General features: G+C 72.7%; 56 protein-coding genes and 1 CRISPR repeat array. Of the genes, 36 read left to right on the forward strand and 20 right to left on the reverse strand.

Annotated features, from left to right (window positions below):
* Positions 1 to 1,154: 1,154 nt before the first annotated feature.
* From ABT160_RS29825 to ABT160_RS29870, 10 genes are all read left to right on the forward strand, one after another.
* Entirely contained in the window at positions 1,155 to 1,349 is a 195-nt protein-coding gene (locus tag ABT160_RS29825) for a hypothetical protein (protein ID WP_351651009.1), read from the forward strand.
* Between the two features lie 355 nt (positions 1,350 to 1,704).
* The gene (locus tag ABT160_RS29830; protein ID WP_351651010.1) at positions 1,705 to 2,400 is read left to right on the forward strand and encodes a GNAT family N-acetyltransferase; all 696 of its coding nucleotides are present in this window, start codon (positions 1,705 to 1,707) and stop codon (positions 2,398 to 2,400) included.
* A gap of 174 nt (positions 2,401 to 2,574) precedes the next feature.
* Positions 2,575 to 3,276, forward strand: a complete 702-nt coding sequence (locus ABT160_RS29835) for a GNAT family N-acetyltransferase (protein WP_351651011.1) — start codon at positions 2,575 to 2,577, stop codon at positions 3,274 to 3,276.
* A 282-nt stretch (positions 3,277 to 3,558) separates the two neighbouring features.
* Positions 3,559 to 3,987 (forward strand): hypothetical protein, encoded by a 429-nt coding sequence (locus ABT160_RS29840; protein WP_351651012.1) that lies wholly within the window; start codon positions 3,559 to 3,561, stop codon positions 3,985 to 3,987.
* A gap of 76 nt (positions 3,988 to 4,063) precedes the next feature.
* On the forward strand, positions 4,064 to 4,432 hold the full coding sequence (locus tag ABT160_RS29845) for a hypothetical protein (RefSeq protein ID WP_351651013.1): 369 nt from the start codon (positions 4,064 to 4,066) through the stop codon (positions 4,430 to 4,432).
* Positions 4,433 to 4,597: 165 nt separating this feature from the next.
* Positions 4,598 to 5,101, forward strand: a complete 504-nt coding sequence (locus tag ABT160_RS29850) for a DUF3085 domain-containing protein (protein WP_351651014.1) — start codon at positions 4,598 to 4,600, stop codon at positions 5,099 to 5,101.
* A 169-nt stretch (positions 5,102 to 5,270) separates the two neighbouring features.
* Positions 5,271 to 5,918, forward strand: a complete 648-nt coding sequence (locus tag ABT160_RS29855; RefSeq protein WP_351651015.1) for a hypothetical protein — start codon at positions 5,271 to 5,273, stop codon at positions 5,916 to 5,918.
* Between the two features lie 203 nt (positions 5,919 to 6,121).
* Positions 6,122 to 6,526, forward strand: coding sequence for a hypothetical protein (locus tag ABT160_RS29860; RefSeq protein WP_351651016.1), 405 nt, complete (start codon positions 6,122 to 6,124; stop codon positions 6,524 to 6,526).
* Positions 6,527 to 7,725: 1,199 nt separating this feature from the next.
* Entirely contained in the window at positions 7,726 to 12,405 is a 4,680-nt protein-coding gene (mobF, locus tag ABT160_RS29865) for a MobF family relaxase (RefSeq protein WP_351651073.1), read from the forward strand.
* A gap of 119 nt (positions 12,406 to 12,524) precedes the next feature.
* A complete protein-coding gene (locus ABT160_RS29870; protein WP_351651017.1) occupies positions 12,525 to 12,713 on the forward strand; it encodes a hypothetical protein in 189 nt (62 codons plus the stop codon).
* A 15-nt stretch (positions 12,714 to 12,728) separates the two neighbouring features.
* Positions 12,729 to 13,306: direct repeats of the CRISPR family, unit length 29 nt; unit sequence GGGGCCACCCGCGCGTGCACGGGACCGAC.
* 34 nt (positions 13,307 to 13,340) lie between these two features.
* Here ABT160_RS29870 and ABT160_RS29875 read toward each other — a convergent pair.
* On the reverse strand, positions 13,341 to 14,915 hold the full coding sequence (locus ABT160_RS29875) for an RNA-guided endonuclease InsQ/TnpB family protein (protein WP_351651018.1): 1,575 nt from the start codon (positions 14,913 to 14,915) through the stop codon (positions 13,341 to 13,343).
* A gap of 489 nt (positions 14,916 to 15,404) precedes the next feature.
* Between ABT160_RS29875 and ABT160_RS29880 the strand changes: the two genes are divergently transcribed.
* From ABT160_RS29880 to ABT160_RS29890, 3 genes are all read left to right on the forward strand, one after another.
* Positions 15,405 to 16,214: a DUF5677 domain-containing protein gene (locus ABT160_RS29880; protein WP_351651019.1), complete on the forward strand. Its 810-nt coding sequence runs from the start codon at positions 15,405 to 15,407 to the stop codon at positions 16,212 to 16,214.
* Between the two features lie 198 nt (positions 16,215 to 16,412).
* A complete protein-coding gene (locus ABT160_RS29885) occupies positions 16,413 to 17,981 on the forward strand; it encodes a hypothetical protein (protein ID WP_351651020.1) in 1,569 nt (522 codons plus the stop codon).
* Positions 17,982 to 18,042: 61 nt separating this feature from the next.
* Positions 18,043 to 18,627, forward strand: coding sequence for an SMI1/KNR4 family protein (locus ABT160_RS29890; RefSeq protein WP_351651021.1), 585 nt, complete (start codon positions 18,043 to 18,045; stop codon positions 18,625 to 18,627).
* 145 nt (positions 18,628 to 18,772) lie between these two features.
* Here the strand turns inward: ABT160_RS29890 and ABT160_RS29895 are convergent, their stop codons facing one another.
* Complete coding sequence (locus tag ABT160_RS29895; RefSeq protein WP_351651022.1) at positions 18,773 to 19,948, reverse strand: pyridoxal-dependent decarboxylase; 1,176 nt, start codon at positions 19,946 to 19,948, stop codon at positions 18,773 to 18,775.
* A gap of 593 nt (positions 19,949 to 20,541) precedes the next feature.
* Here ABT160_RS29895 and ABT160_RS29900 point away from each other — a divergent pair.
* From ABT160_RS29900 to ABT160_RS29920, 5 genes are all read left to right on the forward strand, one after another.
* Positions 20,542 to 21,819 carry an MFS transporter gene (locus tag ABT160_RS29900; RefSeq protein WP_351651023.1) on the forward strand — a complete coding sequence of 426 codons (1,278 nt, stop codon included), beginning with the start codon at positions 20,542 to 20,544 and terminating at the stop codon, positions 21,817 to 21,819.
* Positions 21,820 to 21,967: 148 nt separating this feature from the next.
* Positions 21,968 to 22,498 (forward strand): hypothetical protein, encoded by a 531-nt coding sequence (locus ABT160_RS29905; RefSeq protein WP_351651024.1) that lies wholly within the window; start codon positions 21,968 to 21,970, stop codon positions 22,496 to 22,498.
* Positions 22,499 to 23,036: 538 nt separating this feature from the next.
* Entirely contained in the window at positions 23,037 to 24,749 is a 1,713-nt protein-coding gene (locus ABT160_RS29910) for an MSCRAMM family protein (RefSeq protein WP_351651025.1), read from the forward strand.
* 117 nt (positions 24,750 to 24,866) lie between these two features.
* On the forward strand, positions 24,867 to 26,138 hold the full coding sequence (locus tag ABT160_RS29915; protein WP_351651026.1) for a DUF6035 family protein: 1,272 nt from the start codon (positions 24,867 to 24,869) through the stop codon (positions 26,136 to 26,138).
* A gap of 118 nt (positions 26,139 to 26,256) precedes the next feature.
* On the forward strand, positions 26,257 to 26,553 hold the full coding sequence (locus ABT160_RS29920; protein WP_351651027.1) for a WhiB family transcriptional regulator: 297 nt from the start codon (positions 26,257 to 26,259) through the stop codon (positions 26,551 to 26,553).
* A gap of 191 nt (positions 26,554 to 26,744) precedes the next feature.
* Here the strand turns inward: ABT160_RS29920 and ABT160_RS29925 are convergent, their stop codons facing one another.
* The 4 genes from ABT160_RS29925 to ABT160_RS29940 all read right to left on the reverse strand — a co-directional run bounded on the left by ABT160_RS29925 (position 26,745) and on the right by ABT160_RS29940 (position 30,745).
* Positions 26,745 to 27,179 (reverse strand): DUF6009 family protein, encoded by a 435-nt coding sequence (locus tag ABT160_RS29925; protein WP_351651028.1) that lies wholly within the window; start codon positions 27,177 to 27,179, stop codon positions 26,745 to 26,747.
* 366 nt (positions 27,180 to 27,545) lie between these two features.
* Positions 27,546 to 29,087 (reverse strand): DNA primase family protein, encoded by a 1,542-nt coding sequence (locus ABT160_RS29930; protein ID WP_351651029.1) that lies wholly within the window; start codon positions 29,085 to 29,087, stop codon positions 27,546 to 27,548.
* A 3-nt stretch (positions 29,088 to 29,090) separates the two neighbouring features.
* On the reverse strand, positions 29,091 to 30,242 hold the full coding sequence (locus ABT160_RS29935; RefSeq protein WP_351651030.1) for a bifunctional DNA primase/polymerase: 1,152 nt from the start codon (positions 30,240 to 30,242) through the stop codon (positions 29,091 to 29,093).
* Positions 30,236 to 30,745: a hypothetical protein gene (locus tag ABT160_RS29940; RefSeq protein WP_351651031.1), complete on the reverse strand. Its 510-nt coding sequence runs from the start codon at positions 30,743 to 30,745 to the stop codon at positions 30,236 to 30,238. The genes ABT160_RS29935 and ABT160_RS29940 overlap by 7 nt, the downstream gene beginning before the upstream one ends.
* Positions 30,746 to 31,365: 620 nt before the next feature.
* Here ABT160_RS29940 and ABT160_RS29945 point away from each other — a divergent pair.
* The 4 genes from ABT160_RS29945 to ABT160_RS29960 all read left to right on the forward strand — a co-directional run bounded on the left by ABT160_RS29945 (position 31,366) and on the right by ABT160_RS29960 (position 35,123).
* On the forward strand, positions 31,366 to 31,743 hold the full coding sequence (locus tag ABT160_RS29945; RefSeq protein WP_351651032.1) for a hypothetical protein: 378 nt from the start codon (positions 31,366 to 31,368) through the stop codon (positions 31,741 to 31,743).
* Between the two features lie 150 nt (positions 31,744 to 31,893).
* Positions 31,894 to 32,724 carry a hypothetical protein gene (locus ABT160_RS29950; protein ID WP_351651033.1) on the forward strand — a complete coding sequence of 277 codons (831 nt, stop codon included), beginning with the start codon at positions 31,894 to 31,896 and terminating at the stop codon, positions 32,722 to 32,724.
* Positions 32,725 to 33,039: 315 nt separating this feature from the next.
* Complete coding sequence (locus ABT160_RS29955) at positions 33,040 to 34,191, forward strand: competence protein CoiA family protein (protein WP_351651034.1); 1,152 nt, start codon at positions 33,040 to 33,042, stop codon at positions 34,189 to 34,191.
* A complete protein-coding gene (locus ABT160_RS29960) occupies positions 34,188 to 35,123 on the forward strand; it encodes a hypothetical protein (RefSeq protein WP_351651035.1) in 936 nt (311 codons plus the stop codon). Before ABT160_RS29955 ends, ABT160_RS29960 begins: the two co-directional genes overlap by 4 nt.
* Before the next feature lie 62 nt (positions 35,124 to 35,185).
* Here ABT160_RS29960 and ABT160_RS29965 read toward each other — a convergent pair whose 3' ends face one another.
* Positions 35,186 to 35,677, reverse strand: a complete 492-nt coding sequence (locus tag ABT160_RS29965) for a GntR family transcriptional regulator (protein WP_351651036.1) — start codon at positions 35,675 to 35,677, stop codon at positions 35,186 to 35,188.
* A gap of 400 nt (positions 35,678 to 36,077) precedes the next feature.
* Here ABT160_RS29965 and ABT160_RS29970 point away from each other — a divergent pair, with 400 nt between their 5' ends.
* Entirely contained in the window at positions 36,078 to 36,491 is a 414-nt protein-coding gene (locus ABT160_RS29970; RefSeq protein WP_351651037.1) for a hypothetical protein, read from the forward strand.
* Between the two features lie 39 nt (positions 36,492 to 36,530).
* Here the strand turns inward: ABT160_RS29970 and ABT160_RS29975 are convergent, their stop codons facing one another.
* Positions 36,531 to 37,187 (reverse strand): hypothetical protein, encoded by a 657-nt coding sequence (locus ABT160_RS29975; RefSeq protein WP_351651038.1) that lies wholly within the window; start codon positions 37,185 to 37,187, stop codon positions 36,531 to 36,533.
* A 310-nt stretch (positions 37,188 to 37,497) separates the two neighbouring features.
* On the opposite strand from ABT160_RS29975, the gene ABT160_RS29980 reads away from it, so the two are divergent.
* Together ABT160_RS29980 and ABT160_RS29985 are read left to right on the forward strand one after the other, a co-directional pair.
* Positions 37,498 to 38,553: an NYN domain-containing protein gene (locus tag ABT160_RS29980; protein WP_351651039.1), complete on the forward strand. Its 1,056-nt coding sequence runs from the start codon at positions 37,498 to 37,500 to the stop codon at positions 38,551 to 38,553.
* 114 nt (positions 38,554 to 38,667) lie between these two features.
* The gene (locus ABT160_RS29985; protein WP_351651040.1) at positions 38,668 to 39,228 is read left to right on the forward strand and encodes a hypothetical protein; all 561 of its coding nucleotides are present in this window, start codon (positions 38,668 to 38,670) and stop codon (positions 39,226 to 39,228) included.
* 158 nt (positions 39,229 to 39,386) lie between these two features.
* On the opposite strand, the gene ABT160_RS29990 is transcribed toward ABT160_RS29985, so the two are convergent.
* The 4 genes from ABT160_RS29990 to ABT160_RS30005 form a co-directional block, all read right to left on the reverse strand.
* Positions 39,387 to 39,575, reverse strand: coding sequence for a hypothetical protein (locus ABT160_RS29990; protein ID WP_351651041.1), 189 nt, complete (start codon positions 39,573 to 39,575; stop codon positions 39,387 to 39,389).
* Positions 39,576 to 39,828: 253 nt separating this feature from the next.
* Positions 39,829 to 40,065: a hypothetical protein gene (locus ABT160_RS29995; RefSeq protein ID WP_351651042.1), complete on the reverse strand. Its 237-nt coding sequence runs from the start codon at positions 40,063 to 40,065 to the stop codon at positions 39,829 to 39,831.
* A gap of 137 nt (positions 40,066 to 40,202) precedes the next feature.
* The gene (locus tag ABT160_RS30000) at positions 40,203 to 40,391 is read right to left on the reverse strand and encodes a hypothetical protein (protein WP_351651043.1); all 189 of its coding nucleotides are present in this window, start codon (positions 40,389 to 40,391) and stop codon (positions 40,203 to 40,205) included.
* Positions 40,392 to 40,522: 131 nt separating this feature from the next.
* Complete coding sequence (locus ABT160_RS30005) at positions 40,523 to 40,654, reverse strand: hypothetical protein (protein ID WP_351651044.1); 132 nt, start codon at positions 40,652 to 40,654, stop codon at positions 40,523 to 40,525.
* Between the two features lie 98 nt (positions 40,655 to 40,752).
* Here ABT160_RS30005 and ABT160_RS30010 point away from each other — a divergent pair, with 98 nt between their 5' ends.
* Positions 40,753 to 41,394, forward strand: a complete 642-nt coding sequence (locus ABT160_RS30010; protein ID WP_351651045.1) for a hypothetical protein — start codon at positions 40,753 to 40,755, stop codon at positions 41,392 to 41,394.
* Positions 41,395 to 41,662: 268 nt separating this feature from the next.
* On the opposite strand, the gene ABT160_RS30015 is transcribed toward ABT160_RS30010, so the two are convergent.
* Together ABT160_RS30015 and ABT160_RS30020 are read right to left on the reverse strand one after the other, a co-directional pair.
* Positions 41,663 to 41,791, reverse strand: coding sequence for a hypothetical protein (locus ABT160_RS30015; RefSeq protein WP_351651046.1), 129 nt, complete (start codon positions 41,789 to 41,791; stop codon positions 41,663 to 41,665).
* Between the two features lie 157 nt (positions 41,792 to 41,948).
* Entirely contained in the window at positions 41,949 to 42,551 is a 603-nt protein-coding gene (locus ABT160_RS30020) for an HD domain-containing protein (RefSeq protein WP_351651047.1), read from the reverse strand.
* Between the two features lie 359 nt (positions 42,552 to 42,910).
* On the opposite strand from ABT160_RS30020, the gene ABT160_RS30025 reads away from it, so the two are divergent.
* Entirely contained in the window at positions 42,911 to 43,321 is a 411-nt protein-coding gene (locus ABT160_RS30025; protein ID WP_351651048.1) for a hypothetical protein, read from the forward strand.
* A 79-nt stretch (positions 43,322 to 43,400) separates the two neighbouring features.
* Here ABT160_RS30025 and ABT160_RS30030 read toward each other — a convergent pair whose 3' ends face one another.
* Positions 43,401 to 43,739 (reverse strand): hypothetical protein, encoded by a 339-nt coding sequence (locus ABT160_RS30030; RefSeq protein ID WP_351651049.1) that lies wholly within the window; start codon positions 43,737 to 43,739, stop codon positions 43,401 to 43,403.
* 135 nt (positions 43,740 to 43,874) lie between these two features.
* On the reverse strand, positions 43,875 to 44,123 hold the full coding sequence (locus ABT160_RS30035) for an acyl carrier protein (protein ID WP_351651050.1): 249 nt from the start codon (positions 44,121 to 44,123) through the stop codon (positions 43,875 to 43,877).
* Positions 44,124 to 44,616: 493 nt separating this feature from the next.
* On the opposite strand from ABT160_RS30035, the gene ABT160_RS30040 reads away from it, so the two are divergent.
* The 3 genes from ABT160_RS30040 (at position 44,617) to ABT160_RS30050 (ending at position 45,581) form a co-directional block, all read left to right on the forward strand.
* The gene (locus tag ABT160_RS30040; protein ID WP_351651051.1) at positions 44,617 to 45,006 is read left to right on the forward strand and encodes a hypothetical protein; all 390 of its coding nucleotides are present in this window, start codon (positions 44,617 to 44,619) and stop codon (positions 45,004 to 45,006) included.
* Between the two features lie 91 nt (positions 45,007 to 45,097).
* Positions 45,098 to 45,310: a hypothetical protein gene (locus ABT160_RS30045; RefSeq protein WP_351651052.1), complete on the forward strand. Its 213-nt coding sequence runs from the start codon at positions 45,098 to 45,100 to the stop codon at positions 45,308 to 45,310.
* A gap of 1 nt (position 45,311) precedes the next feature.
* Positions 45,312 to 45,581 (forward strand): hypothetical protein, encoded by a 270-nt coding sequence (locus ABT160_RS30050; RefSeq protein WP_351651053.1) that lies wholly within the window; start codon positions 45,312 to 45,314, stop codon positions 45,579 to 45,581.
* Positions 45,582 to 45,631: 50 nt separating this feature from the next.
* Here the strand turns inward: ABT160_RS30050 and ABT160_RS30055 are convergent, their stop codons facing one another.
* Together ABT160_RS30055 and ABT160_RS30060 are read right to left on the reverse strand one after the other, a co-directional pair.
* Positions 45,632 to 46,261, reverse strand: a complete 630-nt coding sequence (locus ABT160_RS30055; protein WP_351651054.1) for a hypothetical protein — start codon at positions 46,259 to 46,261, stop codon at positions 45,632 to 45,634.
* 172 nt (positions 46,262 to 46,433) lie between these two features.
* The gene (locus ABT160_RS30060) at positions 46,434 to 47,102 is read right to left on the reverse strand and encodes an Rv1352/Rv1906c domain-containing protein (RefSeq protein WP_351651055.1); all 669 of its coding nucleotides are present in this window, start codon (positions 47,100 to 47,102) and stop codon (positions 46,434 to 46,436) included.
* Positions 47,103 to 47,549: 447 nt separating this feature from the next.
* Between ABT160_RS30060 and ABT160_RS30065 the strand changes: the two genes are divergently transcribed.
* From ABT160_RS30065 to ABT160_RS30080, 4 genes are all read left to right on the forward strand, one after another.
* A complete protein-coding gene (locus ABT160_RS30065; RefSeq protein ID WP_351651056.1) occupies positions 47,550 to 48,230 on the forward strand; it encodes an SMI1/KNR4 family protein in 681 nt (226 codons plus the stop codon).
* Positions 48,231 to 48,334: 104 nt separating this feature from the next.
* Positions 48,335 to 48,874 (forward strand): hypothetical protein, encoded by a 540-nt coding sequence (locus tag ABT160_RS30070; protein WP_351651057.1) that lies wholly within the window; start codon positions 48,335 to 48,337, stop codon positions 48,872 to 48,874.
* A gap of 137 nt (positions 48,875 to 49,011) precedes the next feature.
* Positions 49,012 to 49,914 carry a hypothetical protein gene (locus ABT160_RS30075; RefSeq protein ID WP_351651058.1) on the forward strand — a complete coding sequence of 301 codons (903 nt, stop codon included), beginning with the start codon at positions 49,012 to 49,014 and terminating at the stop codon, positions 49,912 to 49,914.
* Positions 49,911 to 50,195, forward strand: a complete 285-nt coding sequence (locus tag ABT160_RS30080) for a hypothetical protein (protein WP_351651059.1) — start codon at positions 49,911 to 49,913, stop codon at positions 50,193 to 50,195. The genes ABT160_RS30075 and ABT160_RS30080 overlap by 4 nt, the downstream gene beginning before the upstream one ends.
* A gap of 33 nt (positions 50,196 to 50,228) precedes the next feature.
* Here ABT160_RS30080 and ABT160_RS30085 read toward each other — a convergent pair whose 3' ends face one another.
* Positions 50,229 to 50,801 (reverse strand): hypothetical protein, encoded by a 573-nt coding sequence (locus ABT160_RS30085; RefSeq protein WP_351651060.1) that lies wholly within the window; start codon positions 50,799 to 50,801, stop codon positions 50,229 to 50,231.
* Positions 50,802 to 51,010: 209 nt separating this feature from the next.
* On the opposite strand from ABT160_RS30085, the gene ABT160_RS30090 reads away from it, so the two are divergent.
* Entirely contained in the window at positions 51,011 to 51,169 is a 159-nt protein-coding gene (locus ABT160_RS30090) for a hypothetical protein (RefSeq protein WP_351651061.1), read from the forward strand.
* Between the two features lie 1,058 nt (positions 51,170 to 52,227).
* Complete coding sequence (locus ABT160_RS30095) at positions 52,228 to 54,339, forward strand: hypothetical protein (RefSeq protein WP_351651062.1); 2,112 nt, start codon at positions 52,228 to 52,230, stop codon at positions 54,337 to 54,339.
* Between the two features lie 457 nt (positions 54,340 to 54,796).
* Here the strand turns inward: ABT160_RS30095 and ABT160_RS30100 are convergent, their stop codons facing one another.
* Positions 54,797 to 55,873 carry a polyprenyl synthetase family protein gene (locus tag ABT160_RS30100; RefSeq protein ID WP_351651063.1) on the reverse strand — a complete coding sequence of 359 codons (1,077 nt, stop codon included), beginning with the start codon at positions 55,871 to 55,873 and terminating at the stop codon, positions 54,797 to 54,799.
* Positions 55,874 to 55,903: the final 30 nt, after the last annotated feature.

Here is a 55,903-nt window from a genome sequence, read left to right on the forward strand (position 1 = left end):
CTGCGGATGGACCTGGCGACCCGCGAGGTGCCCCGCCCCGGGGCCCGTCCCTCCCGCCCCCGCCCCCGGTAGCCGTGCTCCTCACCCCGCCCCGCCCCGCCGCGCCCTCCCGGCCCCACACCCCGGCACGCCCTGATGAAGCGCGCACCCCCCGGACCCCAACCGGCCCCGCGCGGCCGTGCTCCTGGCTCCGCCCCGGGGGCCCGCGCCTCCCACCCCACCCGCCGTCCCCCGCACCGGGGTCCCCGTGCCCCGCCCGTGCCGCCGACCCACCCCCATCCCCATCCCCGCCGCCCCGGCGGCCTACCGATCCCACACCCCCGGGCACCCCCACCCGCCCTGATGAAGCGCGCGCCCCCCGGACCCCAACCGGCCACGGCGGCCGAGCTCCTGGCCCCGCCCGCGCCGTGCCTCGGTGACCGTGCTCCCCGCCCGGCGCGCCCCCAGCCCGTCCCCGGCGGCCGTGCCTGCGCCCCGCCCCGGGGCCCGTGTCCCGGGGCGGTGCCTGTGCCCCGAACTGCGCCTGGCCGCCGCACTCCTGGCCCCGAACCGGCCCCGGAGCTCCCACGCCTACCCCTCTCCCCGGGCGGCCGCGCTCCTGCCCCGGCCCGCCACCCCGGCAACCGCGCCTTCCCGAACCGGCCCCGCAGCCCGTCCCTCCCACCCGCCCCCGGGGGGCCCGTGTCCCAACAGCCGTGTCTGTGCCCCGAACCGGCTCCCGGCCGCCGTGCTCCTAGACCCGGCCCGCCCGGGCCCGTCCCCCGGCCGCCACGCTCCTGGACCCGGCCCGAACAGGCTCCCGGCGGCCGTGCCCCCGGCGCACCCCGGTGACCGTGCTCCCCGCCCCCCGGGGGTGCCTGCTCCCCCGGGGGCGCGCCCTTGGGGCCCGTACGCTCCACCACCCGCCCCGCCCCGCCCCGGCCAGGCCCGGCCCGGCCCCGCCCCGCCGCGCCCTGGCCCCGGTAGCCGTGCTCCTCACCCCGGCCGCGCCCCGGCCCGCCCCGGCCCGGCCCGGCCCCGGCCCGCCCCGGCCGGGGGGCCCGGTCCCGGGGCCGGCTTGCACCGCTAGCCCTCCCACCCGGCAACCTCACCCACCACAACACCCCACCCCCCGGCACCCGCCGGAACCACACCACACAAGGGAGGACACGCCTGTGACGAACAAACGCATCGCCCTCATCACCACCGCCGTACTACTCACCGCCGCCCGCAACCGCCTCATCGCCGAACTCCGCCAGCCCGAAGACCAGCCCACCACCCACACACCCCTCGCCCCGCTCCTGATCAGCGCCACCACCGAGATCGCCGTCACCCTCGGCATCTCCGCCGCCCGCCACCACCACCACTGACCACCCCCACCCGCACCCGCACCCGTGCCCGCCCCCTGCCCAAGGGGGCGGGCACAACGCGTTCCCCAGCCAAAGGAGGGGGAGCGGAGAAGGACCCGTTCCCCAGCCAAAGGCGAAAGAGCACAGGCAGAGACGCGTTCCCCCGCCCCCTTCTCACCCCACCCCCCACCGCCCCGCCCCCGCACGCCACCACAACGCCGAGCAGCCCCACCCCCTCAACCCTGAACACCCCCACACCAGTTGACGCGCTTGGGTCCGCAAACACCAAGGTCATCCCACCCACCCCGCTCCGCCATCAAGCGAGCGGGAAGCGCCGACGCGCAGGCCATCACCCACACACCCGGAAAGGACCCCCATGACCACCCCCACACCCCCCAGACAGCCCCAACACTGCTCCGTAACCCCCCTGACGCCCACCGACCACGCCGACTACCTCACCCTGCTCGCCCTCGCCTATGAAGACTCCCAACCGCCCACCGGAGTCGAAGAAACCCTCACCCTCCCCCCGTACGGGCCCCTGAACACCCACGGCCCCGCCCTGTGCCTGACCGCCCGGCCCCGCCACACCACCAACCCCCAGCCCGCAGGCGCCCTCTTCGCCACCTACCCCCAGTGGGCCGCAACGCATCCGGTCGTCGACGGCAAGCTCCACCTCTCCCTGGCACTCGCCCGCACCGCCCTGATGATCTACGGCCTGGCCGTCGCCCCCAAACACCGCAGACAAGGCATCGCCCGCGCCCTGCTCACCGAAACAGAAACCCGCGCCCGCGCCCACGGCTACCGGATGACCACCCTCATCCACACCCCCGACCTCACCCCCTTCTACCAACACCTGGGCTACACCACCGCCCCCCGCACCATGATCGTCACCCCGTACTGCTTGATGGGACTCAAACACCCACAGCCGTACCTGACCGCGGTCAAGCCCCTCACACCCGGCGTGCAGATCCGCCACGTCCCCGGCGCCGCAGGCCCGGTCGTCACCGGCCTCCTGCCCGGCTGCGACCTGCCCGCCACAGCCCACTTCGACGGCGACCGACTCATCACCTGACCCCACCCCCGCACGCCACCGCCCCCGGGGCCCATGCCAGTTGACCCGCTTGGGTCCGCAAACACCAAGGTCATCCCACCCGCCACGCCCCCGCCCCGCTCCGCCATCAAGCAAGCGAGCGAGCGGGACGGGCTGATGCGCGGGCCATCACCCACACCCCCGGGAAGGACCCCCATGACCACCCCCACCCCCACACCCCCCAAGCAGCCCCCGCGCTGCTCCGTGACCCCCCTGGCGTCCACCGACCACGCCGACTACCTCACCCTGCTCGCCCTCACCCTCGAAAGCCCCCAACTGCACACCGGAATCAAAGACATCCTCGACCTCGCCCCGGACCGGCCCCTGAACACCCACGGCCCCGCCCTGTGCCTGACCGCCCGGCGCCGCCGCACCACCAACCCCCAGCCCGCAGGCGCCCTGTTCGCCTCCTACCCCGACTGGGCCGCAGACCATCCCACCGTCGACCGCAACCCCCACCTCTCCCTGATACTCGCCCGCACCGCCCTGATGATCTACGGCCTGGCCGTCGCCCCCAAACACCGCAGACAAGGCATCGCCCGCGCCCTGCTCACCGAAACAGAAACCCGCGCCCGCGCCCACGGCTACCGGATGACCACCCTCATCCACACCCCCGACCTCACCCCCTTCTACCAACACCTGGGCTACACCACCGCCCCCCACATCACGATCTTCACCCCCTACGGCGCCATGGGCCTCACCCAGCCATGGCCGTTCCTGACCGCGGTCAAGCCCCTCACGCCCGACGTGCAACTCCGCCACGTGCCCGGCGCGCCGGGCCCGCTCGTCACCGGCCTCCTGTCCGGCTGGGACCTGCCCGCCACCGCCCGCATCGACGGCGACCTCCTCATCACCTGACCCCACCCCCGCACGCCACCGCCCCCGGGGCCCACCCCGGGGCCCACGCCCCCCGCGCCCCGCCCCGCGCCCCGCCCCGGGTGTCCGTACCCCTCACCCCGCGCCCCCGCCTTTCGGCCCCGCGCCCCGCGCCCCGCCCCGGCCCTGTGCCCCCCGGCACCCACCCGGGGGGGCACAGGGCCGCTCCCATCCCCGGGGTGGGGGACCGTCCTTGCCCGTCTAACCACCCGCCACGCCACCCTCAACCCACCAACACCCGCCCACCACCACCGGAGCCACCCCGTGACCACCCACATGCACCGGCCCCCCACCATCACCGCCCACACCACCCCCACCCCCGCCCTCTACACCGTCACCGCCCACCTCAACATTTTCCCCCTCGCCTTCCTCGGCTACGAAGAAGGCCACCCCCTCACCCTCGCCACCCACCCCGACACCACGCCCCTGAACCTGGCCTTCCACCCCAGCACCCGCATCCACGACCACGAGACCGCCGCCGACGCCGCCTTCACCGTCGGCAACTACCAGCGCCCCGACGACACCGGCCAGGCCTGGCCCGACTCCCTGCGCTCCATCAGCGTCGGCGACGTCCTTACCGTCACCGCCCCCGACGGCACCGTCCGCCACCTCAGCGTCGACTCCTGCGGCTTCACCACCGTCCCCAAGCCCGCCACCCCCGCTCCCGGCCCGTACCCCACCAACCAGACCTGACCCGGCCCGGCTGCGGGCGCCTCCGCCTTCGCGCCCGCAGCCCCCGGCCCATCCCTGCAAGGACCCGTACGCCCCCATGCCGCCCCGCCCCCGCCCCTTCTTCCCCAACCCGTTCGCCGAACACCGCCACGACTGCCTTATCTGCACTGCCGCCGCCACCTGGGCCACCGCCGCCGAGGAAACCGCACGACGCTGCCCCGAAGGCCAACGCCTATCCACCTGGATGAACACCCGCCACATCCCCACCCGCCTGGGCCCCCGCCCGCCCTCACGCCCCCACGACACCCGCACCTACATCTGGTCGACGTGCACACGATGCGGCTGGTACGCCTGCTTCCTCGAAGACCAGCAGGCCATGGAACACACCCTGGCCATCCAGGAACACGCCCGCGACGCCTGCGCCCTGCCCGACGGGCAGCTCCCCCTGCCGACCGGCACCCCCTGACCCCCAGCCCCCTGGGGCCCCCACGCCCCGGCCGCCGCCACCCCCTCCCGGGCCGCGCCCCGCCCTCCCACAGGCGCGCCCCGCCCGCCGGCCCAACCCCAACCCCAACCCCGTGCCCGTGCCCAACCCCGGGCCGGGCCCCTACCTCCACGCAAGGAACCCACCATGACCACCCCGCCCACCCCGGAACCCGCCGCCGTCACCGTCCGCACCTGCGAACTCTTCGGCGACGACTACCACCCCGGAACCCAGCGCACCTGCACCCTCACCTTCCCCCTCGCACCCGTCCTGGCCGCCGCCGAACACGCCGCCGCCGCCGACCACCACGCCCCGAACTCCCCGACATCCAAAGCCACACCCAGCCTGTGGTGGGTCAACGACGACGGCACCTACCTCATCAGCAACGGCATCAACCCCACCCGCACCCCCGGCGACAACCCCCCGACCCCCTTCGCCCACGCCGACGGATGGGGCCCCGGCACCGACGCCTCCCCCCTCCTCGGCGGCGACGACTTCTGCGAATCCCTCGACCTGACCACCCCCGACCTCCACAACGGCCACAGCCTCCTCACCCTGCTCCGCCACGCCCACACCCACGGCGCCACCCGCTTCCACCTGAACGCCACCTTCGACGACATGCGCATGCAGCTGACCTTCCGCACCGACTAACCCACCCCCACCCAACCCCCGCCCCGCCCCCCGTCGGTGGCGGGGCATCCGCGCACCCCGCCACGCCTTGCCCCGCTAGCCCCACACACCCCGACCATGTCACCCACCAGCCCCACCAACACCCGCACGCCCGCGAGCCCGGCCACCACCGACACCCCCAGGGACCCCCATGACCAACACCGACTCCACCCCCGCCCACCCCAACAACACCCCCACCGACGCCACCGCCGACGCCGCCGCCACTCCAGGCGACACCACCGACCTCCGGCACCTGCTCACCCTGCCCGCCGACCAACGCCCCGCCTGGCTGAACGAGTTCATCGGCACCATGACCATCCCCCCGATCCCCGACACCAGCACCAACCCCCTCCTCGACGTCGTCATGGCCAACACCGCCCACACGCCGCTGGACTGCCTGCTCGCCTTCCCCCTCGACCAGGTCCTCGCCCTCGCCGAACACGCCACCGCCTGCGACCACCACCACCTCGGCTACGAGGAAACCCAGGCCAGGCCCCGCCTGTGGTGGGTCAAGAGCGACGGCACCTACCTCACCAGCAACGGCCACGCCCCCCACCCCGCCCCCACCCCCGCCCCCGCCGCCGTCCACGCCGACGGCTGGGGACCGGGCACCGACGCCCGCACCATCCTCGGCGGCGACGACTTCCGCCAATCCCTCGACCTGACCACCCCCATCAACGACGACGGCACCACCCTGCTCGACCTGCTCCGCCAAGCCACCGCCGACGGCGCCACCCGCTTCCTCCTCCAAGCCACCCTCCGCACCGACGACATGGACCTGACCTACATCACCGAATAACCCCACCACCTGACGGCCCCGCGCCCCGGACCCCCGTCCCGGCGCGAGGCCGACCCGCCCCCTTTCCCGCACCACGCCCCCACCAGCCCAACCCGCATCCCGCCCCCCGACACCCCCACCCCGCCCCGCCCCCGCCCACCCCACACACCGCCTACCGTCCCAAACAACCCGCACCACCAGACAGCACACGAGGGGGGAGCACCGTGCAACACGAGACCACCATCAACCAACTCGCCACCTACCCGGGCCTCTTCAGCACCGTCGACCACATCACCGTCCACGAGACCCACCCCGACACCGGCCTCACCGAGGAAGTCACCCTCCCCCCACCCCTCATCCGCCGCACCCAGCGCCGCGACAACACCGTCCTATGGGTCCTCACCCCACCCGGCATCCACGAACGGATCTTCGTCGCCGACCAGGCCCCCGTCACCGTCTACCTCACCCCCACCCACCCCGCCCCCCAGCCACCACCCACACCCCCGCCCCACACCCCACCCGCCCCCTGGCCCGCCCAGCACACCACCCCACCCGCCGCCCACCACCCCACCCCCCAGCCCCCCACCCCGCAGCGCACCGCCGCCCCCTGGACCAACCCCCACCCCTAACCCCCGCACCCCCCCTCACCCGGCCCCGGCCCCGCCCCACACGCGGAGCCGGGGCCGCGTCATGCCCCGGGCCGCACCACCCCCGCCGACCCCGGCACCTCCCCACCACCCCCGCCCGATAGCCCCGCCGGCCGCCCCACCGGCGCCACCACCCCCGCCCCGCCAACCTGCCGCTCCCCACCCGCCCCGCCGCCACGCCGCCCCCCACCCGGACCATCCGCCGTACCCGCCCACCCCCCACCCGGACCATCCCCAGTCCCCACCTCCACCACCGCATCACCCCGCCCGGCCGCATCCTCACGCCCCAGCCGCCGAAACTCCTCAACCCGCTTCACCCCCACCCCCAACCGCACACCACACCCAGCCACCGTCTCCCCAGCCTCACCCATCGCCAGCACCACCCGCGCCGCCGCCACCCGCGCCGCCTCCATCCGCACCCGCCCCCGCTCCCGCACCCCAGCCACCTCCGCCTCCACCTCAGCCGCCACCGCCGCCTCCTCCTCCACCGCCAACTCGAAATCCGCCACCAGCTCATCCAGCGCCGCCTCCCGACGCCGACGCTCCTCCTCCGCCTCCTCCGCCTCCCGCCGCTGCTGCGCCATCCGCTCCGCGGCCCGCGCCACCGCCGCCTCCCGACGCGCCAGCATCACAGCGTTCTTCCCCCGGCCCCTGGCCCGGCTCGACGCCATCACCAACACCTCCCGCCATCCCGCGCCCACCCCAGCGGCAGGCCGCGCCCGGCCAGTCTCAGCCGCACCCACCCCCCACGACCCCGCCCACCCAGCCACGTCCCAGGCCGTAGCACACCCGTCGCCGCGCCCGGTCCCGCTCACGGGACGAACCCCCGACCCAAGCGCGACGGGCCCCCGGGCCCAGCGGCCACCGGCGCCCACCACGAGGTGAACAGCAGACGCCCACCGGCACGCCGGTGGGTGTCGGTGATGGGGGAGGGCCGGGCCGCCGGGTGATGGCCGTCGGGTGATGGCCGCGGTGTGCGGGTGTGGTGGCAGGCCGACGCCGGAGGGCGCTTTGTTCGGTACACCTCTGGCACTTTTGACGCCTGCTGCCACGCGAGGCGCCTTTTCCCTTCCGGCGGGACGCGCGAGGAGATTGTTTTCCGGGCCCTGGCAGAGCCGTGCCCCCAGGCCCCGGCCGCGACCGCACCGGGCCGGCAGCGGTGGTCTGCTGGCACCGTGGGGATGACAGCGGCCGCGTTCACCGCCGGGCGGGAGCGCTACTACCGGCGCGACATCGCCGTCGGCGACGGTGCCCCGGGCACCGCGCTGACGGTGTCCTCCAGCGTGCCCGGGGTACCGCCCGGGCTGTGGCACGGCCAGGGCGCCCGCGCCCTGGGGCTGTCCGGGATCGTGAGCGACCTACAGATGCGGGCCCTGTTCGGGCTCGGCATGCACCCCGACGCCGCGAAGATTGCCGCCCGCGCGCTCGGCGAGGGAGCCTCGCTGAAGCAGGCCGTCAAAGCCGCCCGGCTCGGGCCGGCCGTGCCGCGCCTGGCCGAACTCTCCCCCCTCCAAGCCGAGACCGAACAGGTCCTGCAAGAGCTCACCGCGCGGCTGTGCCGCCCGCTGAGCAGGGCCGAGAAACGAGACGTACGGATGAGGTGCGCGGCCAGCGCCTTCGAGGCCGAGTACCACCGCGCCCCCGCCGACGGCGCCGAACTCGGCCGGTACCTGGCCGCCCGCAGCGGCCCGCAACGCCGCCCCGTGACCGGCTACGACCTCACCTTCTCCAGCGAGGACCTCTCCCTGCTGTTCGCGCTCGGCACCCCCGAGGTACGCCGGACCGTCCTTGAGGTCCTGGCCCAGGCCCGCACCGAGACGCTCGCCTGGATCGAACAGAACGCGCTCGCGGTGCGCACCGGCCCGGGCGGAGCGGCCCAGCAGCGGGCCCGGGCCGGGCTGCTGGCCACCGTCTACCTGCACTACGAATCCCGGGCCGGCGACCCGATGCTCCACGAGCACGTGGTCATCTCCCCGCGCGTGCAGGGCCCCGACCAGCGCTGGCGCAACCTCGACTCCCGCCTGCTGCTACGCGAGGTCGTGGCCGCCAGCGAACTGTTCAACCAGCGCGCCCTGGAACTCATCTGCACCCGACTGGGCCTTGCCACCGAAGAAGCCCACGTCACACCAGGCCAGCGGCCGGTGATGCACATCGCCGGCATCGATGAGCGGCTGCGCACCGAGTTCGCCCAGCGCTCCCACCAGGTACGCCCCATCGCCCAGGCCCTCTTCGACGCCTACCGCAGCCGACACGGCCGCCAGCCCGCACGCGCGGCCCGGACCCGCCTGCAGTGGCAGGCCGTCGTGAAGACCCGACCGCCCAAGCAGCAGGCCCGCAGTCTGGACGAACTCCTGGCCCACTGGAAGCGCCGGGCGATCACGGCCACCGACGCCACCACCGTCGACCAGCTCCTTGACACCGCCCGCGCCGCCGCCCGATCCCGGCCCGCCACCGCCGTGTTCGACCTCGACCAGGCGGCCCGGGACGTCCTGGCAGCGGTCGCCGAGCGGCGCACGACCTTCCGCCGCCGCCATGTCCTGGCCGAAGCACGCCGCTACCTGATGCGGACCCTGGCCGGGGCCACCGCCGCCCCCCTGGCCGCCGAGAAGATCACCGAACGAGTCCTGGCCCACCACGACTGCCTGGACATCACCCCGCCCGAACTCAACCCCGCCCACCCCGACCTGCAACGCGCTGACGGCACCAGCATCTACCGGCCCATCGGCTCCGCCACCTACACCACCCGCTCCCTGCTCGCCGCCGAGAACCGGCTGCTGGCCGCCGCCCGCACCCCCGTGATCCCCCCGGTCGCCCGCGCGACCTTCCACCGCGTCGCCGCCCTCAACCCCGGCCCGCTGGACGCCGGACAGCGCGCACTCGCCGCCTCCTTCGCCCTGTCCGAACAGCTCCTGCTGGCCGGACTCGGCCCCGCGGGCGCCGGAAAGACCACCGCGATGAAGCTGGTGGCCCGGGCCGCCGACGCTGCCGGCGCCCGCCTCATCCCGCTCGCCCCCTCCTCCCGCGCCGCCGAAGTCCTCGCCAGCGACCTCCAACGACGCGCCCACACCCTGCACTCCTGGCTGCACCAGCAAGACCGCGCCGCCCAAGGCAAGCCCGTCGAGCCGGACTTCAGGCTGCGCCCCGGCGACATCGTCCTGGTCGACGAGGCGGGCATGGCCGGCACCCTCCAGCTCGACCAGATCCTCACCCACGCCGCGTCCGCCGGAGCCGTCATCCGCCTGCTGGGCGATCCCCACCAGCTCGCCGCCGTCGAAGCCGGCGGAGCCCTCCGGCTCATCTCCCAGGCCAGCACCACCCGAGAACTCGACCAGCTGCACCGCTTCCGCGTCCCCGGCGAAGCCGACGCCTCCCTGGTCCTGCGCGACGGCCAGGAGCCGAGAACCGCCTTCGACTGGTACCGCGACCACGGCAGGATCGTGGCCGGCACCTACGAGGCGATGTGCGACCAGGTCTTCGACGCCTGGGCCAACGACCGCAGCCAGGGCCTGACCTCGCTGATGACCGCCGCCGACACAGCGACCGTGACCGCCCTGAACCTGCGCGCCCAAGCCCACCACATCAAGGCCGGAACCATCGACACCCGCCGGTCCGCACCCCTGCGCGCCCAGCAGCGCGCACACGAAGGCGACATCATCGTCACCCGCCTCAACCGCCGCCGCATGACCGTGCGCGGCGGACGGGACTTCGTCAAAAACGGCGACACCTGGCACGTCCAGACCATCCTCCCCGGCGGCGACATCATCGTCCGCCACACCCAGCACCACGGCCGCATCCGCCTGCCCGCCGCCTACCTGGCCGCCCAGGGCGAACTGGGCTACGCCTCCACCATCCACCGCGCCCAGGGCCTGACCGTGGACACCTCACACGCCCTGGCCTCCGCCCGCTCCCACCGCGAGGGCGTCTACGTCCAGCTCACCCGCGGCGCCCGCACCAACCGGCTCTACCTCGCCATCGAAGCCGGCGACCGCCTCGACGACGTCCTCGCCTCCATCGCCGCCCGGCGCCGCGCCCAGCTCTCGGCCACCGAGACCATCGCCGCCCTGTACAACGAGATCGCTGCGCCGGGCCAGCTCTCCGCGGAGTTCGCCGACGTCGCCCAGCGTGCCACCACCGCCCGCCTGACCGGCCTGCTCGAACACGTCCTGGGCGCCGACCGGGCCGCCATGTTCATGGCCGCCGACGCCTACCCCGCCCTGACCCGCGCCCTGCACGACGCCGAGCGCGCCGGCTTCGACCTGCCCCGCCTGCTCAACACCACCGTGCCCCGGCGCGGCTTCGGCGACGCCGACGACCCCGCCGCCGTACTGACCTGGCGCCTGCGCGGACGCCTCAAAGATGCCACCGACGCCCAACAGATCGACCGCACCCGCCCGCTCGCCCACCTCACCCTGACCCAGCTGACCACCCTCACCACCCTCGCAACCGCCCACCAGGCCGCCGCCCGTCAGGCGCTCACCGCCGCCGACGCAGCCTTCACCCACCTGCCCGCCCCCCTCACCACCCGCGACGGCCACACCCACCCCGCCTGGGACCAGCGCCCCCTGGGCGAACTCACCCGCCACGCACTCGCCGCCCAACTCGCCGCCACCCGCGCCCAGATCCGACACGCCCAGCACGACGGGACCACGCTCTCGCCCGCCGCACGACAAGCCATCGCCCACCTCACCCGCGAGTCCCGGCTACGCCGCGCCCTGCACTGGCGCGACACAGCCCGCGAGGACTACCAGCGCGAACAGGCCGCCACCCCCAGCACCTCCACCACCACGATCCGCGCCGCCCTCACCGCCCGCCGCACCGCCACCGCCCGCCGCCAGCACTCCGCCCGCACCGTCCTGGCCCGCGCCAACACCGTCCTGGACAAGATCCACGCCGAACGCCGCCTACGCGACCGCCTGCCCGACCACCCCCCGCACCGCCCCAACCACGCCGCCACGATCCCCGACTGGGTCGCCGACTCCCACGCCCTGCTCCACCCCGACACCCCCGCCCACTGGGCCAGACACCTCGCCGAACGCCACCGCATCCTGGCCCGCGCACTCGCCGACCGCGGCCACACCCTGGCCAACACCCCGCCCCCCTGGGCCCACCCGCTGGGCACCCCACCGCCCACCACCGCCCCCCGACGCCGCCACGCCTGGGCCACCACCGCAGCCCTGGTCGAACTCTGGCGCACCCGCCACGCCATCACCGCCACCCCCGGCCTGGGCCCCCGCCCCGCCGACCCCGGCGACGCGGCAGCCTGGGACGACCTGGACGCCCGCATCCGCGCCCTGACCGGACAACGCCGCCCCACACCCCAAGCACCACCCGACACCCCCGCATCCGTCCTGCTCGCCACAGCCCAAAGCCACCTCGACTCCCCGCCACCCGGCACCCCGCTACCCGACCACCCGGCCCTGCGCGACCCCCTCGGCGCCCTCCCGCCCTCCTACAGCGCCCTGCACGCACGCCGCGCCCGCCACGCCCTGGCCGCCGTCCTCACCGGCAACCCGCTGCCCGAACCATGGATGGAAGAGATCACCGCCCCCGGCGAGGACGACGAAGACGAACAGCGCACCTACACCCGCCTGCTGACCGCCCTGAGCGACTACCGGCGCCGCTACCACCGCGCGGGCGTCGACGTACTGGGCCCGCGCCCGCCCGGCCTGGACGGCGAAGAATGGGACCACCTCACCGACGCCATCGACCTCTACACCCACGCCCGCGTCGCCAGCCGCCTCGAGCAGATACGCGCCCGCACCACCACCCAGCGCGCCGCCCTGCTCCCACCGACCTCACCGCTCAACCCACAACCCCCGACCAGCACCAGCCGCCCCGGCACCACGCCCCCCACCCGCTGAACCAGGCCCGCGGACCCCACCCCAAGCCCTACCCGACCCCACCACCCGCAGAGCCAGCCCACCTCACAGGAACGCCGGCGTCTCGACATCGGCGGCCCGGTGAACACGAGGACAGCGTGATGCCCCGCATGACGTTCCGGATGAAGGCGGCCAACCTGGCGGCCACGCAGCCCGATGCGATTACGCAAAAGCCGGACGAGGAGCACGACGACGACCATGCGCTCATCCGGCCCTGGGACCTCACACGCTCTGCACAGCAGCTCGACGGGGCCGCGCGGGCACGGAGCCGACATACGGGCAGAAGCTGATGCGGAAACCCGGAAAGGGCCACCCGCGCGTGCACGGGACCGACGCCGGTCCAGTCGGAGGGGTCGATACAGACCAGGGGCCACCCGCGCTTGCACGGGACCGACTTGCCCGAGCGGCTCTTGCCGACGACGTTGACGGGGCCACCCGCGCGTGCACGGGACCGACCGGGCGCGGGCTGCGTCGCTGCGCAGGGTCTCGGGGCCACCCGCGCGTGCACGGGACCGACCCCGCCTGTGCGGGCTGTCTCAGCATGGAGACGGGGCCACCCGCGCGTGCACGGGACCGACTTGAAGACGTCCAGGCGGGTGGTCCCGCCGTAGGGGCCACCCGCGCGTGCACGGGACCGACGCCCCTTCTCACCTCAGTCGGTGGTATCGGACGGGGCCACCCGCGCGTGCACGGGACCGACTGCTCGGTGACGGAGAGCAGGTAATCCACACCGGGGCCACCCGCGCGTGCACGGGACCGACTTCGCCGACGTCTCGCCGGGCGTGATGGTGAGGGGGCCACCCGCGCGTGCACGGGACCGACAAGCCGGCCCGCCCCGAGCCGGACTACCGGACGGGGCCACCCGCGCGTGCACGGGACCGACCAGGCCGTGACGTGGTCTTTTCAGCGCGCTAAGCTCACTTTTTACTTGTCTTTGCCGTGCCCTGGTCGGGGCGCGGTAGGGGGGTGCGCGCTGAGCGTGGGTGGCCGAAGGGTTGCCCCTCCGGAATTTGAACCGGCGTGGGCCGGTCCTTCCCGCTTCTACGAACGCTGCCCTTGGCCCTCGCGGACTTCGGGACTTCTGCCTTCTCGACGGGCGTTTTACGTCTCCCTGGCACGAAGGCCTTCCCACAGGCGACGGTTGTCTCTCGCTCGATGTTGAGAGCGGCGTTGATGTCGCGGTCCATACTCAGACCGCATTCGGTGCAGTTGAACACCCGGTCGCCACGCCGAAGGCTTGGGTTTCGCCATCCACAGTGCGAGCAGGTCTTGCTGGAGGGCCACCAGCGGTCCAGGACCAGGATCTGGGAGCCGTACCAGGAAGCTTTGTAGGTGATCTGGCGTCGCAGTTCACCGAAGGAGGCGTCGAGGATCGCGCGGTTCAGGGCTGCCTTCTGGCGGACCTGGCGTCCGGGGTTGTCGACGGTGCCTCGCGCGGACGCGGTCATGCCGCGTACGTGCAGGTTCTCCACGCAGACCATCGCGTGCGCGGTGGTCAGGCGTTTGGTCAGGGTGTGCAGGGAGGTCGCGCGGCGCTCGGCGATCAGATGCTGGATCCGGCCGATGCGGCGGGCGGCCTTGGTACGCCGGTTGGAGCCCTTGGTGGTGCGAGCGAACGCGCGTTGGGCCTTGGTGAGACGCTTGCGCTCACGGTCGGCGTGGCGCGGGTTCGCGACCAGCTGCGAGGGGGGATGGTCCTTGTCCAGGGCCAGGGGCTTGGACAGGCCGGCCAGGGTCCGGACGCCGAGGTCGACGCCGATGCTGCCGCGTGTGCGCTGGGCGCGGGAAGGCTTGTCCGGGATCTGCTGCTGGACTTCGCACAGGACGGAGGCGTACCAGCGGTGTCCGGAACGGGAGATCGTGACGGAGCTAACTACCGCCTGGCCGCGCTGGATGAGTCTGGTCATTCGTTTGTTGGACTGGTGCAGGCGGATGGATCCGAGCTTGGGGATGCGCAGGCGGCGGTAGCCGTCGGGGCGGATCTCGGGGGCCTTCTTGTTGTGGCACAGCTTGAACGCCTCGCGGGCGGTGTGCTTGCGCTTGAAGCGGGGGAAGCCCATCTTCTGGCCGGCGCGCTGGCCGGTCTGCGAGGAGCGCCAGTTGCTCCAAGCGGCGTCGGCGTGCTGGAACCCGGACTGGAAGACCCGCGCGCTGATCTCTGCGTGAAAGGGACAGGGGCGCCGCGGACCGATGAAGCCTTCGGGTTCCGGCGGGGTGTGCCTGGTCGGCTTGATGGCGTTGAGGTCCTTTTGGACCTGGAAGGCACCGGGCACCTGGCGCTTGATCTGCTTGCGGGCCGTCTTCACGTCCATGCCCTGGGCGACGAGGACGTCGACTGCGGCGCGCCACGCCTTGTCGGCAGCCACCTTCATGGCGAGGGCGTGGTTGAACGCCCAGCGGGCGGCCCCTGCGTGCCGTTGAAGGTCGGCGAGCTGGGCGGCGTTGGGGTCGAGGGCGTAGCGGTAGGCCCGCAGGACGGTCGTCGTGGGCATGGCTTACTCCTCTCCCCAGGTTGAGGCATGGGTCCGCCGGCCGCTGCGTTTGGTGACCAGCCCGATCGCTTGGGGAGAGGATGTTCGTAAGTCGATCTGGGGTACGGAATCTGTGGGGAGTGTCGCTCAAGGTTCAGCAAGTCGGCGCAGAAGTAGGACAATCGGCCCTCAGCCCTCGGGCTGGCGGGAGCCAGGACCGGCGCGGCCCCCCATCACAGCACCCGCCACTGACAGTGCGCCGCGAACGGGTGAGAGGTGCTCTCCCGCGGGGAGCCAGCTCGTGGGGCGGGCGGGGCGACGGACACACGTTCCCGGCATTCGCTCCGGCTGCCCGGCTGCGTCTCGGGGCGGGTCTGCAGGCCCGCCCCCTTGTGCGGTATCGCCCCTGCGTGAGCGCTCGCGTTCCCAGGCGACGGCTCAACGGGCAGCCGCTCGTGGCCTGTAACAAATGGACCTGGCCGCAAGACTGTTGCCACTACGGTCATCGCCATGACCTACGCGTTCGGAGACAACCCCCTGTGCCTGAAGCGAGCGCGAAAGATCACGCCGATCCTCCTTCAAAGAGCAGAAGAGGTCTATTCCTCCAGCCCGCAGGTGCTGCTGGAGGACCAGGACGTGGCCCACCAGCTGCTGGGCTGGTGGCGGTTTGCAAACCGGACAGCGGATCTGCTCACGCAGGCCTACGACGCCGGCTTCAATGTGGAGGCCGCCGGCCTCATGCGGAACCTCATCGAACACGCGCACTTCATGGACTGGTTGGCGGAGCACCAGACCGCTGGCCTGCGCGCGATGGAGGAGGCCGAGTGGACCCGCCGCAAGAAAATGATCAACAACTTCAAGGAGATCGACTGGCCCATTCCGGCTGGCATCGAGGTGGGCGAGAAGCCGACGTTCGACTTCGCGGACGAGGCAGAGCAGGCAGCTCACTCAACCCTCGTCGGACAGGCCTCCACAGTGGCCAACCTCGTGGCGGCCCGGGGTATCAGGAACCTCTATCCCGTGTACCGGTACCTGTCTTCGTACGCGCACGCGTCGACGCAGTCGGCAGAGCCGTTCGTCGAACGGGGCCCGGGCAAGGCGCCCGCCCTCCATCTTGCGGGGACCGTGGCGGTCACGGAATCGCGCGTGTGGATTCCCGTGTGCCTCTACCTGGCTGGGTCGACTGTCAGCCAGTTCCTTCAGGGGAATCCGATGCGCGCGACGCTGGAGAAAGCTGCATGGGACCTGGGCTTCGGCGAGATCGTGGCCGAGCGGATTCGCCTGGAGTCCGGGAACCGGCAGCCCGGCTCATCTTCCTGACACCGGCGAGAGCGCGCCTTGCGCGGGCTCGCGTTCCGCCCCACGGGACGCTCCGGGGGCTCGTTGCCTTCCTCTTCCCGCCGGACGGACCCGGCAGGGCCGCTTGGCCAGTTGAGCTCACCGGCACGGGCAGGCTGCTGTCAGCTGCCGTCCACAAGATGCGCGGCGTCCCACTGCCGAGCAGAAGGTGTCCCCTCGATGAGCGAGCAGCCCACTCTTGTCTTCGATGGCTTTCCCGCCTGGCTGGCTGAGCAAGGTGAGGAGGCGTACGCCCTGGTGTGGGTGGCCGGGGCGGGTGAGCCGGCCGGCTTCGCCAAGACCGAGGTGCCCCGGGCGGGGGAGAGCGGGATCGCGCGGCCCGGCGCCGACCTCACCCGTATCCGGCAGGAGGACCTCACCCGCGGCCGGGCCGCGACGCTGCGCCGCTGGCTCGAGCTGGACGAGGGCACCCGGCCTCTGGCCATCCTCAGCAGCGAGCGGGGTGTCCTGCGCGAGCACACGCCTGGTGAGCTCGCTGCCGCGCTGATGCGCGACCTGACCGGTGACGAGGCCCGGCTCGGCGAGCAGCTGGCCGGCTGGTTCTCCCGCAGGAACGCCCTGGCCCCGCAGGGACTCGAGGACGGGTGGATCGCCGCGGCCGCCGCCTGGACCTGTCACATGCGCCTGCTGGGCGGCTACCCCCCGCCCTCGGTCCTGGCCGCGAGCCTGCAGCGTGCGGGGGAACTGGACTCATCCGCGGGGGACTTGGTGGTCAGTACCGGCGTGAAGGTCGGCGGCATCCTGGACCGGCTGGAGCGCGCCTACCGTACGCGCAGCGAGCTGGTCGAGGACTGGCACGCGGTCGAGCCGCTGGCCGCCGAGGTCCCAGCGCTCGCGCCGGTGGCCGACTGGCTGCTCGACCAGGTCGCCCTGCGCGATGCGGCCGCCCAGCAGCTGCGGGCGGTCCTGGAACCCGACCTCACCGACTACCTGCGCGACCGGCACGCCGGCAGTGCCCCCGCGCACAGCGCCCCGGACCTCGATGCGCCGCGCGCCGGACACCTGGCCCAGGCCCGTGAGACGGTGCGCGCCTACACGGCCGCCGCGTACTCGGGGCGCGAGAGCGACGCGCGGCAGCTCCTCGACGCTTTCCCCGTACCGGGCCGCAGCCTGTCCGTCAGCGGCCCGGCCGCCGCCTGGCGGGAGCACTCGGCCACCGCCGCCGACGCGGTGGAGGACCTCGCCGCGCAGCGCGCCGCCGCCGCAGCGGAGACGAGCACCGACTACTTCGCCGACCCGGAACTGCTGCACGCCGCCGCCTCCTACCTGGCCGCGCGCGAGGGCCAGCTGCACCTGGTGCACGATGCGCTGGGCCGCCTCGTCTTCCCCGCGCCCCTCCCGCGCGACCTGCCCGAGGCCCTCACGCCGGTCGCCGCGGCGCAGAGCGAGCGCCGCGTCATCGAAGCCTTCGGCACGGTGCGGCGCGCCGGGCAGGCAGTGGACGGCCAGCTCACCTACCAGAGCCAGCGGCCCCTTTGCGGGCGCCGGCACGACACCGCGGACACCGAGAGCGGCCTGCTCACCCGTGCCCACGACGCCCTGGAGCGCATCGGTGCGGCCGGGGCGCCGCTGGACGAGGAGGACATCCGTGCCCGCCTGCGGGAGGCCATGGCCCGCCCCGCCGTCCCGGCCGCCACCACCCCGCGAGCGCTCACCGGCCACCCCCAGGCCCCCGACCACGGCCGGTCCGCCGGACCTCACACAACCACCCCCGGGGCGGCCCGCTGAGCTGGATCCCGCGAACCCGGCTCGCATCCTTGACCGTAGGCCGAACTGGCATGATCCCAGGATGACGTCGACGATCTGCGATTCCTGGACGCGTATCGAGGAGTGGCTTGGCCGGCACGCGCCTCGTACGTTCGCCGCGCTGGGCCCGCCCGCCGAGCGCTCGGCGATCACCGCGGCCGAGCAGAGGATCGGGCAGCCGTTTCCCGAGCCGTTGGTGGAGTCCTTGCTGCGGCACGACGGGATGGGCCACTACGACCTGCTGCCGCCGTTGTGGTCGCTGCTCGACGTGGAGGGGATCACCCGCGCCTGGCAGATACGCATGAACATCATCGGCGCAGCAGATGAGCCGGAAGCCGACGACGATGATCCGGAAGGGGAGTACGGGCCGTGGTGGCACGGGCAGTGGATCCCCTTCGCCTTCGACGGCGCGGGCGACTACCTCATCCTGGACCAGCGCCCTCACCGCCTGCGGGGACGGATCGGCCATGCCGATCATGAGACCGGGTGCTCGTTTCGCCGCCACCCCATGTGGGCGTCGCTCCCGGCTCTGCTGGAGGCGACGGCCGGCGCGCTGGAGAGGGGCACCGCGGTGGACGGTTACCTGCCCGGGGCAGTCAACGAGGGCGAGCTGGGCTGGGAGTTCTAGCCTCTAGGCCCCCGCGCCGGGGGCCGGGGGCCGGGGGAAGGCGGCGGTGTCCGGGGCCGGTTCACCGGCGGATCCTGACCGGCTCGTGCGCTGTCCGCCGTGCGCGGCCGCGACCCGGGTTACCCCCGGCGCGACGTCTTCGCGCTCATGCGGCTGTCTGGCGGGCGGCGCGCAGATCGGCGGCGAGTTCGTCGACGGCGGTGTGGGTGAGCGGCCCGGCGGTGGTGATCCGCGCCCGGTCGCCGCGGCAGTACAGGTCCCACTTGTCGGCCACCCACGGGGCGGGACGTTCGAAGGTGACCGCCAGCGAGCCGGGAAGGTGCTGCGGTGCTGCTCCGGCGGCCTCGAACCGGGTGAGCGCGTAGGCGGCCGTGTCCTGGCTGCGGGCCACCAGGGCGGCCACTCCGGCCCGGCCCAGGCAGCGCAGCCTGCTCCACAGCAGCAGGGTGCCCAGCGCGCTGGGGCAGGCGGCCGTTGGCGGGCCGGGCGCGGGATCGGGGAGGTGCGCGGACGGCTGGTCTGGCACGCGCCGTACCAGCGAGATGCCTGCCGGCAGGGGCAGCCCGAGCAGGGGGTGGCCGGACAGGGTGAGGGAGTGGGCGCCGTGCGCGAGGGACCAGGGCACCGCCAGGTCGGTGTGCGCGGCCGCGAGTCCGCCCGCGGCGGCGTCGACATGGATGTGCACGGGACCGGATCCGGCCGCCGCGGCGCGCAGTTGCGTGATGTCGTCGCTGGCGCCGTTCAGGGGCGTGCCGCAGGTGGCCAGCACCAGTGCTCCGGCCCCGCGGCGTAGCCGGGTCTGCTGCCGCAGCGCGTCCGGGTCCATCGTGCCGTCCCCGCGCGCGGGGATCCGGATGGTGTTCATCCCCAGCAGCTCGCAGGCCCGCACGGAGTGATCATGGGCGTGCTCGCTGACGTACACGCTCGGCTCGGGCAGTCTGCGGCGGGCCAGGGCGAGGCCGTGCAGGAGTGCCTCGCCCGCCGTGGCCGTCACCTGGCCGTGGACTTCGCCCAGGGCCGCCCCGGCGAGCGCGCCGCAGTAGGTGAGCACCGCGTGCTCGTAGCCGCCGACGGCGTCGTCGAGGCGGGTGCGGCCGTAGGGGCCGGCCGCCTGGTGGGTGAACAGGGCGAGCAGCGGCGCCAGTTCGGCCGTGACCTGTTCGAGGTGGCGGCCCGGGAGTACCGCTGCGGGCTGTTCCTGGGGGGCCAGGGCGTGGTGCAGCTGGTGCAGCGCGCGCGTGTCCGCCGCGGGCCGGGACGGTGCAAGGCCGATGGCCAGATGCTGGCCGCTCGTGGGGGGCGGGGTGGGGCGGGGACTCACGTCATCGGCTCCCTGGGAGGGTGTCCGGGACACAGTGCCCGTCCATCTACTCCCGTTTGCCGCCGTTGCGGGCCGCCGGGGCGGCGGGCACTTCGCGGGGCGGGAGAAGAGGCCGCGCCACTTTGCTGGGCCTCCCGCCTCGCGGACCACGCCTTCGTGCCGGGCGGGGCGGGGCAGGTCGCCCCCGCGCGCCGGGCCGGGGCCCGCCCGTAGCGCCTGCGGCCGGTCCGCGCCCCGGCCACCACGGGTGCCCGCATGCCGCGTTGCGGCCGCCGCGCGCCGCCTGTCCGGGCCTCCTGGCCGGCCGCCGGTGGTGTACCTGGGGTGGTCCGGGCCCGGGCGGGACCACCTCGCGTGACGGAACGGTCCCGCTGATCGCCGGGCCAGGGGCCGGGAGGAGGCGGCGCGGCTGTCCGCGTCAGCGGACGGGTCGTTGAGCGCGGCTGGCGGGGCCTGCTGGGCTTCGGGCCACGCGGCCTGACTCCTCCCTCGCCGCCGGCGCCGTCCGTGCGCCGCCCGCTTCCCGGCCCGCGGCGCACGGACGGCCGCCCCCGTTGTGCACACGACGCTCCCCACCCAGAGGCAGGCAGGCGATGGCCCACGCGCAAGTCCGCGACGTCCCCCGCACCACCCTGACGCCGCTTGACGGACCGCAGCTGCTGCCCCTGCCCGCCACGGCCGGCAGCCTGGCACCCCCGCGCACCCCGCCGGACTTCCGCGCCGTGCTGCGCCACCGCTACTGCGCCCGTCTGCTGATGGCCTCGGTGACCGGCCGCCTGTCGCTGGGCATGGTGCCCCTCGCGCTGGTCCTGGCGGCCCAGGCGGACGGCCACTCCCTGGCGCGCGCCAGCCTGCTGGCCGCGCTCTACGGCATCGCCCCGGCGCTCGGCCTGCCGCTGCTGGGGCGGCTGGCCGACCGCCGGGGCCTGCCGCTGCCCTGCGCGGCGGGGGCGGGCCTGGTCGCTGTCGCGCTGGGCACCCTGGCCGTGGCGGGCACCACGGCCCTGCCGCTGGCGGTGGTGTGTGCCGTGCTGGCCGGGGCCGGATGCCCGCCGCTGGAGGGCGGGCTGCGGTCGCTGTGGCCCGCGGTCCTGCCGGACGCCGCGCACGTACGGACCGCCTGCACCCTGGACGCCTGCGCCCAGGAGATCGTCTACGTCACCGGCCCCGCCCTGGCCATCGCGGTGGCCACCGTCTTCTCCCCGGCCGCCGCGCTCGCCCTGGCCGCCGCCGTCACGGTGGCCGGGGCGTGGAGCTTTGCCACCTGCCCGCCGGCCGGTGCCTGGCGGGCCGCACCGCGCCGCCGCGATCAGCTGGGCGTGCTGCGCCCGCCCGCCATGCGGCCCCTGCTGGGCGCGCTGGTCTTCCTCGGCGCCACGATCGGCGCTCTCGACGTCGCGGGGATCGCGCTGGCCGCCAGCCAGGACGCCTCCTGGCTGGCGGGCGCGCTGCCCGCGGCGTTCTCCGCCGCCGGTCTGCTCGGCGGCGTCGTCTTCGCCCGCCTGCAGCCCGCCAGCGCCCCGCGCCCAAGGCAGCTGCTCCTGCTCGGCGCCGTGTACGCGGCCTGCTGGCTGCCGCTGCTCGCCCCGCTGCCCGCCGTCGCGGTCCTCGCCCTGGCGCTGCTGCCGGGCGCGGTGTTCGTGCCTCTGCTCACCGTCGCGTCCCTGAAGGTCACCGCGCTGGCCCCGCCGGGCACCTCCACCGAGGCGGTCGGCTGGATGTCCGGCGCCATCCGGCTCGGCCTGGCGGGCGGCACCGCGCTGGCCGGGCCGCTGGGCGGCCACCTCGCCCTCCCGCTGGCCGCCGCCGCGGGCTGCGCCCTGCTGCTGTACGCCTGCAGCCGGGCCCAGCCCGCGCCGCGCCTGGTGTGAGCCAGGACACCCTGGTCCCGCCCGGCGGTAGGGCAGCAGCGGTCACCGTGCCGGGGCCTGGCACGCGGCGGCGGCCTGCCGGTCACAGGGGCGCTGACGGCTGAAGGCTCGCTGGCATCTGGACCACCTACCTTCCTGGGGAAGCCACATGCCCGCGTTGAAGCGCACCGCTCTGTCCCTGGCGGCCGCCGCCGCTGTGACCGCCGCCACCCTGGCCACCGCGCCCACGGCGTCGGCCGCCGGCTACCGGTGCACCACCAGCAGCGCCTCCGTCGACAACCCCGCCTACAACGGGCCCTGGCCGGACAACTACGACTTCGACGTGTCGCTGTGCGCGATGCGCTCGGGCGGCTACATCTACGCCTACGCCACGGTGACGTTCGACGGGCCCGTCTCCTACGTCAACCAGAGCGACATCCTGGACGGCGGCCGCTTCCGCCTGGAGATCAAGAAGTCGGTGTCCGGGACCGATCCGGTCGTGCGGGCGGCGGCCTACACCGGCCTGGAGTACCGCCTGGAGCACGGCAACACCTGGGGCAACGGCTCCTGGCGGACGGGGACGCTCACCTACAAGGCGGGCTCGGGCCGCTACCTGGCCGACGGCGCGATCCAGCTGGACTGGAACAACGACGGCCGCGGCTACCGCTCCACCAACTTCTCCGCCTCTCCCACCGTGTAGTGCCCTGCCCGGGGCGCCCGGAGCCAAAAAGCGCCCGCACGCGCGGCCATGGCCGCGGCCGGATCGCCCGCCTCGGGGGCGGCACACCCGGTCCGCGGCGCGGACCGGGTGTGCCCGGTTGCGCCGGGTGTTCTCCCGCGCCCGCGACCGGGCCGCCAACTCGTCTCCCACGCCACGGGAGGAGCGCAGTTCGCCCCGGTTCGCACCTGGTGGGGGAGGGGCGCTGCTGCTGAGATCTGCGTGTTCCACCGATGAGTTGCTGTCCTTCGTCGTCTTCTTCGAGGAGTTGCGTGATGACCCACCGCCCGTGCATGACCCGGCCCTGTGCCCAGCTGCAGTGGCAGGCCGCGCGCCCGTGCCGTGTCTCGCGGCCGTCTCTGGCGGCCCGACCGGACCAGGAGCGCCCCGAGCTGCCGTAGCCCCCGCGCCGGTCCTGCCCCGGCGCCCGCCCGGACCCTGCTTTCTCCACCAGGTCCGGGCGGGCGCCGGCGTCGTCGGCCCCGTAACCGCCCCGCGATCCAAGGGAGTCCACCCCCGCATGCACGCATCCTTTGTCCGCCCGCCGCTGCGCCTGGCCGCCATCGCCCTGGCCGCCGCGGCGGCGGGCACGCTGGCCGCCCCGCCCGCGCAGGCCGCCTCCCACGCCGTACACGCTCACGACCGGTTCGGCCCGGGCTGGGCGATCCCGGACAGTGACAACAACCCCGGCGCCTCCCACATCGGCGCCTACGGGCCGCCGGGCATGAGCGTGTACGGCGCGTGGGAGACGTACTGCGCGGATCCTCAGGCGCGCGGGCCCCAGGAGGCGGGCGGCTATACGGGGCCGGCGGCGGTGGAGCACTGGACGTCCTCGGTCACCGGGCGGCCCGTTCCCGACGCCCATCTCGCCTACGCCTCCTACGTGGTGGGCAAGTACGGCCAGACCCGCGATGCCGCGCAGGCCAGCGCGGTGGATGCGGTGGTGTACGAGTGGCTGGCCGGCGGCAGTTACGGCATCGACGGCTCCCGGGGCAGACAGCGGCTGGCCTACCCCCAGGTCGATGCGTCGGTGCGGGCCAGGGCGCTCGGGTACCTGGCCGAGGCCAAGGCCTACGCGGGCCCTTACCGGATGACCCTCACTCCGCGGGTCACCCAGAGCCCGGCGGGAAAGAAGGTCGCGGTCACCGTCGCGCTCACCGCCCGGCTCTCGGGCGCCAAGGTGCCCGGTATCGAGGTCTCGCTGGCCGAGGCGGGCGCCGGCGGGGAGCGGGGCAGGGTCACCACCGGCGCGGACGGCCAGGCCGTCTGGGAGTTCACCCCCGAGACCAAGGGCACCGCCACGGTGCGGGCCACGGCCACCCACCTGCCCGGCTCCCAGCTGAAGGTCCTCACCCCCCGCGACAGCAGGGCCCAGCGGATGCTGCTGGCCGGGGACACCACCACCGCGAGCGCGCAGGCCGCCGTCACCGTCACCCCCGCCCCCGGCGGCGTGAGCATCCACAAGAAGGACCCGGGCGGCGCGGTGCTGGCCGGTGCCGCCTTCCAGCTGATCGACCGCTTTGGCCGCATCGCCGCCGAGGGCCGCACCAACAGCGCGGGCGTCCTGGTCTTCGACGGCCTCGCACCGGGCACCTACCGGCTGCGCGAGACCGACACCGGCAGCCCCCTGCACGAGCGGGTGCCCGACCAGGACCTCACCATCACCGAGGGCCAGCCGGCAGCCGCCCACCCGGTCACCGTCATCGACCCGTTCAAGTCGGGCGACCTGCTGGTGAAGAAGACCGACAAGGCGACGGGCAAGGCGCTGGCGGGGGCGGTCATCACGATCAGCGCCGACACCGTCGACGCCCGCGGGACGCACACCCCGGGCCGGCAGGTCGCCCGGCTGACCACCGGCAAGGACGGCACCGCCCGGCTCCGCCTCGACGTGAGGCGCCGGAGCGGCTCGGTGTACTGGGCGAGCGAGACGAGCGCGCCGGAGGGCTACCGGGCCGACGCCCCGGCCCGACGTTTCACCGCCGCGCCCGGCGCCCGCAGCATCCTCACCTTCGCCGACTCCCCGCTCCCCGCCAGCCCGCCGCCGCCCGCCACACCGCCGCCGCCCGCCCCCCGCCAGATGCCGCCGGCGCCGTCCGCGCAGCTCGCCCACACCGGGGCGCCCGCCAGCATCTGGCTCCTCGGCGCGGTCGGCGTGCTGGTGGCGGCCGGGGGCGTCGCGGTATGGGCCGGAGCCCGCCGACGCCGCCCGCGCCAGACACCCCAACACCCGTGACCGGGCCCGCCCGCGCACAGACGGCGGTGCGGCCGGTGCGCAGATGCCGCGCTGCCACCGCACCGCGCGGGCGATGACCCGGCGCCACACGCGAGAGCGGGAAAGGGGGCCACGCCCATGGACACACCGACCAGCCCCGGGCCCGCCCCCGGTGGCCCGCCGCGGGCACGGGCCTTCACCCAGGACACCGCACAGGTCCTGGCGCTCGACAAGACCACCGGCACACTGCGCTACCTGCCCGCAGGCGAGGGCAACGGCGAGACGGAAGCGGGGGTGACCTGGCGCTCCCTCATCGCACGGGGCATGCTGCTGTGCCCGATGCCCGGCTGCGGTGCACCCTTTGGCCGGGTCGTCGCCGGGGGAGCGCGGCGCCATCACTTCGCCCACCGCCCCGGGACCGCCGACCACGACCACGGCACGGGCCCGGAGACGTTGTGGCACCTGAACGCCAAGGACGTGCTGCACCGCTGGGCGGCCACCTGTCCGCAACTCGCGGGCTGGACACTGCACCTGGACGACACCCGCGTGCTCTGCCAGGACGACTGGCGGCGCCCCGACGTGCTCGCCGTCTCACCCGACGGGGCCAGGGTGGCCTTCGAGGCCCAGTACTCGGAGCTGACCGGCACCGCGTGGAAGGCCCGCCACGACTTCTACGCCAGGGCCAAGGTGGCCGACATCTGGCTGCTGGCCCATCACGGCCCGCAGTGGCGGCCCGCCACCCCCCGTCAACTACGGCGCGAGGAGCTCGCGCTGCACGAGTCCGCCTGGGTGGCGGCCATCCAGCTCAGCGGCCTGCACCAGACCATGCTGCGCCACGGCGTGACCCCACTGTGGCTGGACCCGAGCACGCAGATGATCGGCACCGCCACGACCCGGATCCGCTCCCGGCACACACGCGCGCGCCTGGAGGAGGACGCCGCCTACACCCTGCCGCCCGGCAGGGCCTTTCCCGCCTGCCATCTCGCCGCCGATCCGCTGGAGCAGTGCGTGGTGGACCTGGCCGCCGGGCAACTGCTCACGCCCGCCGGGCGCGTACACCACAGGGATCGAGAAAGGTTCGAAGCCGGCGAGAAGGCCGCCCTAGAGCGCGCGGCGCTCCTGCAGGCCCGGCGAGACGCCGAACACAAGGCCCGGACGCTGCGCAGGCGCGCAGCCGAGCAGGACAAACGCCGGGCGAGCGCCGCGCGGGCCGCCGAGGAACAACAGGCGCAGCAACGGCGCGAGCAAGAGCAGCGCCAACGGCGCGAGCAGGAAGAAGCGCAAGAACGTGCCGCGGCCGAGGCCCGGCAGAAGCTGCCACTGGTACGACAGTTCCCGCCCGTCTTCGAGCACGAGACGCCCGCGCCGGCGCGTCGGCCGTGGTGGAAGCCGTGGCGGCGCCGGGCCTGACCGCACCCGGCAGGCGGCGCAGCAGATTCCTCGCTGCGGTACTGCCCCGCACCGCAGCGGACGTGGCCTGCGTCCTAGGCTCGGTGGCGTCGCTGAGCGGCGACGGGGGAGGAACGGCGTGAGCAAGACCAGGGCCTACTGGCACGAGGACGCGGCCTGCCGGGGGATGGACCCGGAAGAGCTGTTCGGGGACACCACGGGCCAGAAGCGGGCCACGGCGGTGTGCAGGGGCTGTGCGGTGCGCATCGAGTGCCTCGCGGAAGCCCTCGACCACGGGCTCGAATGGGGCGTGTGGGGCGGCATGACCGAGCGCGAACGCCGGGCGCTGCTGCGCCGCAGGCCCCACGTCGCCTCCTGGCGGCAGCTCCTGACCGCCCCTGCGCCGCCGGGCGGCCCGCGGCCTTCCCGAGACTGAGCCGGCGGGCCCTCAGGCCCCCTTTCCTGCGCCCGGACCCTCCTTCAGCCCCTGATCCTGGCCCGGTAAAACCGCAGGTCACAGGCCTCACGGGGCGGGGTGAGGGGCTGAAGGGGCTGAGATCTGGGCAAGTGCCCGAACCTGTGACCGGGGGAGGGGCTCAAAGGGGCTGGGTTCCGCCGAAAGTCTGCTCAGAACAGCATGCCGTCCGGTGGCGGCGGGCCGGCCGGGCCGCCGCCGGTGTCCTCGGGACGGGCGGGGCGGCGCCCGCGGGCCCGGTCGGTCAGCCGCCCGTGCGTTCCCGCGCGGACGGTGCGGGGGTCCACCGCTTCGTGGGGGGTGGCGTCCTGGTACTGCCCGCCCGGCTCGCTGCGGTCGTTGGACTTCACGTAGAACACGCGGCGCCTATAGCGGCGGGAGGGCTCGGTGGGCTCCGCGGTGTCGTCCAGCTCGGCATAGCCGACGATGCGCCCGGCGCGCATCGCGCCGCTGGGCTTGCCCGCCTTGGTACGGGTCTTCTCCCACATCCAGCGCACGTACTCATAGCGCTCCCACGTGACCTGCTCGCCCTCGACCCAGACGATGCTGACCTCCTGGGAGAGGCTCGTCGTCGAGGCGTCCGGCATCGGGGTCGCTCCATCTCCGTAGGTGGGCGCGGGGCGCGGGCCCGGGACAGGGGCCGACGGCACAAAGGCGTCAGCCCCTCGTCCGCCCTGCCCGGCAGGGAAGGAAACCAGCAGGTCAGGAAGGTTCTCAGACGACATGAGACAACTCGCAGGGGCTGAAAGGGGCTGACATCTGAGATTGTTGAGCCGAAAAGCGCGGGGACAGAATGTGAGGAGATTCCTCAAACTCAGCCCCTTTCAGCCCCTGCTGACGGGGTTGTGGATGTGCTGACCTGCGGTTTTTGCCTGGCGGGGCGGGCGGTTGGTTCAGTCCCTGCTTCGGCCCCTGTGTCAGCCCCCGGGCCGGTGTCTGGGCGAGCTGCTGCCTCATGCTCCCGTCCTTTGCTGGGTGGGGTCCTGGGCCTCGGCGAGCAGGCCGAGGCCGGGGAAGTAGCGCTTGCCGTTGGTCTTGGGCAGTTCCTGTCCGGTGCGCAGGTTGAGTTTCTGGCGGACGGTGCGGGAGAACTCCCGGGCCTGGGCGGGAGGCATGTCCTCCCCGCGGCACCACTCCCGGTAGGCCTCGCCCAGGTCCTTCTGCAGGACCCGGTACTCGGCGCCCATGACGCAGCATTCCTTGAGGAAGCGGCCCACCGAGTCTTCTGACTCCTGGTAGTCCTGGGTGGCCAGCCTGACGCGGGCGGGCCCGTCCAGGCGCAGGTCCTCGCCGTTGAAGTAGTTCACGGCCCCGTCCACCAGCCACTGCAGGATGCCCGGGCCTTCGCTGGCCACCAGGCGCGCTCCCAGGTCGTCCACGACGCGCTCGCTGGGCACGATCCGGTCGAACTCGATGATCCTCATCCGCCGCCAGAAGCCGAACCCGCCCGCCTGCACCACCGGCCGGTGGTTGCCGACCAGCCACAGCTTGTGCGTGGGCTGGAAGCTGTAGTAGTTCTCGTACATCCGGCGGGCCTTGATCCGGTCCCCGCCGGTCAGCAGCTTGAACTTCGCCTCGTCGAACCGGGACCCCTGGTTGATCTCCGAGCACACCACCAGCCGCCGTCCCTGCAGGTCCGCCAGCTCGGTGGGGTGATCCGCGTACGGCGAGGCCATCAGGAAGTTGGGCGGCGCGGAATCGGCGTACTCGCCCAGCAGCTTCAGCAGCACGTCCACCAGGACACTCTTGCCGTTCTGCCCCTCCCCGTACAAGAAGGCCAGCACCTGCGCCCCCTGCCCTCCGGAGATCGAGTACCCGCACAGGGCCTGCAGATAGGTGCGCATCTCCTTACCGGAGGCGTCGTCACCGAAGGTGTCGCTCAGGAACGCGTCCCACTGCGGCGTGGGCATCACCCGCGGCGTCACCGCCGTGGCACGGCTGTGCAGCTGCGAGGTCGAGGGAGGCACCATCCCGCCCGTGCGCAGGTTCACCACCCCGCCCGGCGTGCACAGCGCGTGCGGATCAGAGTCAAATTCGTCGGGGTACATGGTCAGTTCGGGCAGCGTCTCGCACATCTTCATCAGTGCCGCCGCTCCCGGCGCGCTCAGCGACCGCTTGCGGAACCGCGTCAGCTCACGGTCCGCGTGCCGCACGTTCTCATCCGGGCGCGGGTCCTTGACCGGCATGCTCCGGGCCAGCTGCATCGCCGAGTAGCGAATCGAGGTGGTGTCGGAGTCGGACACCCACCGGTACTCCGCCCACCGGTACCAGCCCATGCCGTGGACATACCGGTAGTACTCCCCATAGATCTGCTGGAACAAAAGCGCCATGGCGAAGTCGTTCAGCTCCTGCGGCAGCAGCAGCGGCGGCGCAGGAGCGGTGTCCACCACCGGATCCGCCGTCACCTGCTGGGCCGCGCGCGCCGCGTCGTAGGACCCGGACTCCGGGGACCGGCTCGTCGGCACGGCCGAGCTCGCGCTGCTCGTATAGCTCATGGCTCAGCGGTCTTTCGTCGGGTTCAGGGGGCGGCGCTGTCCGGCGACCAGCCCGGACTGGATGATCCTGTGCGCCTCTCGTTCGCGCTGCGGACGGGCCGCGAGGGCCGCGTCCACGAGAGCACGGCGGGCCTCGGCGTCACTCGACACCAGCCCCGCCGCGACCAGGCCGCCCATGGTGTAGGCGGCCCTGTTCAGCTTGCTGCTCCAGCCGCTGCCCTCCGGCAGCCGCTCACACGCGGCCACCTCGGCCAGCGCCGTCGCGGCCACCGCGCGGGCCCACGCCGACCGCGACGCCGGCCCGCTGGCCTGCCGGGCCAGGTTCGGCACCGCCGCGGGCCGCGCCCGCGCGGGAGCCGCCGTCAGCAGATGCCCCGTGCGCTCCAGCGCTCCGGCCAGCCAGCCCGGCAGCCGGGCCGGAGCACGCACGTCCCCCACCACCTGGTAGACCCCCGCCGCCGTCCGTGTGCCCGGAGCCACGATGTAGCCGCCCTCGGCCCGCACGTCCAGCTGCCACCCCAGCGCCCGCCCGCCGTGGTCGCCGCCCGCCGAACTCGCCCAGCGCGTCCCGCGCGGCGCGGTGAACCACAAGTGCCGCCCGCCCGACGGCGTGCGCACCGTCAGCGTCCGTACCGCGGCGGCCGCTTCCGGGCCCCCGGCCAGGCGCGCCAGCAGCAGCCAGGTGTCCCACCCCGTACGCACCGCCCGGGCGTCAGCCTCGCTGACATCGAACGCGGGCAGCAACCGGCCCACCTCGACCGGCCCCTCCACATGACAGTCCACGTCCACGACCACCAGTCCCGCCGCCCCTGTGGACACGCCCACGCCCGGTACCGGCCGCTCACTCCACCACCGCGAGATCCGCGCCGCGTCGGTGGTGGCCGCGTAGAAGCCGTGACACCAGCGGCCCTGCTCCAGGCACGGACACCCCGCCGCAGCGTGCGCCACATACCCGGCGCTGCTGTGACGGCACCGCTCACAGCCCGGGCGGGGCGTCTTGTGCCCGGCCTGCAACGGGAAGACCGGCCACTGCTGGCGCGCACACCACTGCGCCACCTCCGCCGCCCTACTCTCCACCGGCCCGTGCCCCCCGCCGTCCGCGCAGGCCGTCACGGCCCGGCCGGCAGGAGAACGGAGAACCGGCGCCGTCAGCACGCCAGAGCGGGAAGATCCTCAACACGCGCCCCTCCCTCCCGCGCCACGACCTTCAGCATCGCCCCAGCCCAGCGCCCCAGCGGCAGCAACACCAGCGGCTCGGCGTCGTCCCCCTCCTGATGCAGCCAGTCCGCCACGGCCTCCAGCGCGTGCTGAACCTCTACCCGGCTGCCGTCCACCACCAGCGTGGTGCGCATCTCCACCGGCCCGTCCTCCAGCAACTCCCGCGCCAGGGACATCGCCTGGTGATCACGTGCCAGCGCCTCCTGGGTACGCGCGCCGGCCTTCGCTTTGCGATTGGTGGACCTGTTCGCGCCCAGACTGCGCGCGCACAGCGCCAGCACCGCGTCCACCGCCCGCATCTCATCGGCCGCGGGCATCAGCCCGATGCGATGCAAGTTGCTCAGGGTCTGCGTGCCCACCCCGGCCCGCGCCGCGACCCACCGCTGGGACCGCGGTCGCATCAGATCAGCCAAGTCCAGCATCACAACACCCTTGATCACGGCCAGCCGACTGCACCCCGGCAGGCACGGCAACGAATCAGCAGACAGACCCACGGTGAGTGACCCTCCGTCGCCTGAAGCTGCGCGTCACTTAACTCCAGTCACGCCAGCCCGGTCAAACAACACGCCGCAGATGAACACACAAGTCTCGCCCCCCACTGGATAACCCCAGCTCAAGACCGTGATTCTAGAGGAACAGCAGACGCCGCCAACGCGGCGGCCCCCTCGCGCGAGCGGATGCCGCCACCGCCACGAGTGATGGACCGTCACGCGCCCATTCGGCATGAAAACCACCCGTCCCGGACAAGCCGTGCACGCGTCCCCGCCCACAGCGCCGCCCACCGACCGGCGCGCGCACCGCCACCGCTCGGCGAGCCCACCCACGCCCGAACCCCCGGCCAAGCCCTCTCAGCAGCCCCCGTTCCGCCCTGCGGGACAGCCCGCCAGATCGCCGTACCAGGCCCTGAGCCACCAGGCCCCGCAGCGCCCCCTGTCTCCGCCCCCGAGCGCCACAGTGGACGAACCTCCTGTTCAGGGACGGACCGGGGAAGCCCGGGGCGGCGATTTCGGCCGCCGCCCCGGAGCCCCCGCAAGCGACACCAAGCCGGACGAGGTGCACCGTGACCCACCACGACCCCACCGCCCCCGAGCCGGCCAGCCCGATCACCCCGGCCCTCGAGCGGATCCTCCTGGCCGACTTCGAGGACGAGGACATCGCCGCCATGCGCGCCGAAGGCGACCTGCCGGCCTTCCTGCGCCTGCAAATGCGCCTGTACAAGCCCGTCCAGGTCGTGGCCCTGTGGCAGCGCTTCTCGCCGCCCTACGGCCACCAGCCCGGCGCTTGGCCCTCCGCCACCTTGTTGACCACCGACTACCAGCCGGGCCCCGGCCCGCCCAAGCGATGCGACTGCACGCGGTGCCGGGCCCTTGCCATCCCGTGCGGAGCCGACCCCTGCCGCTGCCCGCACTGCGGCACACCGCACACCCCCGCGGCCTGAGGACCGCCCCACAACGCAGCCGAAAGACCCCAGCCGCCCTCAGCCCAGCCAGCAAGGACCCCCAGGAACCTGGCTGTCCGGGCCGGCACACCACCAGCGGGGCCGTCCCGTCAAATGGACCCCTGCGCACGCGCACAGGCAGAGGCGGACATGAACGATGCGATCGACCACCCCGAAGCGGCGCAGCTCGTCGACTCGCTCGTGGCCGCCGGGGGAGGCCTCGTCGCCTACGACGTCGGAGCCCCCGGAAGAGAGATCGCCGTCGCCGCCGGCGCGCGTCTGGCCGCCCGCACGGGCACCACGCTCACGGTGATTGACTTCCGCCACCTGCTGCCCCAAGCCGGCGCCATCGTGGCCAGGGAGCAGCCAGACCTCTCCTTCACGCCCCTGCCCGCCGCCGAAGCGGTGCGGCACCCCGAACGCAACACCGGCGGCGTCCTGGTCGTGCACGCCGACCTCCTGCACGACCCCGACACCTGCGAAGCGCTCCTCCAACGGGCCGAGGCGGCCGGCAGCCTCATCATGGCCAGCCACACCGGCCCCGACGAATCCCTGCTCGGAGCCTTACCCGGGCCCCGCTTCGTCGTCAGCGCCCCAGGGACGATGCCGCCCGCCCAACCGAACACCCCCGCACCCGAGATCCATTGGCGCATCCCGGCCGCCAACGGCACGTCCCCAGCGGACTCGATCTTCGCCGGGATGGCACAGCGTCGCGAGCGCATGATCAGGCAGCTCCAGCAGGAGGTCCTGGACGCGCGCGCACCGGGTACAGGAGAGGACTCCTCCACGGCCCTCGGCGAGCTCACCGAGGCAGACCTGGCCGAACTCGCCTCCCTGCTCGCACGAGTGCAGCGACAACAAGCGCAGCGGGCGGCCGACTACCCCGATCCCGGCCCTGAGCACAAGCCCACTCACGACCACGGCCAGGCCCAGGCCACCGCACATCAGCAGCAGGGACCCCAGGGCATCAGCCGCACCTAACCACCCCTCACCCGCGTCACCGGGGCAGCGGCCCGCGGCACCGCAGAGAAACTACCTGCCCCCGCCCCCGCAACCTCGACCACGCTCTCGGCACGCTGGGCCAGCAGCCCCCGGCGGCCTGACGCCCGGCAGCGCAGAGCGCACCCGCGCGCAGCGGCCGATCCGGCCCAGGCCGTTTCGTCAGGCGGACCGCCACGCACATCAGTCGGCGCCAACAGACCGCCCGGCGGGACGTTCTCCCCCAACCTCGTTCGCCTGCGCCCGCGCCCCGAAAGCTGCCAGCACCGACCCGATCCCAAGCGACAGGGGCAGTGCATGGCAGCGGACGATCTCCTGGTAGTCGGGCTCGACCTGGACACCGGCCGGCCCGTCCACATCAAGGACCGGCCGATCGGCCAACTACGCGAACTGGGCTACCGCCACCGCGAAAGCCTGGTGTGCGCGGCGTGCTACCTCGGCCTGGACGGCGCAGCGGAAGGCTCCCGCGTGCCGCTGATCCCGCGCGGCCGCAGCGGCGGCCGCCGCCGCCACCACTTCGCGCACCCGCCGCACATGGCCCCGCCCGGCGGCCATCACCCCGAAACGCTGTGGCACCTGGAGGCCAAGTACCTGCTCGAGCGCTGGGCGCGTTCGCTCCCCGCCGTCGCCGACGTCCGCCAGGAGCAGTGGATCCCCGGCCGCGCGCGCCGCGCCGACGTCCATGTCCGGCTCGCCGACGGATCCCGCCTCGCCCTGGAAGCCCAGACCAGCCTGCTCACCGACCAGCTCTGGCAGCAACGCCACCGGGACTACACCACCGCGTCCATCCACGACATCTGGTTCATGCAACCGGGCACGGACATCCCCCACGTCCTGCTCCCCGAGCAGAGCACGGTGTGCATCCTCGACCTGGCCGCACGCCATGTCCGCGTCCTGTGGGGCCGCCCCCACCTGCGCACCGGCCGCTGGTGGGAGAACGAGGACCTCACCCACTACGCCCTCCACCTCCCGCCCTGCCCGGGCGACGAACTCCACCAGGAAAGCGTCCCCCTGGCCCGCCTCACGCTCGACGCCCGCGGCCTGGTCCTTCCCCAGGACCTCACGGACCAGCTCGCCACCGCACAGCACAGCATCCAGAACAAGGCGGCGGACGCCCGCCGTCAGGCCGACGAGGCCAACCGCCGCGCCCACCAGCTCGCAGCCCGCCTCGGGCACAGCTGCACCAAGCCCCCACCCGCAGCCCCACGACCGCGGCCGGCCCCGCAACCCGCCCGGCCACGGCACGCAGGCACCCCGGCCCGGGCACGCTGCGTGGTGTGCGGCGGACGCCTGGCCGACACCCTCATCCCCTACGCAGCCCACGTCTCGGTCCGCACCCCCGACGGATGGGTCGACTGCCCCGACCAGCCCTGCACCGCTGTCCCGCCGCCGCGCGACACGCCCACCAGCCCGCCCCCGCATCCCCTTCGCACACAGGCGGGGCGATGAGGCGGATAGGCAAATTCCTGCAGGGCCGTTACTGGAGTCACCTCGTTGTCACCTGGGTGATGGTGGCCGTCCTCGCCAAGCGCTGGAGCGAAGGCGCCCCCCTGGGCCGGGAGGTCGTGCCCCTGGCGGTGATCGCCGGCTGCGCCTGGGCCCTGCACGCGCGCTACGACATCGGCCGGGACATCACCATCGGCTTCCACGCTCAGCAGCAGACCTGGAACCTGCACCTGAGCACCCTCGCACCCCTCAACCCCAGCCCGCCGTACGGCCAGCTGCTGCACCGCATGCGCGAGACCGAGCACTACCTGCACACAGCGGTGCGCCGCCACCGGGTCCAGCGCCTGACGATCGCCTTCCCCGACCCCATCGGCTACGGACTCCCCCACGAAGCCGCGTCGCTCAGGCAGGGACGCCGCGCCCATCTGTGGGTGGGCACCAACTGGCTCGGCCCCGAAGACAGCGAACACCTGCCCGTCATCCTCGAGCACGAACTCGGCCACATCCAGCGCCGCGACAACCAGCGCATCACCGCCCTGCAGGCTTTGTTGATCCTGCTCGCGATCCTGAGCACGGCCTGGCTCACCCCACTGGCCGCCTTGTTGAGCATCACCGCGCTGCGGCTCCTGCACGTCGCCTGGTCCTGGAAAAGCGAACTCGCCTGTGACGACCGAGCGGTGCGCCAGTGCGGCCGGGACGCGGCCATCGCCTTCTGGCAACGCTGCGCACTCTCCCAGCCTGCCCGGCCCCTTTCAGGCCTCCCGCGCCTGAGGAACAGCCTGCGCTCGGCGCTGAGCCACCCGCCCGACCGGCTGCGCCTGTGGAGGGCCCGGCGCATCCAGGGCCCCGACGGGGACCGCTCACACCCTCTTGCCGTCCGCCTTGCGTCACCACCGCGCCCGCCGCAGCCGTTCACGGCGCCTGAGCCGGACTGACCCGGTCGTGCCCGCAGGAAGGCAGGACACGAACCGGCCCGTGAACAGCATCCGCACTCCTGTCACGCCATGCCACGCGCGCGCAGCGTCCTCAACGCGCCACCGACCCAGCTGCGGGCCGGGAGACTGCCCTCCATCACGCGCCGCTGACCCAGCCGCGACCACGCCCACCGGGCAGCCAGCACAGCCCGGCTTCGCCCGGGACGCCGCCGCCCCGACGAGGACTGAGCGAGGACGCTACGAAGCCGGACCAGCTGCGCCTCTGCCGCCTGCAGACGGTCACGGGCCTGCGCGAGCTCAGCACGCAGCGCCTGCGGCCCCTCCTCGGCCACATAGGTCGACCTGCTGCCCGGTTCGGACCGTACGCGGCCCTCCTGCCTCAGCACATCCAGCGCCCGGCGAACGACCGAGACAGAGACACGAAACTCCCGGGCGAGACCCTCCTGCGTAGGGAGCTTTGCGCCGGCCGCGAACTCCCCAGACGTGATCCGTCGCCGTATCTCGGCGGCCACCAGCAGATACCCCGGGACGGAAACCCTGATGTTCTTGACCACGTAAGCGCTCCTGTCGACTCCCAGCCGAGACAGCATGTGCCCCCGGCGCCCTCCCCGCAGGCTCAGGACCGACGGGCACACCGGGCTCCGGTCTACCCCACGCGGAACCGCGAGGCGCCGGCCGGACGCGGGCCGTGCCGCGACATGGATCACCGACCTCCCTTTGCGTCCCGTCCGGCGGGACCGGGACCGGGACAGGCCGCGACCGGTCACGCGCCCCGCGCAGAAGCAGGCCCTCGAGGACCTGCTGACCCGTCTGGAAGCGGTAGACGCCACTGAGAAGACCGGGCGAGGGTGAGATCATCGCAGCGTAGAACGAGGTGGCCGAGGGTGTGGTCTGGTAAGAGCCACCGCCGCACCGTGGAGTTGGCAGTGTCCGGTGGTTCGATGAGGGGGAGAGATGCTGGGGCTGTCGGGGGATCTGCTGGGCGGGGTGCTGGGAGGGCTGGCCGGGGACCGCATCGTGAAGAGGCGGGGTGAGCGGCTGGCCAGGGAAGGCAAGGTCGAGTGCGGTCTCCGCGTCGTGTCCGGCAGCCACCCTCGGGTGTCGGGTCATTGGATGCACAGCACCGCAGCGCTGTCGCCCGGGCGTATCACGCTGGGCGGGATCGTCGTCCAGGTCACAGAAGTCGATCCAGCAGGCCCAAGGCGCCCCAAGGGCCGGGAAATCTGGTCGGTGAACCCCCAGGCAGCCATCGTGCGGGTGGTTGCCTCGACCGGAGCCGTCCTTGAATGGGCCGTGCTGGCCGATCGGCTGCCGTGGGCTCTCGAGCAGCTCCGCAAGCCCGGTGACAGCATCCACCGCCCCGGCTGACCACTCCGTCGCAGGGGTGGTCAGCCGGGGCGGCGCCGGTCACGCGTGCAGGATCCCGGCGATGGCCTTGCGGGTCAGGTCCTCGGCACCGGCCTGGCCGCGTCCCAGGTCGGGGGAGACCACGCTGAGGAACGCGCCCTTGTCGCCCCAGGCGCACAGGTGCACCGCAGGCTCTTCGCCGCGCTGGAACTCCTGGCAGTGCATGACGCCGCCGTGGGGTCCGGGATCGCCCGTCCACGTGTCCGAGGGTCGCGCGGACCGGTCCGCGTCAGTGAGTGTGGTGCCGGTCGTGCGGAGGTAGTCGTCGAGGAACGCGGGGACGTCACGGTCGTGGTAGTCCCCGACGTTCCCGGTGACCAGGACGTTGGTCATGGCCATCCGGGGCAGCCCGAAGTCGTAGACGAACGACGCGCCGGGCCCGGCCTTCGCCGTCTTCGGGTCGTCCTTGTCCAGGCGCCCGTAGTTGCCCAGTTTGTCCGGCGCGCTGACGGTGTAGTGCGGGTAGGACGTGTCCGACCCGGCCGGCGCTGTCCCCGCCACCGACAGCACGATCTTGGTGGCGCCCGCAGCTACGACCAGCGCCGCGAACGCCAGGGTCAGCACCCGCTTGCGCCGTCCTGCGGGCGGCCGGTCGCCCGCACGCTCCCGCCTGCCCGCGACCTCATCCGCCTCATCGCCGGGAGCCTTCGGCTCCATGGCTTCCACCTGCACTTTTCCCACCCCAGAGAACACCGATCCGACCGGATGCACCATGCACCGACGATCGAGTGGGAGGACTGTACCCCACCCCTCTCCGGCCGGATCCTGGTGCTCGGCCGGCCGGGCCAGCTGGCGCAGAGCAACCCGCAGTACAGAGGGTCCGGCCTCGCCGCCACCACAGCTGATCCGCGAACCAGGCACGGCCGGGTGCATCCCGCACATGCGCGCGCTGACCCGAACCTCCCGCCCGCCCCGGCCCCGTGTGATGAACTGACGCTCAGACACCGCACGATGGAGGAGGGGGAGCGTGGACCGCTGCATCGTCCTGGTGGACGTCGGCTACCTGCTGGGAGCCGCGGCGACGCTGCTCACCGGGGATCCCGCGCGCGCCCGTCTGGCCATCGACTACCCGGGTCTGATCCAGCGGATCGGCGAGCGCGCCCAGGCCGTCACCGGGCTGCCGCTGCTGCGGACGTACTGGTTCGACGCCGCACCGGATCGTGTTCCCCAGCCCGCCCACCGGCGCCTGCGGGTCATGCCCCGGGTCACGGTCCGCCTGGGCTTGCTCACCCGCTCCGGCGGCCGTGCGCAGCAAAAAGGCGTGGACGCCGCGATCCAGGCTCAGCTTGTCGAACTGGCCCGCCACCAGGCGGCGGCCGACATCGTCCTGATCACCGGCGACGGTGATCTCCTTCCCGGCGTGATGACCGCCAAAGAGCACGGCGTCGCCCTGCACTTGTGGGCGGTGCAGGCCGCCGACGGCGACTACAACCAGTCCGAAGACCTGATCGCCGAGGCCGACGAACGCCTCCTGCTGGACCGGGCCTGGCTCACCCAGACCATCACCGCCGCCCCCACCATGGCTATACCCGACCCCCCGGTCCAGCGCGGGCCCGCCCCGCCCGCCAGCACCCTGCCCCAGCCCACAGTTTCTGCCCCAGCCCCGGTCCTGACGCGCGCACCCAGCCCGGCCGACCTGGCCCACACCACACCCCCGCCCCGGCCGCCCGCCGCCTCCTGGGGCGGACAGATCCCCCTCCTGGAATCCCTCACCAACGCCAGCCAGGCCCGCACCGACCGGAACGACGACCTCACCGCCAGTGGCGACCCCCGCGAGCTGGGCCGGACCTTCGCCCAGCGCTGGACCTCACGCCTGCCCGACACCGACGCCGCCGACCTGATCGGCCTCCTCGGCCAGGACCAGCCCCGTATCCCGCCCGCCCTCGACGGTGAACTCCTTCGCTACGCGGCCCGCTTCGATGCCTCCACCGCCCACGACATCAGCGAGGACTGCCGGGTACAGCTGCGCGCGGGTTTCTGGCTTGCCGTCGAAGAATCCCGCCTGGCTCACTGCTCGCGCTGACGGTCGCAGCAGAGTCCCGCCGCCGGGTGCAGGGCCGGGTGTGCCGGCAGGCTGATTCAGCCCGTTTTCCCCGTCTGCGAGCGCCGGGAGGTCTCTCCTGCCTAGGCTGAAGTGGTGCAAAACTCCGACGAGTTCAAGGATGCCCTGGCTCGGACGCTGGACGAGCTTGTCCGCCTGGGGGCGTCGATAGAGTCCGGGGCCGTCGCCGATGCCATCGAGGCCAGCATCATCCAGGCTGCAGACCGGCTCGGTATCCAGCAGAGCGCCGCCTGGAGGTACTTTGACGCTCCCGACTTTGCCGCCCTCCTGGCCCGCCAGGGCGAGGAGCGCGAGGACATCGGGGTCACGGCCGGGCCCGGACAGGCACCGATGCCGCCGGTCGACAACCCCGAGTTCGCCATGATCATCGCCAGCGTCCCGAACCAGCTCGCGCAGAGCGGAGGGGACTTGCTGGGGGTGATCACGTTCGTGGCGGCCAGCGCCTGGATGGCCGGCCACCTGCACGGCGAGGACGGCTGTGCGGGATGCGAGGGCAACCGCGGGTCTCACGGGCACGACTGGGACGCCCGGATGAAGCACATCGAGGCTGTCTCCCCAGACGTGACCCAGTGGCTCGACCGTGCCCGCTGGACGGCCGCCCTGCACGACAGCGGCTACAGCGTCGAACGGCGCTGACACCGCCTGGAGTACCGCCAGACCGCTGTAACCCACGCCCGGCGGCGCCGTGATGGCCGCTCTGCTGTTCTGTGTGACGGCGCCGGCCAGGGCACGCGCGGGTGACAGGTACTGGAGCGGCCGGGGCGGACAGAGGGCCCGGCGGGCGGTGTCTGCGGTTACCGCGCGGGCCCGTTGATCTTGCGTGCGAGAGCGAGCACCCACGGGTCGATCTCGCCGTGATCGTCGCCGTCGGCGAGTTCGTCGAGGAGCTCGGCGAGTTCGGCGCGCAGGGAGATGTCGACACGGCGGTCTCCCTGGCGGATCCTCTGGGCGGCGTCGCGGACTTCGCTGGCTTCGGTGGGCATCGGCTTTCCTCGGTGTCGCGGGCCTGGCGGCAGCGTATCCAGCGCGGGAGCACCGGTGTGCGGGGCGGGAAGGCGAGATCCCGCCCGCCTGTGCGCCCCGGACGAGAGCGACATCAGCGAGGACTGCCGGGTACAGCTGCGCGCGGGCTTCTGGCACGCGATCGGCGAATCCCGCACGGCGCTGTCAGCAGCGGCTCGCTGAACCACGCGCCGCTGCCCGCATCGACAGACCTCTACCAGCGGCGGCCTGACGTCATCGCCTCGGCCACAGGAACTGCTCGTCCGGTTCCTCACGCCGCTCCAGCACTCCCGCCTGGACCAGTTGAAGAAGCACCTCGTGGAGGGCGTTGCCCAACGGGTTGTCTGTCCAGAACACCGATTTGACCTGCGTGATCGTCACAGACTCCTCGAAGATCCCCAACGAGAGGCCCACCGCGAAGGCGGCAGCGTCCCAATCAGTCCATTCAGCCAGGCCCTCGGAAAGATCCATGAGCCGATCCTGCCATCACACGATCAGACCCGGTGGACCTTTGCGGTCACAGCACGAGCCACGGCACGCGTGGGTGACGGGTGACGGGTGCCGGAGCGGCCGGGGCGGGCAGAGGGCCTGGCGGGCGGTGTCTGCGGTTACCGCGCGGGCCCGTTGATCTTGCGTGCGAGAGCGAGCGCCCATGGGTCGATCTCGCCGTGGTCGTCGCCGTCGGCGAGTTCGTCGAGGAGCTCGGCGAGTTCGGCGCGCAGGGAGATGTCGACGCGGCGGTCTCCCTGGCGGATCTTCTGGGCGGCGTCGCGGACTTCGCTGGCTTCGGTGGGCATCGGCTTTCCTCGGTGTCGCGGGCCTGGCGGCAGCGTATCCAGCGCGGGGGCACCAGTGTGCGGGGCGGGAAGGCGAGATCCCGGCCGCCTGGGGGCTGCGGCCGGGATCGGTGCGGGGTTCTCGCTGAGTCTCACCGCTGGCTGCCGGGCTTGGGCAGCGGGCGCGGGCGGGGGAGCGAACGAGGCTTGGGCGGCTGGAAGGTCTTGCGGTTGAGGTGCGCGAAGGAGGTGCCGCGCTGCGGGTTGTGGTGGGAAGCGCGCATACCGGGACTCCTTGTCAGCGGTTCACCGTGTAGTGCTGCAACTGTAGTACTTCAATCGCAGTGGTTCAAGGGGTGTGTGCATCAGGCAGGATGATGGGGTGAGTTTCCATGTATATGCCCGTCGTGTCCGGGATCCAGGGCTGCCGGTGGAGCGCCGCGGATCAGCGCTGGGCAGCGCGGTCGTCCTCTACTGTCCGTTCGGCTTCCACCTCACCCACACCTACCTGAGCCACTACGGGGACACCCGGCGAGACCCGCAGGCGATGACGGCCGCCCTCGCCGCCCTTCAGCGCAGCCGCGACGCCTACATCGCCGAATGGGAAGCCTTCTCCCGCCGCAGGAAACACCAGAAACGCACCGCTCACCGCCGCACCCCCAGCGCGGCCGACCAGGCCTGGATGTCCGCACCGCGCTGGCCGGGCCCCGACCTTCACCACGCCCACCACACGCTGGTCCGCCACCTCACCACAGCACAGGACTTCCCCGCACACGGGCCCCTCGAGGAGGAACTCTCCCGCGCGGAAAAGGCCGTCACCACCCACGCACAGCACTACCTGGCCACCAACGCCCCCGGCATCGAGAGCGCACCGGCCATGGAACCGCTGCTGCCCGCGCTGCGCGCCGCCGCGGGACGCTACCAGGGCCAACGCGGCGTTCACAGCCCCGAGACCCAGGCCGAACGCCTGTGGCTGACGGCGGAGCTCATCCACGCCGACACCACCAGGCCACACACCCCCTGACCCAAGTCCACGGTCACGCATGAGGTGTCTACCGCATGGCAAAGGGGCCTTGCGCCCTGGTTCCGGCTCTACCGTGCACGCCACTCGCACAGGTCTCGGGCACCAACCGGCCGGACTCCCACGGGCGCGGGTGGCGCCCGGTACCGCTCGAGCCGGCCCGGGCCACGCCTGTGACCGGCCTCGCCCGGACACGGAACCCGGCGCCCGCCCCAGGCGCCACCCCGGGTGAAGCCCGCACCTGCGGAAGCCGGAAGCGGGAAGGCCTCGCTCATCGAGTGGAGCGTTCCTTGAACGCGACGGTGGGCGGCAGGGCCGTGGAGCCGAAGCCCGCGGTGAAGCCGACGACGGACGAGCCCCGGCTCGGGGCGATGCCCCCGCAGGCAGGCCAGCGTTTCACTGCGCCCCGGAGTTACCTCTAGCGCCTGGCGAATCGGCCGGCCATCACTACACCGGGGCGCGGCCCTGGCAACGTAGCCACCTTCCTGTGCCGCTGGCCTGAGGCCGGATCCCAGCGGCCGCCGGGGGACAGGGGGAGAGGAGACAGGCTGAAGGGGTCAATGGTTGACGGGGAAGGCTGCCTGGAAGGCCAGCCGATGGGCGGCGTCCGCTCCGAGACGGGTGAGGAGGTCGTCGAGGGCGAGGAACTCCGCCCAGGGCTCGCGCCCCGTGGCTGCGGCCAGCGCCTGTACGAGCCTGTCCTCCAAGGCGGGGACGCGTTTGTCCTTCCAGACCTTGTCGGCCGTGCTGACGAGGAGCTCCTCGATCGTCACGTCTGGGCTGTCCCAGCTCGCATGGGTGGCGGCGAACCTCGCCAGGGCGGTCGTGAAGCCGTGCTCCAGGAGCAGGTCCCGGCCGGCTGCCTCGTGTGCTGATCCCGGTCCGGAGAGCTCCTCGGGGTGCACGGTCTTGCCCACGTCATGGGTCGCCGCACCGAAGAGAACGGCGTCGCGGTCCACGCCCAGATCCGGGTACCGGTCTCCCACCCAGTCGGCCAGTTCGACCGCGACGTCGTGGACCGCGCGCAGGTGGGCCGCCAGACGGGGTGGAGCCTCAAGGGAGCACAGCAGTTCCGCCACTTCGGGTGGAAGCGGCCTCAAGGGCGGCTCCGTCGGGGCGTCAAGGGCGCGGGACAGGACGTCGGAATGTATCGAAGTCATCCGCGGGACAGTACCGGTCCGTGGTGTGCAGGTCAGGCAAGCTTTGAAGACGGACCCGGGCACGGTCGCTTGACTGTCGCATCGGGAAGCAGTCCTACCGGGCCGCTCTCCTTCCCCGGCGGACGTCCTCACCGGTCGGCTCATGTGGGCGGACGCGGGCCAGTACGCGCAGAACAGTCGCTCCAGTCGCTCCGCGTACCCGGTCCGCAGACCCGGCGCTGGGGTAGAACCCGCGCGGGGCAGCCGGCCAGCCGGGACTGACCGCCCGGCCCGGCCAGGTTCGCGTCCTGGTCCCTCCCGGGCTCTTCACGTCTGATCCAGGTCTTGCCGAGGCAGACGGGGCGCTGCATGCTGCCGCCATGGCACAAGGTGTCGACTGGTGGTCGCTGGAGGGATCGTGGAACAAGCTCTCCCGCTCGGACAACGACCCCGCGCGCAAGAGCCGCTTCGCGTTGCCCATGGAGCTCGTCCGGGCGGCCCGGGCGAGCGCGCTGAGCGCCTGGCATCCGGTGCCCAGCCACAACTACCTGCGCCTGTACGACGGGCTGGCTTTCTGCCCTGAGCCGCCCGAGGTGGTGCACGAGGCCCCCGGAGGGATCAAGTACTTCGTCTACGACGACGACCCGCGCCCGCTGTACGAGGTGTTCAGCGGAGTCCTGTTCGCCACCCCCGACCCGGTGGTCGTCCTGGCCACGTACGACGCGCAGGAGGCGGTCGCGGCGCTGGTTCGGATCGTTGAGGACAACCCGGCCCACCGCTGGGGCACCTGACCTCCTGGGCGGCTTGCTGCGGCTGCAGGCGGTGACCACCGCATGGCCGGACGCCGGACCGCCGCAGCAGGCGCCCGACTCAGTTCTGCTGGCCGAGGAAGCCTTCCACCGCGCGGCGCACGTCGGCGGGGGCCTGGTGCCACTCGCCGACCGCGAGGGCGACGCCCATCAGCGCCTTCCAGAACACCTGCACGGCCACGTCGTTGACCTTCTCCCGGCTCAGCTCGTACAGCAGCGACCTCGAGGCGCTGAGCGCGGTCTGTTCCGTGCTGCGGGAGATCGCGATGGCGCTGGAGGCGCGCAGGCGTTCCTGGAATCCCTCCCCGGCCGGGACCTCGCGCAGGAGTTCGCACTGCTGCAGCACCCAGTCGGTCACCGCTTCGACCACCGGCTCGGTGGGCGCCCCCCGCGTATCCATGGGCAGACCGTATCCGCCATGACCACCCGCGAAGCGCCACGCGGCGTGAATGACCGATTCTGCACACCCGAACCCGGCCACCCCCACCTCGGCGCGCCTCGGGAGGCACTTGCGCCCGGCGCGCCGCCGCCCGGGTCAGCCCCGGCTACTCGCCGGCCCGGGCGCGCCCGCCGAGCCGTCGCTCAAGTGGCGGCCGACGCCGTCCAGCACATCCCCGACCGTCACCCACCCCCGGGCCTGTGCGTACAGGCCGTCCAGGGACAGCTCCACCTCCAGAAACGACGCAAGGTCGATCAGCGTCTCCGCGGTGAAGCCCAGGTCATCTACCAGCCGCGCCGCCCTGGTGAGGGTCCCGGGATCCCGCTCGAGGATGTTCGCGATCACTTCCCGTACCCGCTGCGCCAGTTCCTCCCGCCCCAAGCCATGCGATATGTCCCCGCCGAGGGCTGCTGCTTGGGGAGGTGGTGTGGGTCCTGCTGACGTCATCATGGGCGCACCCTTGTTCGTATGGTCGGCGTGACGATTCGCCTGGGACCCGGGCCCGGCTGCTGCGGGCGGCGGAGGCGGACCGTCCGCGCGGGTTCTACCCGCAGCCAGCCCCGCGGACACCGGGACGCGCAGGGTGCGAACGGGCTGGCTCAGGGCCTTGCCGGTCCTGTCTGGAGGGACGCCGTGCGCCGTGCGCCGGCGGCGGTGGCCGGTGCTGCGGCGTAGCAGGCGGGCCTGGCAATTGATAGGCCAATTGATACGCCGCAACAGCACCGCGCGCCTGCGTTCAGGCCCCGGGGGCCGGGCTCGGCCGAGGGGCGTGCTGGCTGTTCTGGCCGGCTGCTGGGACCGTCAGGCAAGGCCGGGCAGGGAAGCGGGGGTGAGGTGAGTGCTGGTGGATGAGGGCGAACTGGAGCGGGTGCGGGCGGTGGTGCGGTCCTGGGTGCTGGAGTGGAGTGACCCGGATCCGTGGGAGGTGCGGATGGTGGTGACCACGGGGGATGCGGGCATGGCCGCGCTGTACGGCCCCGGTGTCGGATCAGTGCCCGAGGTGCGCTACCTGGTGGTGCTACGGGGGATGTTCCTGAAACGGGGCGAGGACGGCGGCCCGGACCGTTCGGGCGAGTGGGCGGCCCTGTTCCTCAACCCGGTCTGCATGCGCGTGGCCGGGTACACCGTCCGGCCACTGGACGCGATCCCTGAACTCAGGCTGGAAGACCTTGGCCCCGTCCACCACCTTGACGGACCAGGGCAGTTCAGGGGTCGGGGAGACGCTTGAGGCGATGACCCGCACCGCAGCCCGGGCCCGTGAGACGGTGACCAGAACACGCGCCGGCCGTGAACACCGCGTGTACGAAGGAGAGTTGCCCGTGCCCGAGACTGTCCGCCGAGTTCTGGACGTGGAGTCCGCCCGCCAGGCCCTGCACCGCGCCCTGCGCCTGCCGGCCTGCGGCGACCCCGCAGCGCTGCCCGATGCACGCCGGGGCACCATCAGCACCTGCCAGGAGCCGGCCCGCACCCGCACCCGCACCCGCTGGGCGGCCGTGCGGGCAGGCGACGCGCTGCCGGCCGGGGAGCGCTGACATGGACAGCGGCCCGGCCCGGGCACGGGTGTACGGCTACGCCCCGGACGACCCCGACGGCTACGCGCGAGAGGGCCGCGCCTACGTGGCCCTCAAGGGCGGCCCGCTGGACGGCCTGCTCCTGGACATCACCGGGGAGCAGCCCGCCGAACTCGCCGACGGCGCCCTGCTGGTCAACGACCTCGGCACGTACGGGGCGGGCGGTCGCTCGGACTACGTCCCTGACGGCTCCGGGGAGCAGGTGTGGATCTGGCGCGGCGACCGTCCCTGACCACCTGTCCGTAGCAGCCACAGACGGGCAGAGCGTGGTCGCGGGTGTTCCTAGGAAGGCCCCGGATCCGCCGGCGGGCTGTCGTCGAGGTAGCGCTGCTCGGCGAGGCGCACGCGCCGCTGCTCACGGCGGATCCGCTCCTCCTGGAGCACGCAGTGAGCCAGGCCGAGGAAGACCAGGACGATCCCGGTGGTCATGAAGCCCTCAGGCAGCGACGTGCCCTCCGCTGTGCCTACGACCGCAGGGCGTGCGTCGTGGGCGGACTGGAGCGCCTCGACGGTGAGCCACGTGAGCATGGACACGGAGCCGGCGGTCAGCCACCACACGGCCACGGTGCCCGGGCGCCACAGGCGGCGGGCGAGGGGGAGGCCGAGGCTGCCGCGCAGGGACCGGGTGGCGGTGTCGGCCCGGCGGACGGCGACGGACTTGCCCACCGCGCACGCGCCGGCCGCCAGGAACAGCCCCACCGCGATCAGCTCGGTCACCGCCTGCGTGACATCCAGGGCGGCGAGCGTCGTCATGACCGCGAGGTCCGTGACCAGCAGCGTCCAGCCCAGCGAGCCCCACCGGTCCGCCCACAGACGGTCGTTGCCCCTCCGCCACGTCTTCCAGCACCAGCGGAACGTCGCGGCCCCCGCCGCCCACACCGCGGCCAGCACCACCACAGTCCTCAAGGCCATGGCCCCTTTCCCCTGTATCGCAGCTGCCCTCTTCACCCGGCCTACCGTCACCGTACGGCTGTGGCGGCGCGGGGTGCCGGGCCTGAACTGCCCGCCGTTGCTGTGCGCGCGACATCGCGGACCGGCTTTATCCCTCCCCGGGGGGCGCGCGTCCGCTGGCGCCGGGCGCCTGCTACTTCACCGGCCGCCAGGACCCGCACGAGCGGGTGGTGAACTGCCCGTCCCCGGCCCGTACTGTGACCTGCACCGACCGTGCGGAGCCGGCATGCTGCTCGCCCAGGGTCGTCCCGGACTTCGAGGTCCGCTCCCAGGAGCAGTTCCTGAGCGTCTCCGTCGTGCGGTACGTGCCCGCCGGGATCTGCTTCGCCCCCGCGCCGACCTTGTAGGTGCCGTCGGTGAACCACCGCTCGTAGCCGCCGTCCACCGCCGCTTTCAGCGTCGCGGCCCGTGACGGGCAGAACCGGTCCACCCCGTACGCCAGGATCTCCTCGGCGTCCTCCCTGACCAGTTCCCTCTCCGCCAGCCACTGGGCCGGCGGCATCCCGGCGACCTCTGTTGCGCCGAGCAGCTCGCAGTACCGCTTCATCGCCTGGGACGCCGAGCCGGTGTCCTGCCCGTCGAAGAGGAACTCGCTCTCCAGCGCGACGGCGTCGAAGTCCTCCTCCGGCGTCCCCGGTGTCGGGGAGCGCGTCGCCTCCGCCTCCACCGCCGCACCGGCCGAGGCCACCACCTCCGGCGGCACATCCTGCGGCAGCGCGTCCGCCCCGCCGCTCGTGCAGCCTGCCACCGCGATGACCGCGAGCGCGCATCCTGCCGCGGCCGTCACCCCCATGAGTCTCATCCGCGCAGCATCACCCCGAACCACCCACCCCCACCACAGCTTTTCCGGCCCGGTGTCGCCCGGGGCGCGAGCGAAGACACCACGCCCCGGCGGCCGGATCCCCTGCGGGCCAGGCCAGGGCCGCCCGGGCTTCAGGAACGGGTGCCCGGGTGGTGGGTGCGTACGGCCAGTACCGCCGTACCCCCGGCCCCCGCCACAGCTTTCCCGCAGCTGCACAGGTCTGGTCTTCTCCTGCTTCCAGCGCGGCCTTGCCCTTGGATGCGAGGCCATGGTCAAGTACCCGCTGGCCCTTGGCGGAAGCTGCTTCTTCATCTCGCCAGCAGACGCCGGATGACTCGGCACCCTGCCTTGACCGCGCCTCTCCGCGCCTGGGTCGGGGCGGCCGCCCGTTGTGCGGGAACGCTCGCGCGGGGTCTGGTTGTCAGTGCTCCCCTTTACGGTCTGGGCATGACTGATCAGCAGTGGGACGGGGTCCGCCGGCGTGTGGCCGCGCTGGCCGCCGACTCGTCGGGTGGCACGGTGTTCGGCTCGCGCGGGCACGGATGGGTCCTCGAAGACCCTCTGAGCGAGGACCAGCTCGCCGAACTCGAAGCGCAGATAGGCGTACGGCTGCCCGAGGACTACCGCGGCTTCCTTACCGGTGTGGGTGCCGGCGGCGCGGGTCCGGGGTACGGACTCTTCCCGGTCCGCCGCGTGCAGGGCCGCTGGCGCTGGGAGGGAGACGGCGCCGACCTGGCCGACCTGTCCACGCTCGCCCGCCCCTTTCCCGACCATGGCCCCGACCCCGCACACCTCACCGCCCTGCTCGCCGAGCGCCCTGAAGAAGAGGACTTCGATGAGATCGAGGACTTCGACGACGCCTTTCAGGCATGGGACGCACGCTGGGAAACGCTGCTGTTCGCCCCCGAACGCACCGCGGGCGCCATCGTGATCTCCCACGTCGGATGCGCCCAGCGGCAGTGGCTGGTCATCACCGGCACCCACCGCGGCACCGTCTGGTCCGACCTGCGCGTCGACGACGTCGACCTCACCCCGCTCCACGACGAGAGCGGAGCTCCACTGACCTTCACTCACTGGTACCTGAACTGGCTGCACACAGCCGAGACCGCCGTACGCCAGCCCGGCTGACACCGGGCACCGGGCCTGCCAGGGGTGCACGCCGCGGGGCAGAACAGCCCGCTCGAGCCGGCTCGGCCGCGCTGGTGTCCGTGTCTGTGGGTAACGTGGGCCCGATGGACGACGAGGCCTTGTTCGACCAGCTTGCCCGCCTGCTGCCGCAGCCCCAGGAACGCGAGGTCCGGGACTGCTGGAGCATCGGGGAACAGGAAGCCGCGCTCGCCATGCTGGTGTCCGCGCTCGCCGACCGCCGCATCCCGATCAGCGAGACGACCCGAGCCCAACTCAGCGTCCTGGCCGAGGCCTGGAACTCACGCCAGGCCCTCACCCCGCAGATCCTGGCGTGCCCCGGCGACAAACAGCCCAGCCCCCTCCAACTGACCGCCCACGCCACGCCCCTCCCCCCGGGCGCCGTGCCGAACACCGCAGCGGACCCGTCCACGCTCGTCCTCCTCCCGTGGATCACCTGCACCGGCTGCGGCGACGTGCTGCTCCGCGCCCACACCCGAGAACCCTGGGGAGACCTCTCCTACCTCGCCGACCACTACCTCATCACCACCCACGACCACACCGTGCTGCGGCGGTTCCCCGCCGACAGCGCCGACACGGCGCTGGCATCCCTGCACCACAGATGCACGAACACCCCGCTGACCTGACGTCCCAGGGGCGGCCGACCGCCGAGGTGACCGAACGACCGGCGGCGGCAGGCCGGTTGGCGCCTCATCCTGATCGCCTTCCACAGCCTGCGACGATGGACTTGGGGCATTCGACGGGGGAGCGGGGAGGGAACGCGGTGTCCGTTGAGCGGCGTGGCCGGCTACTCGTGGTTGATTTCGATTTCTTCTTCCACAATCCCTTCGAGGGCCTTGCCGCTCCGCACCGCGGGGATGCAGGCCTGTACGACTGGGCCCATGCGGAGAACCACCTGCTGCGCGAGGTTATCTGGCCGATCCGCGCGGAGGAGTTTGTGCGGGCCGGCATCGAGTTGCCCCGCTGCGAGGGTTACGAGAACTTCTGGGAACGGTTCACCTTCACCAGCGACGACCCGCTGTTGTTCTACGCGGACTCCAACCTTCACGCAGGGCGCCTGGGTCCGCGCGACTATGCGCTGTTCGATCTTCAGATCGCCGCGTGGCAGGACGTGCACCTCTTCGACGCCCACCACGACAGCGGCTATCCCCACACCTACGGTCCGGCGTCCTTCGAGGAATGGGCAGAGGCGGGGGAGTTCTCGTGCGAGGACTGGATGCTCGTCCACCACGCGAACGGCAGCCGTCTTGCCCTCACCTACCCGTCCTGGCGCCCGAACGGCGACTCCCACCCGCCCATGATCCCTGTGCACATGAGCGTCGACGACGGCGGTGCGGCGGCGGTGCCGTTCGATGCCGTATTCCTGTGCCGGTCAGGGTCGTGGGTGCCCTCCTGGTGCGACGAGCAGTTCACGCAACTGCTGACCGCCTTCCCCGGCCGGGCTCAGCTCTTGCCGGGAAGCCCATGGGCCCACCCCAGAGAGGATCCACTGCCCCATGCGCGGCGCATGGCCGGCATCTTCACCGAACTTCGCGACCGACTCGAAGCACAGGCCAGATCCACGAAGCCGCCCTCCGCGCCCGCCCCGCAGCCGACTACCGCTGCCGTGCGCCCCCACGAGCACCCGCCCAGGTCTGAGCAGGCCCGCGCCCGCCCCAGACGGTGAAGCGCAGACACCCGGCAACGGAGACGGAGAGCCCGCTCACCACCGGCACGCTCACCCCCTGGCTGGAGGCGTGGGCGAAGACCCGCACCGAGGCAGCCGACCTGCACCTGGCCGACGCGCTTCAGTGCTGGCTGATCGAGGGTGAACTCGCCGACCTGCGGCTGGGCTTCTACGAGGAGCTGCACGCCACACCCGAGCTGCTGCCGTGGCTGCTGTCGCTGGAGCCGGGCCGTATCGGCGCCGCCCAGCTGATCGCGGTCGAGCACCTCGCCTACGGCTGAACCCGACCGCAGGCGAGAGCCCGCCCGTTGCCCCTACCGGTACCGGGTGGGGCGGACATACGGCCGTTCCACGGCGGCGGGTGCGGCCGGTTCGTACGGTGCGGTCGCGGCCCCGCTGGGGTGGAAGGCGGGGACGCTCACCGTGCCGTCCGTGTCGGCCCGGGCGCGGGCGGCCAGGAGCACCAGGAGGCGTTCGGCGCTCACTCCGGCACCGGCCGCGAGGGACCGGAGGCGCTGGCCGGCTGCTTCCCCGAGGTGGAGGTGGACGGGCAGGCCGTGGTCCTGGTCGCGCTGGTCCTGGCGCCACTGTGCGTGCCGCGCGAGCCAGAAGTGCTTGCGGGTGGCGCGGTCGGCGGCCCACGCGGTGGCGTCCGGGTCGTCGGCGACCCGGTAGACGTCCAGGCCCCGCACGGCCGGCAGGGTAAGGATCCGGTCCCACTCTTCGGCTTTCGCCGCCCGGGCCTCCCGCGCCTCCGGCGAGAGCGGGCCGTCCGCTGCGGCGCCGAACGCCCGCTCCTGCGCGATCGCCTCGCGGATCCTGTCCGCGTCCAGGCCCTCCGCCCTGCTCTGGCACAGCTCGCGCGCTACGTCCTGGGGTGTCCACATCACGACTGCTCCTCCGCCTCGCCCCGGGCCGGTCCCCGGGAGGTATGCCGACAGACAATTACGCAACGTCCCAAACCTGTCAAATACCCATGAAGCAGGTCGAATTGGGGTGCGGCGGTTAGGTTCGTGCCCGCGTACGCGAGGACCCGGCCGTCACCCGGCCGGGCGACGGCCGACGGCGGGCGCGGGCGCGTTGCTACCGTGCGGCCATGTCCACCACGGTCATGGTCACGGTCGAGGTCCCCGCCGGGTCCTGCGCGCTGCTCGCCGACGTCGTGGCGGCCGAAGCCACCCGTGAGCGTGCGTGGCTGGATGAGTGGCGCGCCTCGATCACGGAGTTCGCGCGCTTACGGCTGCTGCCCGCCTGACCGGAGGGCGCCGACCGTGCCGCCCGCCGGGCCGGGCACCTGCGGGAGGTGACGCGGCGGCGCGAGGCGCTGCGCGGCACCCGCGACCTGGTGGTGACCTCAGGCCGTCCGCGACGTCCTGGCGCTGCGGGGGTGGGATTGTGACTGGCCGGTCCCGGACGGCGACGCCTCCGCGCCCGGGCGTCCGGTGGGCACCGGCCAGGGTCGGGTGCACGCCAACGCGGTCCCCGCAGTGGGCGGTCCCGCCGAGACCCTGCCTGTACGGCTGCCCGATGACCCGGCCGACCGCGTGCGCGCTGCCTGCTACTGGACGTCGAAAAGACGCGCGCGAGGCGCTGATCGAGTGGCAGGCAGTCTGGGGCGACGGCCCCCCCGCGCCACCGACGCCCCCGCCGCCGACGCCGAGCCGGGCTTGGTGTCCGGGTTATGGGTTTGCGCCTGCTTGCACGCCCTGAAGCTTCCGATGCGCCTGCTGGGGGTGTTGGTTGACGTCATGCTGGATGGTGAACTGTTGGTCCATGATCTGTGAGAAAGCAATATGTGGCGGAGCTGAGGGTGAGCGCGGCTCCTCCACCCGTCCAGAGAGTCGTTCATGCACCATCGCGCCACTGTGCATGCCGCGGTGGCTCTGCGCCGCTTGAAAGCCAGCTACCCGTGCCGCTACCGAAGCGTGGGAGCCGTCCTCTATGGAAGTCACCTGCCCCGACGCGCACAGCACGGTCAGCAGGGATGTGCTGAAGCCCGTTCCGTTCCCGACTTCAGTACGTGCTGCCCTACTCCGCCGCCCCGCCCCGCCTCGTCGCCGTTCTCGTGGGAGGGACCGCTGAAGTGGGCTGGGTGCAGTACGCGGACCGACACCGACGGCACCTCCGACGGGCTCACCGCCACCCTGTGACCGTCGACGCGTGTGACGGCTGCCTGGCCGCTGAAGGCCGTTCTTGCGCACCGCCGCGGACCAAGCGCGTGCTGCGGGGACCAGTGCCCGAAGCCGTATCCCTGCCCACGACGGTGACCGAGCACCTGCGGCAACTGACCGAACACTCCGTCTGGAGGAACCCGTGAGCAACGCCGACCGGATCAGGATCCTGAGCAGTGGTGGCTACCGGCTGCTCGCTTACGGTGAGCAGGGCTCGCAGCGGCCCTGCGGTCGTGAGGACGCGACGGGCTGGTGTGGGCACTGCCACCCCGGCGAGTATCCCGACGAAGGGGACGTCGTCACGGACTTCGCCCGGGTGCTGTCGGAGCTGGCGACACACGACGGCGCGGGCCATAAGACGGTCATCGACAAGTTTGCCTACGTGGACTATCACACTCTGGTCTCCGCGCTCACCGAGGCCAACGGGGACGTCGAGCACAAGGGAGACAAGGGCGCATATCGTGGCCTTCGGCTCTCGCCGCGTCTCACGCAGACCATCGCCACAGTCGATCGGGTAACTGGGGGCCTGATCGCTGACCTGCTGTCCGTGCCCTGGTCGCAGGTCTCGGCCGTGTTTCATCACCCGGTCGGCATGATCTGCGAGACGATCACGGAGGCGGGTATCCGCACGGAACTGCAATTCCGGCTGGTCTACCGGGACACCAGTGATCCCGCACCAGACGCCATTCCCGGCGGCCCGTACATCACGCCCTTCGCGACCATCGAGTCAATGTCCGGGATCCCAGAGTGGTTCGGATGGAAGACCACGCTCGTGACCGCGACTCCGGAGACCCGGGCGCTGCCCGAGAGCGAGCGGCCGGTCGTAGGGATTCCTTCGAAGGGCCGTTACGACGAACAGTTCAAAGAAGTGATCATGACTGAACTAGGTGTGGACAGGCAGGTCGCGGAGATCCTTTACGCCACTACCGAATGGGGTTCGCCTGCCGGCTGGAGTGCCTATGACGGCATCTGCGGAGACCACCTGCAGGTGATCTCCGGCCTCACGTCGTTGTGCGTGGGCATCGACTTCGCCCAGGAGCCCTACAGCCACCTCCATCCCGGGGCACTGAGGGACCTGGCGGTGGGATCGGTGGCCGCCTATCGCAGGGCTGACGCCGCGTATCTGCGCAGGAGTGTCGGTGTTGCCGCCCAGTCCTTCCTCCGGCGGCACCAGCAGGCGAGGCCAGACGTCGCGGAGGCCCCGCTGACCCCGGAAGAGTATGTGCGCTGCCGCTACCTGGATGGTGGTGTGTACCCGTGGTACACGATCATCGACCAGGCTCGCGCGGGCCGCAAGGGACTTCTACACGGGCGTATCCAGAGGGTTATTGACCAGTGTCCCGGTGCCATTGCGGGCCTGGATCTGGTCATGCGCTTCAACGATGCGACCGATGTATGGAACGACGCCCATGAAGGCGAGAGCTATAACGAGCTGGTTCAGGCGGTACGGTACGGGTACCGAGGCAGTTTTGTACCTGTCACGCGGGCCCTGACAGCGGGCTGCGATGTCTCGTGCGCGTGTGTATGTCCTTACGCCTATCACGCCGAGGCGTCTGACAGCGGCGTCGGGATGGTCGCGTACGTGTGCCTGATTCCCCGTTACAACGCGCTGGCGTCGTACGCGATCTACCAGGAGGCGGTCCCCGACCCGGAGAGCATTGATGCCTTCGTCTGCCGTCCCGTGCCGTCCGACCTCCAGCGGATGATCTTCACGCCGGACTGGCAGATCCAGCCGTGGGTCATCAATGCGACCGGCGACCCTGAGTCTTTCGCCCCACCACCAGGCAGCCAGGGCCGGGCCCCTGAGCAGTGGGCGAACCGGATCGTGGACCTGCGCCGGGACCCGCAAGCCCGGGACAAGATCATGGTGTTCCTGGCACGGGAGTGCGATCAAGCTCCCTCGGCTTACTGCGCGAAGGACACCGTCCGCCACGTCATCAAGACCGCTGCTCCGCTCGCGGGACACGAGCTCCTCGACGACGCAGCCGTACTGGTCGCCAGCATGTGGAACCTCGCCGTGCAGTTGCACCACGGGCAGACCCCACCCGAGGAGGCATCCCGGATGTCGGCCCGGATGTTCCTCCGTATGGACAAGCTTCAGTATGTCGCCGTACGGCGACAGGACAATGCCACCGCGACCGCTGTGCAACGCGCCACCATGGGATATCTGAGCTGCATCATCGAGCTCACTCGTTTCCGGGTCTTCGACCGCATGGTCGCCTACCCGCACATCGCGCGGCAGATCGTTCTCTGAACAGCAGCGGGCCCGCAGACCGGCCCGCTCTTCACATCCAGCCACGCGAACACCGTTCGATTGGCAGACTCCGCCTTGCGCCCCGAAAGGCTCGCCCCACCGCTGTGTCCACGTACCCGGAGCGCAGGCGGTGCGCAGGGTCATCGCCCCGGTATCCGCAGCGATCAGCGGGTCAAGCAGCGCGCCGATCCGGGCCGGGCCGAGTTCCTGTTCCTGCCCCAGGCCGTGGAGGGAGAGTCGGTGCGAGAGGAGCCGAGGCTGGCCCGTTGCACGCCGGGGCCGCGCGCCCCGACCTCAGCGGTCAGACTGGCAGAGGAGCCCTGGACGAGGGGGCTCGGGAGACGACGACGTCATCGTTGAATGTCCCTTCCGGCCAGAGAGGATCCTTCACCTCTGCTCAAGGCGCCAGGTGATGGCAGCCCGGGCCACAGACTCGAACCGGCGGGTCTGGCGTTGCTCATGCCGTCCTCCGTGTTGCGGAATCGGCGAGGGAGCGCAGCAGTTCGACTGCGGCCGGATGCAGAGGGCTGGCATGGGCGAGCTGGTGCAGGACACGCCGACGGCGTTCTTCGATCATGTCCTCGACCTGGCGGCGGGCTCCGCAGGCGGTGAGGATCTGCCGGATCTGCTCGGCCTGGACGTCCTCAAGGTCGGCGCGGCCCAGGAGCTCATCCAGGCGGCGGCGCTCGGCGGGCGCGGCGGCACGCTGGGCCAAGGCGATCAGCACAGTCGGCTTGCCCTCGCGCAAGTCGTCCAGACGCGACTTGCCTGTCACCGTCGGGTCACCGAACACCCCTAGCAGGTCATCACGCAACTGGAAGGCCTCGCCCAGAGGCAGGGCGTAGGCGGTGAGCTCCTCCAGCAGCGACGGTCCGGCGCCCGCGAGGACCGCCCCCAGATGCAGGGGCCGCTCCACGGTGTACTTGGCGGTCTTGTACCGGATGACGACCAGCGCGGTCTCCACACAGGCCTGGGCATCGCCGGCGGTGGCCACGTCCAGGTACTGCCCGCCCACGATCTCTGCGCGCATGGCGTCTACCACCGGGCGCACGGCAGCCAGTTGGTCCGGGGTCAGCCCGGAGGTGTGCAGGATGGTGTCCGACCACACCAGAGCCAGATCACCCATCAGCAGCGCCCGTCCGATCCCGTCGCGCTGCTCAGCCTCGCTGGGTTCGCGGCCGGGACCGCCGGGGGCCAGCGCGCGGTGCAGGGTGGGCCCTCCGCGCCGGGTGTCGGAGGCATCCAGGATGTCGTCGTGGATGAGGGCGAAGGCGTGGAAGAGCTCCAGCGACGCGGCCGCCCGCAGCACCGGCAGCGGCGGTGGATGCCCGGCGACGGCAAGGTGACCCACGCAGCACATCAGCGGCCGCAGCCTTTTGCCGCCCCGCAGCACGAAGGCACGCAGGGCGCCCACCGCCTGCTCCAGACGCGAATCGCTGTAGTGGGGCCGTGTCAGGAAGGTGTGCAGGATCTTCTCCACGCTGACGCGGATGTCCGCGGCAGACAACGGGGTAGCGGCGGGGGGAGCGGTCATGGGGCGTTCTCCGTCCGAAGGGGTACCGCG

The sequence above is a fragment of the Streptomyces sp. NPDC001941 genome (assembly GCF_040296945.1).
Lineage (GTDB): Bacteria > Actinomycetota > Actinomycetes > Streptomycetales > Streptomycetaceae > Streptomyces.

Bases quoted from the DNA above. Each gene is read 5' to 3' on its own strand.
- ABT160_RS29910 (WP_351651025.1), top strand. From the start codon at position 23,037: ATGCACGCATCCTTTGTCCGCCCGCCGCTGCGCCTGGCCGCCATCGCC.
- ABT160_RS29835 (WP_351651011.1), top strand. From the start codon at position 2,575: ATGACCACCCCCACCCCCACACCCCCCAAGCAGCCCCCGCGCTGCTCC.
- ABT160_RS30005 (WP_351651044.1), bottom strand. From the start codon at position 40,654: ATGCGCGCTTCCCACCACAACCCGCAGCGCGGCACCTCCTTCGCGCAC.
- ABT160_RS29930 (WP_351651029.1), bottom strand. From the start codon at position 29,087: ATGAGCTATACGAGCAGCGCGAGCTCGGCCGTGCCGACGAGCCGGTCC.
- ABT160_RS29955 (WP_351651034.1), top strand. From the start codon at position 33,040: ATGGCAGCGGACGATCTCCTGGTAGTCGGGCTCGACCTGGACACCGGC.
- ABT160_RS29950 (WP_351651033.1), top strand. From the start codon at position 31,894: ATGAACGATGCGATCGACCACCCCGAAGCGGCGCAGCTCGTCGACTCG.
- ABT160_RS29925 (WP_351651028.1), bottom strand. From the start codon at position 27,179: ATGCCGGACGCCTCGACGACGAGCCTCTCCCAGGAGGTCAGCATCGTC.
- ABT160_RS30050 (WP_351651053.1), top strand. From the start codon at position 45,312: ATGGACAGCGGCCCGGCCCGGGCACGGGTGTACGGCTACGCCCCGGAC.
- ABT160_RS29880 (WP_351651019.1), top strand. From the start codon at position 15,405: ATGACCTACGCGTTCGGAGACAACCCCCTGTGCCTGAAGCGAGCGCGA.
- ABT160_RS29990 (WP_351651041.1), bottom strand. From the start codon at position 39,575: ATGCCCACCGAAGCCAGCGAAGTCCGCGACGCCGCCCAGAGGATCCGC.
- ABT160_RS30020 (WP_351651047.1), bottom strand. From the start codon at position 42,551: ATGACTTCGATACATTCCGACGTCCTGTCCCGCGCCCTTGACGCCCCG.
- ABT160_RS29850 (WP_351651014.1), top strand. From the start codon at position 4,598: ATGACCACCCCGCCCACCCCGGAACCCGCCGCCGTCACCGTCCGCACC.
- mobF (WP_351651073.1), top strand. From the start codon at position 7,726: ATGACAGCGGCCGCGTTCACCGCCGGGCGGGAGCGCTACTACCGGCGC.
- ABT160_RS30070 (WP_351651057.1), top strand. From the start codon at position 48,335: ATGGACGACGAGGCCTTGTTCGACCAGCTTGCCCGCCTGCTGCCGCAG.
- ABT160_RS30060 (WP_351651055.1), bottom strand. From the start codon at position 47,102: ATGAGACTCATGGGGGTGACGGCCGCGGCAGGATGCGCGCTCGCGGTC.
- ABT160_RS29890 (WP_351651021.1), top strand. From the start codon at position 18,043: ATGACGTCGACGATCTGCGATTCCTGGACGCGTATCGAGGAGTGGCTT.
- ABT160_RS30025 (WP_351651048.1), top strand. From the start codon at position 42,911: ATGGCACAAGGTGTCGACTGGTGGTCGCTGGAGGGATCGTGGAACAAG.
- ABT160_RS30090 (WP_351651061.1), top strand. From the start codon at position 51,011: ATGTCCACCACGGTCATGGTCACGGTCGAGGTCCCCGCCGGGTCCTGC.
- ABT160_RS30000 (WP_351651043.1), bottom strand. From the start codon at position 40,391: ATGCCCACCGAAGCCAGCGAAGTCCGCGACGCCGCCCAGAAGATCCGC.
- ABT160_RS29960 (WP_351651035.1), top strand. From the start codon at position 34,188: ATGAGGCGGATAGGCAAATTCCTGCAGGGCCGTTACTGGAGTCACCTC.
- ABT160_RS29915 (WP_351651026.1), top strand. From the start codon at position 24,867: ATGGACACACCGACCAGCCCCGGGCCCGCCCCCGGTGGCCCGCCGCGG.
- ABT160_RS30030 (WP_351651049.1), bottom strand. From the start codon at position 43,739: ATGGATACGCGGGGGGCGCCCACCGAGCCGGTGGTCGAAGCGGTGACC.
- ABT160_RS29905 (WP_351651024.1), top strand. From the start codon at position 21,968: ATGCCCGCGTTGAAGCGCACCGCTCTGTCCCTGGCGGCCGCCGCCGCT.
- ABT160_RS29975 (WP_351651038.1), bottom strand. From the start codon at position 37,187: ATGGAGCCGAAGGCTCCCGGCGATGAGGCGGATGAGGTCGCGGGCAGG.
- ABT160_RS29970 (WP_351651037.1), top strand. From the start codon at position 36,078: ATGCTGGGGCTGTCGGGGGATCTGCTGGGCGGGGTGCTGGGAGGGCTG.
- ABT160_RS29885 (WP_351651020.1), top strand. From the start codon at position 16,413: ATGAGCGAGCAGCCCACTCTTGTCTTCGATGGCTTTCCCGCCTGGCTG.
- ABT160_RS29830 (WP_351651010.1), top strand. From the start codon at position 1,705: ATGACCACCCCCACACCCCCCAGACAGCCCCAACACTGCTCCGTAACC.
- ABT160_RS29900 (WP_351651023.1), top strand. From the start codon at position 20,542: ATGGCCCACGCGCAAGTCCGCGACGTCCCCCGCACCACCCTGACGCCG.
- ABT160_RS29875 (WP_351651018.1), bottom strand. From the start codon at position 14,915: ATGCCCACGACGACCGTCCTGCGGGCCTACCGCTACGCCCTCGACCCC.
- ABT160_RS29995 (WP_351651042.1), bottom strand. From the start codon at position 40,065: ATGGATCTTTCCGAGGGCCTGGCTGAATGGACTGATTGGGACGCTGCC.
- ABT160_RS30055 (WP_351651054.1), bottom strand. From the start codon at position 46,261: ATGGCCTTGAGGACTGTGGTGGTGCTGGCCGCGGTGTGGGCGGCGGGG.
- ABT160_RS29845 (WP_351651013.1), top strand. From the start codon at position 4,064: ATGCCGCCCCGCCCCCGCCCCTTCTTCCCCAACCCGTTCGCCGAACAC.
- ABT160_RS29870 (WP_351651017.1), top strand. From the start codon at position 12,525: ATGCCCCGCATGACGTTCCGGATGAAGGCGGCCAACCTGGCGGCCACG.
- ABT160_RS30100 (WP_351651063.1), bottom strand. From the start codon at position 55,873: ATGACCGCTCCCCCCGCCGCTACCCCGTTGTCTGCCGCGGACATCCGC.
- ABT160_RS30065 (WP_351651056.1), top strand. From the start codon at position 47,550: ATGACTGATCAGCAGTGGGACGGGGTCCGCCGGCGTGTGGCCGCGCTG.
- ABT160_RS29855 (WP_351651015.1), top strand. From the start codon at position 5,271: ATGACCAACACCGACTCCACCCCCGCCCACCCCAACAACACCCCCACC.
- ABT160_RS30085 (WP_351651060.1), bottom strand. From the start codon at position 50,801: ATGTGGACACCCCAGGACGTAGCGCGCGAGCTGTGCCAGAGCAGGGCG.